The sequence below is a fragment of the Microbacterium natoriense genome, from assembly GCF_030816295.1.
Classification (GTDB): Bacteria; Actinomycetota; Actinomycetes; order Actinomycetales; family Microbacteriaceae; genus Microbacterium; species Microbacterium natoriense_A.
The window spans coordinates 1,247,004-1,304,674 of record NZ_JAUSXV010000001.1; the positions used below are offsets into that span (position 1 = coordinate 1,247,004).

At 67.3% G+C, this 57,671-nt stretch carries 49 protein-coding genes, 2 tRNA genes and 1 pseudogene (2 of these 52 cut by a window edge); 29 read left to right on the plus strand and 23 right to left on the minus strand.

Annotation, left to right across the window (positions count from 1 at the left end; genetic code table 11):
- The 3 genes from QFZ53_RS05705 to QFZ53_RS05715 form a co-directional block, all read right to left on the minus strand.
- Positions 1–974, minus strand: partial view of a dipeptide/oligopeptide/nickel ABC transporter permease/ATP-binding protein gene (locus tag QFZ53_RS05705; protein WP_292907335.1) — the 5' portion only. 922 nt of this gene lie to the left of the window's left edge; 974 of the gene's 1,896 nt are visible here — the first part of the coding sequence; its start codon is at positions 972–974; its stop codon lies off the left edge, out of view.
- A complete protein-coding gene (locus tag QFZ53_RS05710) occupies positions 971–1,912 on the minus strand; it encodes an ABC transporter permease (protein ID WP_292907333.1) in 942 nt (313 codons plus the stop codon). Before QFZ53_RS05710 ends, QFZ53_RS05705 begins: the two co-directional genes overlap by 4 nt.
- A 72-nt stretch (positions 1,913–1,984) precedes the next feature.
- Complete coding sequence (locus QFZ53_RS05715) at positions 1,985–3,514, minus strand: ABC transporter substrate-binding protein (protein ID WP_307294470.1); 1,530 nt, start codon at positions 3,512–3,514, stop codon at positions 1,985–1,987.
- Positions 3,515–3,703: 189 nt separating this feature from the next.
- On the opposite strand from QFZ53_RS05715, the gene QFZ53_RS05720 reads away from it, so the two are divergent.
- Complete coding sequence (locus QFZ53_RS05720; protein ID WP_307294472.1) at positions 3,704–4,384, plus strand: TetR/AcrR family transcriptional regulator; 681 nt, start codon at positions 3,704–3,706, stop codon at positions 4,382–4,384.
- On the plus strand, positions 4,381–6,795 hold the full coding sequence (locus QFZ53_RS05725) for a glycoside hydrolase family 2 TIM barrel-domain containing protein (protein WP_307294475.1): 2,415 nt from the start codon (positions 4,381–4,383) through the stop codon (positions 6,793–6,795). The genes QFZ53_RS05720 and QFZ53_RS05725 overlap by 4 nt, the downstream gene beginning before the upstream one ends.
- Before the next feature lie 251 nt (positions 6,796–7,046).
- On the opposite strand, the gene QFZ53_RS05730 is transcribed toward QFZ53_RS05725, so the two are convergent.
- The 12 genes from QFZ53_RS05730 to QFZ53_RS05785 all read right to left on the minus strand — a co-directional run bounded on the left by QFZ53_RS05730 (position 7,047) and on the right by QFZ53_RS05785 (position 20,721).
- Positions 7,047–8,447 (minus strand): rhamnulokinase, encoded by a 1,401-nt coding sequence (locus QFZ53_RS05730; protein WP_307294479.1) that lies wholly within the window; start codon positions 8,445–8,447, stop codon positions 7,047–7,049.
- Positions 8,444–10,480, minus strand: a complete 2,037-nt coding sequence (locus QFZ53_RS05735; protein ID WP_307294481.1) for a bifunctional aldolase/short-chain dehydrogenase — start codon at positions 10,478–10,480, stop codon at positions 8,444–8,446. The genes QFZ53_RS05730 and QFZ53_RS05735 overlap by 4 nt, the downstream gene beginning before the upstream one ends.
- 37 nt (positions 10,481–10,517) lie before the next feature.
- The gene (gene rhaI, locus QFZ53_RS05740; RefSeq protein WP_307294484.1) at positions 10,518–11,684 is read right to left on the minus strand and encodes an L-rhamnose isomerase; all 1,167 of its coding nucleotides are present in this window, start codon (positions 11,682–11,684) and stop codon (positions 10,518–10,520) included.
- A 2-nt stretch (positions 11,685–11,686) separates the two neighbouring features.
- Positions 11,687–12,052 carry an L-rhamnose mutarotase gene (locus QFZ53_RS05745; protein ID WP_307294487.1) on the minus strand — a complete coding sequence of 122 codons (366 nt, stop codon included), beginning with the start codon at positions 12,050–12,052 and terminating at the stop codon, positions 11,687–11,689.
- A gap of 145 nt (positions 12,053–12,197) precedes the next feature.
- Positions 12,198–13,874 (minus strand): hypothetical protein, encoded by a 1,677-nt coding sequence (locus tag QFZ53_RS05750; protein WP_307294489.1) that lies wholly within the window; start codon positions 13,872–13,874, stop codon positions 12,198–12,200.
- Complete coding sequence (locus QFZ53_RS05755; RefSeq protein WP_307294491.1) at positions 13,871–14,626, minus strand: SDR family NAD(P)-dependent oxidoreductase; 756 nt, start codon at positions 14,624–14,626, stop codon at positions 13,871–13,873. The genes QFZ53_RS05750 and QFZ53_RS05755 overlap by 4 nt, the downstream gene beginning before the upstream one ends.
- 3 nt (positions 14,627–14,629) lie before the next feature.
- Positions 14,630–15,523 (minus strand): phosphogluconate dehydrogenase C-terminal domain-containing protein, encoded by an 894-nt coding sequence (locus QFZ53_RS05760; RefSeq protein WP_307294494.1) that lies wholly within the window; start codon positions 15,521–15,523, stop codon positions 14,630–14,632.
- On the minus strand, positions 15,520–16,314 hold the full coding sequence (locus QFZ53_RS05765; protein ID WP_307294496.1) for a sugar phosphate isomerase/epimerase family protein: 795 nt from the start codon (positions 16,312–16,314) through the stop codon (positions 15,520–15,522). The genes QFZ53_RS05760 and QFZ53_RS05765 overlap by 4 nt, the downstream gene beginning before the upstream one ends.
- On the minus strand, positions 16,311–17,216 hold the full coding sequence (locus QFZ53_RS05770; protein WP_307294501.1) for a triose-phosphate isomerase family protein: 906 nt from the start codon (positions 17,214–17,216) through the stop codon (positions 16,311–16,313). The genes QFZ53_RS05765 and QFZ53_RS05770 overlap by 4 nt, the downstream gene beginning before the upstream one ends.
- Positions 17,216–17,686: a ribose-5-phosphate isomerase gene (locus QFZ53_RS05775; RefSeq protein WP_307294503.1), complete on the minus strand. Its 471-nt coding sequence runs from the start codon at positions 17,684–17,686 to the stop codon at positions 17,216–17,218. Before QFZ53_RS05775 ends, QFZ53_RS05770 begins: the two co-directional genes overlap by 1 nt.
- A gap of 9 nt (positions 17,687–17,695) precedes the next feature.
- The gene (locus QFZ53_RS05780; protein ID WP_307294505.1) at positions 17,696–19,465 is read right to left on the minus strand and encodes a dihydroxyacetone kinase family protein; all 1,770 of its coding nucleotides are present in this window, start codon (positions 19,463–19,465) and stop codon (positions 17,696–17,698) included.
- Entirely contained in the window at positions 19,462–20,721 is a 1,260-nt protein-coding gene (locus QFZ53_RS05785; protein WP_307299363.1) for an MFS transporter, read from the minus strand. The genes QFZ53_RS05780 and QFZ53_RS05785 overlap by 4 nt, the downstream gene beginning before the upstream one ends.
- Positions 20,722–20,949: 228 nt before the next feature.
- Here QFZ53_RS05785 and QFZ53_RS05790 point away from each other — a divergent pair, with 228 nt between their 5' ends.
- The 18 genes from QFZ53_RS05790 to QFZ53_RS05870 all read left to right on the plus strand — a co-directional run bounded on the left by QFZ53_RS05790 (position 20,950) and on the right by QFZ53_RS05870 (position 40,100).
- A complete protein-coding gene (locus tag QFZ53_RS05790; protein WP_307294507.1) occupies positions 20,950–21,687 on the plus strand; it encodes a FadR/GntR family transcriptional regulator in 738 nt (245 codons plus the stop codon).
- A gap of 118 nt (positions 21,688–21,805) precedes the next feature.
- Positions 21,806–22,813, plus strand: coding sequence for a LacI family DNA-binding transcriptional regulator (locus tag QFZ53_RS05795; protein ID WP_307294508.1), 1,008 nt, complete (start codon positions 21,806–21,808; stop codon positions 22,811–22,813).
- 59 nt (positions 22,814–22,872) lie between these two features.
- Positions 22,873–22,961, plus strand: a tRNA-Ser gene (locus tag QFZ53_RS05800).
- Positions 22,962–23,598: 637 nt separating this feature from the next.
- Positions 23,599–23,841 (plus strand): RNA polymerase sigma factor, encoded by a 243-nt coding sequence (locus QFZ53_RS19830; RefSeq protein ID WP_373426318.1) that lies wholly within the window; start codon positions 23,599–23,601, stop codon positions 23,839–23,841.
- 1,028 nt (positions 23,842–24,869) lie between these two features.
- Positions 24,870–25,943 (plus strand): hypothetical protein, encoded by a 1,074-nt coding sequence (locus QFZ53_RS05805; RefSeq protein ID WP_307294509.1) that lies wholly within the window; start codon positions 24,870–24,872, stop codon positions 25,941–25,943.
- Positions 25,940–27,253 carry a hypothetical protein gene (locus tag QFZ53_RS05810; protein WP_307294510.1) on the plus strand — a complete coding sequence of 438 codons (1,314 nt, stop codon included), beginning with the start codon at positions 25,940–25,942 and terminating at the stop codon, positions 27,251–27,253. The genes QFZ53_RS05805 and QFZ53_RS05810 overlap by 4 nt, the downstream gene beginning before the upstream one ends.
- A gap of 33 nt (positions 27,254–27,286) precedes the next feature.
- Positions 27,287–28,195 carry a hypothetical protein gene (locus tag QFZ53_RS05815; RefSeq protein ID WP_307294512.1) on the plus strand — a complete coding sequence of 303 codons (909 nt, stop codon included), beginning with the start codon at positions 27,287–27,289 and terminating at the stop codon, positions 28,193–28,195.
- Positions 28,192–28,554, plus strand: a complete 363-nt coding sequence (locus tag QFZ53_RS05820; protein WP_307294514.1) for a hypothetical protein — start codon at positions 28,192–28,194, stop codon at positions 28,552–28,554. Before QFZ53_RS05815 ends, QFZ53_RS05820 begins: the two co-directional genes overlap by 4 nt.
- A 114-nt stretch (positions 28,555–28,668) precedes the next feature.
- Complete coding sequence (locus QFZ53_RS05825; protein WP_307294517.1) at positions 28,669–31,080, plus strand: hypothetical protein; 2,412 nt, start codon at positions 28,669–28,671, stop codon at positions 31,078–31,080.
- Positions 31,081–31,293: 213 nt separating this feature from the next.
- Positions 31,294–31,593 carry a hypothetical protein gene (locus tag QFZ53_RS05830; RefSeq protein WP_307294521.1) on the plus strand — a complete coding sequence of 100 codons (300 nt, stop codon included), beginning with the start codon at positions 31,294–31,296 and terminating at the stop codon, positions 31,591–31,593.
- Positions 31,594–32,452: 859 nt separating this feature from the next.
- Positions 32,453–32,536: transfer RNA gene (locus QFZ53_RS05835), tRNA-OTHER, on the plus strand.
- A 246-nt stretch (positions 32,537–32,782) separates the two neighbouring features.
- Complete coding sequence (locus QFZ53_RS05840; protein WP_307294522.1) at positions 32,783–33,793, plus strand: LacI family DNA-binding transcriptional regulator; 1,011 nt, start codon at positions 32,783–32,785, stop codon at positions 33,791–33,793.
- Positions 33,790–34,752 carry an ABC transporter permease gene (locus tag QFZ53_RS05845; RefSeq protein ID WP_307294525.1) on the plus strand — a complete coding sequence of 321 codons (963 nt, stop codon included), beginning with the start codon at positions 33,790–33,792 and terminating at the stop codon, positions 34,750–34,752. The genes QFZ53_RS05840 and QFZ53_RS05845 overlap by 4 nt, the downstream gene beginning before the upstream one ends.
- A gap of 7 nt (positions 34,753–34,759) precedes the next feature.
- Positions 34,760–35,740: a carbohydrate ABC transporter permease gene (locus QFZ53_RS05850; protein WP_292907281.1), complete on the plus strand. Its 981-nt coding sequence runs from the start codon at positions 34,760–34,762 to the stop codon at positions 35,738–35,740.
- A gap of 36 nt (positions 35,741–35,776) precedes the next feature.
- The gene (locus QFZ53_RS05855) at positions 35,777–37,390 is read left to right on the plus strand and encodes an ABC transporter substrate-binding protein (protein WP_307294529.1); all 1,614 of its coding nucleotides are present in this window, start codon (positions 35,777–35,779) and stop codon (positions 37,388–37,390) included.
- 95 nt (positions 37,391–37,485) lie between these two features.
- A complete protein-coding gene (locus QFZ53_RS05860) occupies positions 37,486–38,844 on the plus strand; it encodes a glycoside hydrolase family 32 protein (protein ID WP_307294533.1) in 1,359 nt (452 codons plus the stop codon).
- Positions 38,822–39,001 carry a hypothetical protein gene (locus QFZ53_RS05865; RefSeq protein WP_307294536.1) on the plus strand — a complete coding sequence of 60 codons (180 nt, stop codon included), beginning with the start codon at positions 38,822–38,824 and terminating at the stop codon, positions 38,999–39,001. Before QFZ53_RS05860 ends, QFZ53_RS05865 begins: the two co-directional genes overlap by 23 nt.
- A gap of 73 nt (positions 39,002–39,074) precedes the next feature.
- Complete coding sequence (locus QFZ53_RS05870; protein WP_307294539.1) at positions 39,075–40,100, plus strand: alpha/beta hydrolase family esterase; 1,026 nt, start codon at positions 39,075–39,077, stop codon at positions 40,098–40,100.
- Between the two features lie 63 nt (positions 40,101–40,163).
- Here the strand turns inward: QFZ53_RS05870 and QFZ53_RS05875 are convergent, their stop codons facing one another.
- Together QFZ53_RS05875 and QFZ53_RS05880 are read right to left on the minus strand one after the other, a co-directional pair.
- Positions 40,164–40,358, minus strand: coding sequence for a hypothetical protein (locus QFZ53_RS05875; RefSeq protein WP_307294542.1), 195 nt, complete (start codon positions 40,356–40,358; stop codon positions 40,164–40,166).
- A complete protein-coding gene (locus QFZ53_RS05880; protein ID WP_307294545.1) occupies positions 40,355–40,555 on the minus strand; it encodes a hypothetical protein in 201 nt (66 codons plus the stop codon). Before QFZ53_RS05880 ends, QFZ53_RS05875 begins: the two co-directional genes overlap by 4 nt.
- 212 nt (positions 40,556–40,767) lie before the next feature.
- Between QFZ53_RS05880 and QFZ53_RS05885 the strand changes: the two genes are divergently transcribed.
- Both QFZ53_RS05885 and QFZ53_RS05890 read left to right on the plus strand, forming a co-directional pair.
- On the plus strand, positions 40,768–41,592 hold the full coding sequence (locus tag QFZ53_RS05885; RefSeq protein WP_307294547.1) for a sugar phosphate isomerase/epimerase family protein: 825 nt from the start codon (positions 40,768–40,770) through the stop codon (positions 41,590–41,592).
- Entirely contained in the window at positions 41,589–42,713 is a 1,125-nt protein-coding gene (locus tag QFZ53_RS05890; RefSeq protein WP_307294549.1) for a Gfo/Idh/MocA family protein, read from the plus strand. Before QFZ53_RS05885 ends, QFZ53_RS05890 begins: the two co-directional genes overlap by 4 nt.
- 108 nt (positions 42,714–42,821) lie before the next feature.
- Here the strand turns inward: QFZ53_RS05890 and QFZ53_RS05895 are convergent, their stop codons facing one another.
- Entirely contained in the window at positions 42,822–43,457 is a 636-nt protein-coding gene (locus QFZ53_RS05895; protein WP_307294550.1) for a TetR/AcrR family transcriptional regulator, read from the minus strand.
- A 97-nt stretch (positions 43,458–43,554) separates the two neighbouring features.
- On the minus strand, positions 43,555–43,947 hold the full coding sequence (locus QFZ53_RS05900) for a VOC family protein (protein WP_307294552.1): 393 nt from the start codon (positions 43,945–43,947) through the stop codon (positions 43,555–43,557).
- A 110-nt stretch (positions 43,948–44,057) separates the two neighbouring features.
- Here QFZ53_RS05900 and QFZ53_RS05905 point away from each other — a divergent pair, with 110 nt between their 5' ends.
- Positions 44,058–45,098, plus strand: a complete 1,041-nt coding sequence (locus QFZ53_RS05905; protein WP_307294554.1) for an aldo/keto reductase — start codon at positions 44,058–44,060, stop codon at positions 45,096–45,098.
- A 10-nt stretch (positions 45,099–45,108) separates the two neighbouring features.
- Here QFZ53_RS05905 and QFZ53_RS05910 read toward each other — a convergent pair whose 3' ends face one another.
- Positions 45,109–46,365 carry an MFS transporter gene (locus tag QFZ53_RS05910; RefSeq protein ID WP_307294556.1) on the minus strand — a complete coding sequence of 419 codons (1,257 nt, stop codon included), beginning with the start codon at positions 46,363–46,365 and terminating at the stop codon, positions 45,109–45,111.
- Between the two features lie 81 nt (positions 46,366–46,446).
- Positions 46,447–47,379, minus strand: coding sequence for an NAD(P)-dependent oxidoreductase (locus QFZ53_RS05915; protein ID WP_307294558.1), 933 nt, complete (start codon positions 47,377–47,379; stop codon positions 46,447–46,449).
- A gap of 179 nt (positions 47,380–47,558) precedes the next feature.
- Between QFZ53_RS05915 and QFZ53_RS05920 the strand changes: the two are divergent.
- From QFZ53_RS05920 to treZ, 6 genes and pseudogenes are all read left to right on the plus strand, one after another.
- Positions 47,559–49,182: pseudogene (locus QFZ53_RS05920) on the plus strand (sodium-dependent transporter).
- Positions 49,179–49,316, plus strand: coding sequence for a methionine/alanine import family NSS transporter small subunit (locus QFZ53_RS05925; RefSeq protein WP_307294560.1), 138 nt, complete (start codon positions 49,179–49,181; stop codon positions 49,314–49,316). The pseudogene QFZ53_RS05920 and the gene QFZ53_RS05925 overlap by 4 nt, the downstream one beginning before the upstream one ends.
- Before the next feature lie 120 nt (positions 49,317–49,436).
- Positions 49,437–49,733, plus strand: a complete 297-nt coding sequence (locus tag QFZ53_RS05930; protein ID WP_307294561.1) for a hypothetical protein — start codon at positions 49,437–49,439, stop codon at positions 49,731–49,733.
- Positions 49,730–51,958 carry a glycogen debranching protein GlgX gene (gene glgX / locus QFZ53_RS05935; RefSeq protein ID WP_307294562.1) on the plus strand — a complete coding sequence of 743 codons (2,229 nt, stop codon included), beginning with the start codon at positions 49,730–49,732 and terminating at the stop codon, positions 51,956–51,958. Before QFZ53_RS05930 ends, glgX begins: the two co-directional genes overlap by 4 nt.
- Positions 51,955–54,303 carry a malto-oligosyltrehalose synthase gene (treY, locus tag QFZ53_RS05940; RefSeq protein WP_307294563.1) on the plus strand — a complete coding sequence of 783 codons (2,349 nt, stop codon included), beginning with the start codon at positions 51,955–51,957 and terminating at the stop codon, positions 54,301–54,303. Before glgX ends, treY begins: the two co-directional genes overlap by 4 nt.
- Positions 54,300–56,099, plus strand: coding sequence for a malto-oligosyltrehalose trehalohydrolase (gene treZ / locus QFZ53_RS05945; protein WP_307294565.1), 1,800 nt, complete (start codon positions 54,300–54,302; stop codon positions 56,097–56,099). Before treY ends, treZ begins: the two co-directional genes overlap by 4 nt.
- Before the next feature lie 35 nt (positions 56,100–56,134).
- Here the strand turns inward: treZ and xylB are convergent, their stop codons facing one another.
- Positions 56,135–57,424 carry a xylulokinase gene (gene xylB, locus QFZ53_RS05950; RefSeq protein ID WP_307294567.1) on the minus strand — a complete coding sequence of 430 codons (1,290 nt, stop codon included), beginning with the start codon at positions 57,422–57,424 and terminating at the stop codon, positions 56,135–56,137.
- Between the two features lie 226 nt (positions 57,425–57,650).
- Positions 57,651–57,671, minus strand: partial view of a xylose isomerase gene (gene xylA / locus QFZ53_RS05955; RefSeq protein WP_307294569.1) — the end only. The gene runs 1,167 nt beyond the window's last position; the window shows 21 of its 1,188 coding nt (coding positions 1,168–1,188); its start codon lies beyond the right edge, outside the window — the gene reads right to left on this strand; its stop codon occupies positions 57,651–57,653.

Genomic DNA, 57,671 nt, shown 5'->3' on the forward strand with positions numbered 1-57,671 from the left:
GAGTCCTCGAGGGCGTCGAGATCTCCGCCCGAGAGGCTGAGCGACGTCGTCACGGCGGCGATCGAGCCGGTCGCCGTGGTCACGGCACGACGGCGACGGCGCCGCACGACCGTGGTGCGCTCGAGCACGTCGCGCATGCCGTTGGCGAGCAGCGTGAGAGCGATCGCGGTGAGGGCGATCGCGAGCGACGGCCACACCATCAGCAGGGGCTGCTTGTAGATGTTCGCGAAGCCGTCGTTCAGCATGCCGCCCCAGGTGGGGACGCTCATGTCGCCGAGGCCGAGGAATTCGAGTCCCGACTGGATCGCGATCGCGATGCCGGTGATGATGGCCGACTGGATGATGATCGGCGCGCGGACCACCGAGAGGATGTGGCGGCCGATGATGCGCAGGTCGGAGAGGCCGGAGACGCGGGCGGCGTCGACGTAGAGTTCGCCGCGCACCCCGGTGACCGCTGCGTAGACCAGCCGGTAATAGGCGGGTGCGAGCAGGATGCCGAAGATGAACATCGCGAGCCACACGCTCGGGCCGAGCACGGTGCGCGCCGCGAGCAGCACGACCATGCCGGGCAGAGCCATCACCAGCGAGGTGATCCAGGACGCGACAGAGTCGAACCATCCGCGGTAGTAGCCCGCGATCAGACCCGAGATCACGCCGATCACGAGGGCGGTGACCACCGCGACGAGGGCGGCGGCCAGGGTGATCTGCGTGGCGGCGAGCAGCCGCGACAGCACGTCGCGGCCCGCGCTGTCGGCGCCGAGCGGGTGAGCTGCGCTGGGGGTCGCCAGCACGAGCTTGAGCGAGGCGACGTTGGGATCGAACGGGGCGATCCAGCGCCCGATGACGGCGACCACGATGACCAGCACGAGGAAGATCAGCGAGGCGAGCGAGACGGGGCGGCGGACGAGGCGGCGCATGAGCGAGGTCTTCATCGCCGGCGTCGGCACTGCCGTGGGTACTTCGATGGCGGTCATGAGAGTCGCACCTTCGGGTTGAGAGCGGCCTGCGCGAGGTCGATGACGAGGTTCACGATGAGCACGATCAGGGCGAACGCGATCACGACGCCCATCACCACGGGGATGTCGCCCTGGGTGGTCGCGGTGACCGTGAGCTGACCCATGCCGGGCAGGGCGAACACCTGCTCCACGATGACGGCGCCGCCGAGCAGTCCGATGAACTGCACGGCGAGCACGGCCAGGGCGGGGCCGCCGGCGTTGCGCAGCACGTGCTTGTACACGACGCTGCCGGAGGAGAGGCCGCGGGCGCGGAGGGTGCGCACGTAGTCGCGGGACATCGCGTCGATCACCGAGCCGCGCACCTGCTGAGCGACCGCCGCGATCGCCCCGATCGACAACGCGACGATCGGCAGCGTCACCGAGGTGACCCAGCCGCCGAACGAGTCGGTGATCGGGATGTAGCCGGTGGCCTTGAACCAGTGCAGGTTGATCGCGAAGAGCAGCACGAGGTACAGGGCGATGAGGAAGCCGGGGATCGCGAAGCCGATCACCGAGATGAACTGCACCAGCGCGTCGACCCAGCCGCCGCGGCGGGCAGCGAGCACGCCCAGCACGATCGCGAGGACGGCCGAGATGAGGGTGGCGCCGATCACGAGCGAGAGGCTGACGCTGAGGCGGCCCGACAGGCTCACCGAGACGAGCTGGCCGTTGAACCATGAGCGCCCGAGGTCGCCGGTGAGGGCGGAGGTGAGCCAGTCCCAGTACTGCACGGCGAGGGGACGATCGAGTCCCAGCTCCGCCGACTTCTGGGCGACGAGTTCGTCGGTGGCGTTCTGGCCGAGGATGCGACGCGCGATGTTCGCGCTGTCGAGGAAGAGGAGCCCGAACGTCACGATGGATATGACGGCGAGCAGGACGACGCCGGCGAGTACCCGGCGCACGATGAACATGAGCATGCTGCGCTCCTGTGTCTCAGAGGAATTCGGGATCCGGCCCGCCCGCGAGACGGGCGGGCCGGAGGGACCGGGTCAGGACTTCGGCGTGAAGTCGTAGATCGCGGGATAGGCGTTCGTCGGGAGCATCTCGACGGTCGTGTTCGCGTCGGTCGCGAAGCTGCCCTGCACTCGATAGAACGGGGCGAACCACGCCTGCTCGACGATGTACTTGTTGAGCTCCTTGGCGACGGACTCCTGCGTCTTCTCGTCGCCGAACTGGATCTGCGAGATGTACTCGTCGACCTTCGGGTCGTCGTATCCGAACGGGTTGAAGATCGCGGTCGGGGCGATCATGAACTGGATCAGCTGCCAGTCGGGGTTCTGCTCGAGAGCCATGAACGACGCAGCGTACTTCGGGGCCAGCAGATCGGCGATGAAGTTGTTGCCGGGGTCGGTGTACTCGACCTTGATGCCGACGTCGTTCAACTGCTGCTCGATGAGCGTGTACGTGCTGGCGCCCAGAAGCGTGGACGACGGCATCGACAGCGTGAGTCCGTCGGCGTAGCCTGCTTCGGCCAGCAGCTCCTTCGCCTTCTTCGGGTCGTAGGTGTAGTAGTCGTCGAGCTCGGGGTCGTACGCCGCAGACGACTTCGGGAACACCTGTGTGGTCACCGTGCCGTTGCCGGCCTGCAGCGCCTGCAGCAGCCCGTCGCGGTCGAACGCGTAGTTGAGCGCCTGACGGACGCGCACATCCGCGAGCGCCGGGTTCATGGTTCCCGCGCGGTCGAGCAGCAGCAGTCCCTGGAAGTCGAGCTCGTTGGCGTTCACGGTCCAGCCGGCGCCTTCCACCTCGGCGAGGTTGTCGTTGCTGGCGAGCTTGACGCCGTTGGCCTCGCCTGCCTTGATGGCGTTGAGCGATGCCGTGGCGTCGGCGAGCACGTTGATCACGAGCTTGTCGTAGTGCTGCACGTCCGGGTTCCAGTAGTCCGGGTTCTTCGTGTAGGTGTAGCTCGTGCCCGTGACGGTCGCCGCGGTGTCGAGCACGTAGGGGCCCGAGCCGATCGGGTTGGTGGCGAGATCGTCGTTGTCGAGCGACTCTCCGCTGCCGACGAGCCCCGGGTCGCGGGTGAGGTAGTTCAGCAGCGCCGGGTTGGGGGCGTTCAGGGTGATCACGACGGTGGCGTCGTCAGGGGCCTCGAAGCTGGCGACGTCGGCGAAGTAGTTCGCGTCGGGAGAGGTGCCGGATTTGAAGCGATTCAAGTTGTCCACGACGACCTGGGCTGTGAGCTTCGAGTCGTCCGAGAACGTGACGTCGTCGCGGAGGGTGAGGGTGAGCACCGTGTTGTCGTCGTTGTACGACCAGTCGGTGGCGAGCCAGGGTTCGATCGTGCCCTCGGGGGTGGCGAGGAGCAGCGTGTCGAACACGGCCTGGTAGTACGGTGCGCGGTTGCCCCATTCGGAGCCCGCGGGGTCGAACGTGGTGGGGGGCGTGATCGCACCCAGAGTGAGAGTGCCGCCACTTTCTTCTCCGGTGCCGCCGCCGTCGGTTGCGCCTGAGCAACCGGTGAGAGCGAGAGCGGCGATGGCGAGGGTGGCTGCTGTGGCCTTCCAGCGGAACATCATTGGTCCCTTCATCGGGTGGGCGATACCCCTGCGGATCGCCTCTGTCGAGCGAAGCTAGCAGCAAAAACGAGTGTCCGCTAGGTTTTTGGAAGAAAACCTAGCGCTTACTCGGAATTCGTTATAGAACGGTCATTGAGGGGGCCAGAGGAGAACCGCGACGAGGCGGAGAACTGGGATACGGTGACAGCGATGACGAACACCACCACGACGACGAAGGCACCGCGCCGAGCACGCGGCGAGTACGCCAAGACGCGCAAGAGGCGCGAGGCGATCCTCGACGCCGCTCTCGAGGTGTTCGCCGAGGGCGGCTATCGGTCCGGATCCCTGCGAGAAGTCGCTCAGCGGGTCGGCATCAGCGAGGCCGGCCTGCTGCACCACTTCCCGAACAAGGTCGCACTGCTCGAGGCCGTGCTCTCGCGCCGCGACGATCGCTCCCGTGAGATGGTGCCGCTCGACTCGGACGACCCCCATGCCGCGCTGCGGGGAGTCGTCGCCCTGGCCGCCTACAACGCGACGGTTCCCGGTGTGGTCGAGCTGTACTGCACGTTGTCCGCCGAGGCCACCGCCCCGGACCACCCCGCTCACGCGTACTTCACTCGTCGCTACGAGACCACCAGGGCCGCGTTCCTCAAGTCGTTCAGCACGCTCGGCAGCCAGGGGCGGCTGCGGCCGGGCGTCACACCGCGGCGAGCGGCCATCGTGCTCATCGCGCTGTGGGACGGGCTTCAAGTGCAGTGGCTGCTCGACCGCGACATCGTCGACATCGCCGACGCGCTGCACGAGTGCATCGATGCGCTCGCAGACGTCGACTGGACCGAACCGGGAGAGGCCTCCGACGCGGTCGCGGGCAGTGACGAGGACGCCGGATGACCCGCCTGCCTTTCGCCGACGGCTGGACGGTGGGTCCGAAGCTCGGCGCCTTCGAGGCGAAGGACGCCGACAGCGCTCCGGTCGCGGTGCACGTGCCGCACGACGCACTGCGAGACCTGCCCCGCTCGGTCGACGGCGGGCAGGGAGTGCACAGCGGGTACATCCCGGGCGGCGTGTTCGTGTACGCGAAGAGCTTCGACGTGCCGGACGACTGGCGCGACAAGACCGTGCGCATCGAGTTCGAGGGCGTCTACCGCGACGCCACGGTCTGCATCAACGGCGACTTCGCCGGGCACGAGGCGAACGGCTACGCCGCCTTCGTTATCGACGCCGACCCGTTCCTGCGCTTCGGCGAGACGAACACGATCACGGTCGAGGCCCGCGTGCACCGCGACAGCCGGTGGTACACCGGAGGCGGCATCTACCGACCCGTGCACCTGATCGTCGACGACCCCGTGCACCTCGCGCTCGACGGAACGAGCGCGACCTCGAGCGACATCGAGGCCGAGCGCGCGATCGTCGAGATCGCGACCACCGTCGAGAACGGCACCCGGCATACCGCAACCCGTCGGATCGCCTGGACGATCACCGACGACGACGTGGTCGCGGCATCCGGAGACTCTCCTGTCACCGTGCTGCCCGGTGAGACCGCCACCGCCCGCGTGCGGCTCGCTGTGCCGTCGCCGCGCCTGTGGGGCCCGGAGTCTCCGCACCGCTACCGCGTGCGGACGGTGCTGACGGATGCATCCGGCGAGGTGACGGATGAGGAGACCACTGCCTTCGGCATCCGCCGCCTGCAGCTCGACACCGTGCACGGACTGCGCGTCAACGGCGTGACGGTCGACCTGCGCGGCGCGTGCATCCACCACGACAACGGTCCCCTGGGTGCGGTGTCGATCGCGGATGCCGAGGACCGCCGCATCCGCCTTCTCAAGGCCGCGGGCTTCAACGCGATCCGCAGCGCGCACAACCCGGCGAGCCGTGCCCTGCTCGACGCGTGCGACGCGTACGGCATGCTCGTGATGGACGAGCTCACCGACGTGTGGACCCGGTCGAAGACCGTGTTCGACAGCTCGATCGGCTTCGACGAGCGCTGGCCCCGTGACGTCGCCGCTCTCGTCGCGAAGGACCGCAACCACCCGAGCGTCGTGCTGTACTCGATCGGCAACGAGATCCTCGAGCTGGCCACACCGCACGGCGCCACGTGGAGCCGTCGCCTCGCTGAGGAGTTCCGGCGCCTCGACCCCACGCGGTTCGTGACGAACGGCATCAACGGCATCATCGCGAATCTTGACCGCATGGCCGAAGCCATGGCCGAAGCGCAGGCGGCCGACCCGAACACGATGATGGCCGACATGGGCGAGCAGATGGCGCTCATGAACGCCTCGCAGCTGATCACGGACTCGACCGAGGAGTCGGCCGCCGTGCTCGACGTCGTCGGGTTCAACTACGCCGATTCCCGGTACGACCTCGACGCCGACCTCTTCCCGAACCGCGTGATCGTGGGATCCGAGACCTTCCCCGACCGCATCGCCTCGCTGTGGGCCGACGTCAAGCGCCTGCCGCACGTCATCGGCGACTTCACCTGGACCGGCTGGGACTACATCGGCGAGGCCGGGATCGGGCGCGTCGACTACACGGATGCCGAGGGCTACGAGCCGACCGGGACGGCGGGCCCTTTCCCGTACCTGCTCGCCGACTGCGGTGACATCGACATCACAGGTCTCAGGCTGCCCGCCTCGTACTACCGCGAGATCGCATACGGGCTGCGGGCTGAGCCGGCGATCGCCGTGCACCGTCCGCAGCACCACGGCCGCCCCGTCGCCAAGACGCCGTGGTCGTGGGACGACGTCGTGTCGAGCTGGTCGTGGGGAGTGCCCGACGGCTCTCCGGTCACGGTCGACGTGTACGCGCAAGCCGACGAGGTCGAGCTGATGCTCGACGGCGTCATGCTCGACCGGGTCGCGGTCGGCGAGCCGCGGCCGCTGATCGCGCGCTTCGAGACGGAGTACCGCCGGGGAGAGCTCACCGCGGTCGCCTTCGCGGGCGGTGCCGAGGTGGCCAGGACCTCCCTGCGTACTGCGGGCGCGCCCGTGCTGTCGGCGCGAGCCGAGTCGCCGTCGATCTCGGCGGACGGCCTCGGCTACGTGGAGATCACGATCGCGGATGCCGACGGCACGCTGCTGTGCGATGCCGATCGGCTCGTGACGGTGACGGTGTCGGGTGGTTCGCTCGCGGGCCTCGGATCGGCGCGGGCGCGCACCGAGGAGACCTTCGCGGGACCTTCCGTGACGACCTGTGACGGCCGCGCGCTCGCGATCGTGCGCGCGGATGTGGCGGCGACCGAGGCGACGGTGACGGTCACCGCCGAGGGGTTCGCTCCGGCATCCGCTGCCATCGCTGTGGAGTAGCCGGGCCGCGCGGGCGAGGTGCGCGTTGTGGTCGGCTCTTTCAGCGAGAGGCGGCAGTTGGGCGCACTTCGCTGTCTGCAACAGTGGGATGCCTCGGTTGGTCGCGCCTTGTGCGCGCCGGGGTGCGTGTTGTGGTCGCGTTCTCGGCGTGAGGCGCCAGTTGGGCGCACCCGGATGCGGGACGACGGGGCGCAGATCCCGGGCATCCGTGCGTTGGCACCGTCGTTCGCAGTCGGTCGCTGCGGCCCGGATCAGCCGCGCGGCTCGTAGCGGACCAGCTCGTGCGTCGCCGCGACGAGGGCCCGCAGCTCCTCGAGGGTCGCCGGAGCGGCGCCGAGCGCGCGGCCCTGAACCAGCACGTTGCCGAGCGCGGTGGCCTCGACGGGGCCGGCGAGCACGGGCAGATCCGCGCGGTCGGCCGTGGCCTGGCAGAGCAGCCGGTTGAGCGATCCACCGCCCACGACGTGGATGCAGTCGATGTCGCGCCCGGCGAGGGCAGATGCCGTCTGCACCGCGTCCGCGAAGGCCGCGGCGATCGATTCGACGATGCTGCGCGCGAAGGCGGGACGCGAATCGGGCGTCCGGTCGCCGAGGAGTGCCGCGATGCGGCGGGGCATGTCTCCCGGCGCACTCAGCGAGGGGTCGTTCGCGTCGAAGAGCGGGATATCGCCGGCCACCGCGGATGCCGCCGCGAGCAGTTCCGGCAGATCGATCGCCGTGCCGTCCTCGGTCTCCCATGCGCGAACGCTCTCGCTGAGCAGCCAGAGCCCTGACACGTTGTGGAGGAAGCGGTAGCGCCCGTCGACGCCGAGCTCGTGGGTGAAATCCGCGTCGCGCGCGGCATCCGTCACCTGCGGCTCACGCAACTCGAGGCCGACGAGTCCCCAGGTGCCGCACGAGATGTACGCAGAACCGGCGCTCGAGAGCGGGACGGCGACGACGGCGGAGGCCGTGTCGTGCGACCCGACGGCGATCACGGGCAGTTCCTTGCCGATGCGTTCGGCCAGATCTGGGCGCAGGGCGCCGATCACGGTGCCGGGGTCGACGAGAGGCGGGAGGATGCCGGTCGGGACGCCGATCCGCTCGGCGAGTTCAAAGTCCCACGCCGAGGTCTCCACGTTCAGCAGACCGGTCGTCGAGGCGTTCGTGTGTTCGGCGACAGCGACGCCGGTGAGCAGGAAGGCGATGAGGTCGGGGATCAGCAGGGCCGTGTCGGCATCCGCCGTCCTGCCGTCGGCGCGGTACTGGTACAGCGTGTTGAAGGGCAGGAACTGCAGACCGTTGCGGCTGTACAGCTCATCGAACGGCACGCGCGCGTGCACCTCGGTCACCCCGCGTTCGCTGCGACCGTCGCGATAGTGGAACGGCTCGGCGAGCAGTTCACCGTCGCGCAGCAGACCGTAGTCGACGGCCCACGAGTCGATGCCGATGCTCTCGATCGACGGTTCCCGGCGCACGGCCTCGGTCAGCCCCGCGACGACGTGCTCGTACAGCGCCTCGAAGGCCCAGTGCAGGCCGTCTTCGCGTTCGACCGGGCCGTTCGGGAACCGCGACACGAGTTCGAGGTCGAGCACGCCCTCGCCGATCCGGCCGATCATGACCCGTCCGCTGGTGGCGCCGAGGTCGACGGCGGCGACGGCGCGCGTACTCATCGCAGGAACGCGGCGGCGACGCCGGAGTCGACCGGGATGTGCAGGCCGGTGGTGCGGCTGAGCTCCGGGCCGGTGAGCACGAACACGGCATCCGCCACGTTCTCGGGAACGACCTCGCGCTTGAGGATCGTGCGGTTCGCGTAGTACTGGCCGAGGTCCTCTTCTGCCACACCATAGGTCGCGGCGCGGTTGGCGCCCCAGCCGGAGGCGAAGATGCCCGAGCCGCGCACCACGCCGTCGGGGTTGATGCCGTTGACGCGGATGCCGTACTCGCCGAGCTCGACCGCGAGCAGCCGCACCTGGTGCGCCTGGTCGGCCTTCGTCGCGGAGTACGCGATGTTGCTCGGGCCGGCGAAGACCGAGTTCTTCGAAGAGATGTAGATGATGTCGCCGCCGAGCTGCTGCTCGATCAGCACACGGGCCGCAGCCTTCGAGACGAGAAACGAACCCTTCGCCATGACGTCATGCTGCAGGTCCCAGTCCTTCTCGGTGGTCTCCAGCAGCGGCTTCGACAACGACAGGCCAGCATTGTTCACGACGAGGTCGACGCCGCCGAACGCCAGCAGGGCCTCGTCGATCGCAGCCTGCACGGCATCCGCATCCGCCACGTTCGCGGCGACGCCGATCGCGACATCGGTGCCTCCGAGCTCAGCGGCGGCGGCCTGCGCCTTCTCGAGGTCGAGGTCGGCGACGACGACGCATGCGCCCTCGGCCGCGAGGCGCACGGCGATCGCCTTGCCGATGCCCGATGCGGCGCCGGTGACGAAGGCGATGCGTCCCTGGTGCGACTTCGGCTTCGGCATCCGCTGCAGCTTGGCCTCTTCGAGCGCCCAGTACTCGATGCGGAACTTCTCGGCGTCGGAGATGGGGGAGTAGGTCGACAGCGCCTCGGCGCCGCGCATGACGTTGATCGCGTTGACGTAGAACTCGCCGGCGACGCGGGCGGTCTGCTTGTTCGCGCCGTAGGAGAACATACCCACGCCGGGGATGAGGACGATGAGCGGATCGGCCCCGCGGATCGCGGGGGAGTCGGCGGTCGCGTGCGCGTCGTAGTAGGCCTGGTAGTCGGCGCGGTACTCCTCGTGCAGCTCGTGCAGGCGCGCGATCTGCTCCTCGACGGATGAAGTGGCCGGAAGATCGAGGATCAACGGTTTGACCTTGGTGCGCAGGAAGTGGTCAGGGCAGCTCGTGCCGAGCGCGGCGAGTTCGGGCGCACGTTCGGAGGAAAGGAAGTCGAGCACGACGTCGGCGTCGGTGAAGTGGCCGACCTGCGGCTTGTCGCGTGAGGCGATGCCGCGGATCGTCGGGGCGAGGGCGGCGGCGCGCTGACGGCGCTCGATCTCGGGCAGAGCCTCGAATCCCGCGCGCACGGCGCCAAACGGCTGTGCCGTGCCGTGCTCGGCGATGTAGGCGGCCGCGGTGTCGATGATCCAAAGCGAGTTGGCCTCGGCCTCTTTGCTGGTGTCTCCCCAGGCGGTGATGCCGTGACCGCCGAGGATCGTGCCGATCGCCTGCGGGTTGCGGGCCTTGATCGCAGCGATGTCGAGCCCGAGCTGGAAGCCGGGACGGCGCCACGGCACCCAGACGACCTTGTCGCCGAAGATCGTGGCGGTGAGCTCCTCGCCGTCGGCGGCGGTCGCGATCGCGATGCCGGAGTCCGGGTGCAGGTGGTCGACGTGCGCGGCGTCGACGAGCCCGTGCATCGCCGTGTCGATCGACGGGGCGGCTCCCCCCTTGCCGTGCAGGCAGTAGTCGAACGCCGCGACCATCTCGTCTTCGCGCTCGACGCCGGGATAGACGTCGACGAGCGCGCGCATGCGGTCGAGGCGCAGCACGGCCAGCCCCTGCTCCGTGAGAGTGCTCAGGTCTCCACCGGAGCCCTTGACCCAGAGCAACTCGACCAGCTGCCCCGTGACCGGATCTGTCTCGGTGCCCTTGGCCGAGGTGTTGCCGCCGGCGTAGTTCGTGTTCTTCGGGTCGGCGCCCAGGCGGTTGGACCGCTCGATGAGAGCGGCGGCGGTGGGATTCGTCATCAGATGCGTCCTTAGTCGAGGTTCGAGATCGGCGCGCTCAGGCGCCCCAGCCGGCCTGCACGCCGCCCACGCGGTCGGTCGCGATCTCGGCGAGGTAGCCGGAGTCGGCGAAGGCCTTCATCGGGTCGCCGGGGAGGCCGCGGCTCTCGCGCCACTCTGCGAGGGCGGGGCGGACGTCGGTGTAGAACGCGTCCATGAAGAGGCGGTGGGCCTCGAGCACGTCGCCGGAGCGCTGTGCGACGGCGAGTGCCTCGCGGTCGAGGAGCAGTGCGCGTGCCGTCATCTCCTGCACGTTCAGCACCGAGCGGATCTGCCCGGGGATCTTGTCTTCGACGTTGTGGCATTGGTCGAGCATGAAGGCCACGTCGGGGTTGTTCAGCCCTCCGCCCCGGATGACCTCGACGATGATGCGGAACAGCTGGAACGGGTCGGCCGCGCCGACGATCAGGTCGTCATCCGCGTAGAAGCGCGAGTTGAAGTCGAACGATCCGAGCTTGCCGAGGCGCAGCAGCTGCATGACGATGAACTCGATGTTCGTGCCCGGCGCGTGGTGACCCGTGTCGAGGCAGACCGACGCCTTGTCGCCGAGGGCCGCGACCTGCGCGTAGGACGTGCCCCAGTCCGGCACGTCGGTGTGGTAGAACGCCGGTTCGAAGAACTTGTACTCGAGAACCAGTCGCTGCTCGTCTCCGAGTCGCGCGTAGATCTCCTGCAGCGACTCGTGCAGTCGATCCTGACGGCCGCGCATGTCTGCCTGGCCGGGGTAGTTCGACCCCTCGGCGAGCCAGATCTTCAGGTCGCGCGACCCCGTCGCATCCATCACGTCGATGCAGGCGAGATGGTGATCGATGGCCTTGCGTCGCACCGCGACGTCTTCATGGGTGAGGGCGCCGAACTTGTAGTCGTCGTCCTGGAACGTGTTCGAGTTGATCGTGCCGAGCGAGACGCCGAGGTCCTCGGCATGACGGCGCAGGTCGTCGAAGGAGTCCACGAGATCCCACGGGATGTGCAGCGCGACCGAGGGGGCGAGAGCCGTGTACCTGTGCACCTGCGCGGCATCCGCGATCTTCTCGAAGGGGTCGCGCGGCGTTCCCGGCGTTCCGAACACCTTGAAGCGGGTGCCGGAGTTGCCGAACGCCCAGCTGGGCAGCTCGATCGCCTGATCCGCGAGGGCGGACTGGATCTCGGGGGTGAGGACGGACATCGTCACTCGCTTTCTGTGATGGTGTCGATTGCGGACAGCTGTGCCGCGAGGTTGAACACTTCGATGAGGGGTGCTGCGGCCTGATCGGGGCGTCCGGTGAGATCGACGAAGAAGCGGCTCATCTCCGATTCCCACCGTGCGGCAGTCTCGGACGCAGCGAGGTACGCCTGTGCGGCGGCATCGTCGTCTGTCTCGTAGTAGCCGACCAGCATGCCGTCGTCGCCGAGGAACAGCGAGTAGTTGCGGCGACCGGACGCCGCGATCTCGGCGAGCATCTCGGGCCAGACGGGGCAGTGGCGTGCACGGTACTCGTCGAGTAGCTCGGGGCGCACCTGCAGTCGGAAGCACACGCGGGACGTGGTTGACATCGGTGACGATCCTCCAAGGACGATTTGAATCGTTTCAAGAATACGGATGACGAGTGCCGTGCGCAACCTGGGCCTCCCGAGAAGAGGTCAACCGCGCGAGAACAGGATGTTTCTCGCGCGTGCGTCCTGTTCTCGCGCGGTTGACCTATCGGCGGGTGATGCGGCTCCAGGTGCCAGGGGCGAGGGCGACGGATGCCGCATCCACCGAGAACGCGCGCTCGATGCGGTCCAGGTTCGCGACGAGCACCGTGTCCGCATCATCGCGCCGCGAGCCGATGGCCCAGATGAGTCCGTCCGGGCTCGGACCGGTGAGCAGCTCTCCGCCGGCCAGGGCCTCGAGCGCGGCGATGGCCTCTGCGGCGGGCGTGCCCTCGAGGCCGCGCGGACCGGTCGTCTCGAACCAAGACAATGTGGCGACCCCCGGCACGGCCGATGCGGCAGCGCTCGCGACGACCCAGGCGGCGAGTTCCGCCGATGTCTGCCTCTCGTCCACCGCGCCGGTGAACTGTGCACCGTATCCCTTCGACAGGTCCGCCCTGTCAGGGCCGGGCTCGGGCGTCGTCGCGACGTTGTTGAATCGCGGTCGCAGCGAGACCGGTCCGATGTGCACCGGCCGCCCGTCGGCGATCCGCACGCTCTGCTCTGCGATCAGACGCTGCACGGCGACCGCCTCGACGAGCTGCTCGGTGTCGAGCGCATGGAACAGCGGAGTCGTGTTCACGACGATGCCGTCGACCTCACGAGGGATCCGCGCCTGCTCTCGATTTAGCTCGGTGAAGTGCGAGCGGGAGCCGGCGAGCAGCGGTGCGTGCACGCGGGCGGTGGCGAGTGCGGCGCGCGTCGCGCCGAGGAGGCCTGCCGTCGTGATGTGCTCGTCGCTGTCGAAGGGCGTGATGCGGAGCACCTCGACCTCGGACAGCGCGGCTGCGGCTGCGGAGAGCTCCTGGGCGGTTCCGCGCGTGACCAGCCGAACGTCGAGTGGTCGCCCGTCGGTGGCGGCGCGTGCGAGTGCGGCAGGCCAGGTCGGCGTCGTGAGGTCGAGCTCGACCACGCGGAACGCCCCGAGATCCGCCGCTGCCACGGGGTCGGGCGCTGTCGACGCCTCGACGCCGATCGCGGGGAACGCGCCGGCGGGGCGCAGCTCGATCACGTCGGCGCCGATTGCGCGCGTACCCCTCTGCGCGCAGCTCGCGCGGATCGTGATCGACTGCCGCACGGCTTCACCGGCATCCACCCGATAGGGGTACGCAAGAGCGAGCGGGCGACTGTAGGTCTTGAACGAGGCGTCCGTCCAGTTGCGCTGGTCCTCCATCTCGAAGACATCGCCGTGGAAGGCCAGCACGACGTCGTTGAGGCGCAGTTCGCGGATGTCTCGGATCGGCTGGTGCGGGCTGATCGCTTCGGGGAAGACGACGTCCTCGGCTGCACCGTCGGTGTGCACGACCACGGCGGGGCGTCCGGAGTCGGACGCTGGATGCAGTGCGACGAGACCGACGCGGCAGGCGTCGAAGCCGATCTGGTTCACGCCCGCCCAGGCGATCATGAGCTCGCCGCCGTGCACCGTCGCGCGCAGTGTCGAGTCGAGGAGCGTGCCGAGCCCCTCGTGCCGCAGCGACACCGTGAGCGCGTCGGGTTCGGCGGTGACCGCTGTCACCAGCACCGGAACCGTCTGCCAGCCACGAACGCGAACTGCGGCACGCACTCCGCGCAGGACGATCGCGTCGTGATGGCGGATCTCGGCCAGCTCGTCGCCGCGGAGTTCGAGGCTCCACTCGCCTGCCGACCACGCGATCGCGTCGGTCCGCCACCACGATGCGTTCACAGCGACGTCATGCCTCCGTCGACCTGGAAGGTCGCGCCCGTCGCGAAGGAGCCGTCGTCGCTCGCGAGGTAGACCATGATGCCCGCGACGTCGGCCGGGGTGCCTGCGCGGCCGATCGGGATGCGGCTGATGATCGCCGCGCGGGACTCGGGGTCTTCGCTGATCGCGGCGACGAGCGGCGTCTCGGTGTAGGCCGGCTGCACGGTATTCACCCGTATGCCGCGATCGGCATAGGCGGCGGCGACGGCCCGGCCGAGACCGTGCATCCCCGCCTTCGACGAGCTGTAGGCCGTGAAGTCCTTGCCTTCTCCGTTGACCGCCGTGGGGCTGCCGGTCAGGATGATCGACCCTCCGCCGAGCTTCAGCATCGTCCGCACCGCGTACTTCACGGTCAGGAAGGTGCCGGTCAGGTTGATGTCGATCGTGCGCTTCCACACGTCCAGGTCGAGGTCGGCGATCGGCGCATCCTGGCCGAACAGCTGCACGCCGGCGTTGGCGACGACGACGTCTGGTGCCCAGCCGGCCTCTTCGACCTCGGCGAAGGCCGCGGCGACCGCGGTCTCGTCGGAGATGTCCATCGTGACGGCGCGTGCGCTCGCGCCGATCGCGGCTGCAGCCTCGGCCGCACCTTCACTGTTGCGGTCGGCGAGGATGACGCGGGCGCCCTCGTTCGCGAAACGCTGTGCGACCGCCAGGCCGATGCCCAGGGCGCCGCCCGTGACGAGGGCGGTCTTTCCGTGAAGTCGTGTCATCTCTCAGCGCTCGATGTGGTCCAGGTGCAGCATCCGGGCGAGGTTCTTGTCGAGCTCGTCATCCTGGAAGATCTTCTTCCAGTCCTCCTTGATGATGCTCTCACGTCCGTAGTCCATCGCGATCAGGCAGGCGTCCGAGAACGGGTTGTCTCCGCGGAGCCCGTTCGCGAGCGCGACCTGGGTGTGCCCGTAGAGGATGCTGCGGGCCGCCGCCTCGGGGACGCCCATGGTGTTCACGGTCTCGTGCAACGCCTCGTTGAGCAGCGCGCCGATCATGCAGGCGACCGTCTCGACCAGCGTCGGCTCGAGCTGGGCGAGTTGCTTGATCGTGACCCAGTGCACGTCGATCACGGGAGCATAGATCGCGCGCACGGTCGCCTCGACGATGGCCTTCTTCGCCTGGTCGTCGGACTCGATCGCCGCGATCGCGTCCTGCGGCGCGGCGATCCCGCCGAAGGTGTCGGCCCACTGCTCCGGCGTCTCGCGCTGCAGGAAGATCGAAGGGTGGCACGGGTGCGCCACGGCCTGGATGACGTCGTCCCGTGTGGTGAGCAGGCCCGCATAGGCCGCCGCGGGGTCGAGGGTCAGGACGATCGCGCCGGAACGCAGCTGCGGCACGAGTTCGGCCGTCACGGGACCCAGTGCCAGGTCGGGCACAGCGAGCACGACGATGTCGGCGTCGGCGACCGCGGTCGCGGCATCCGTGAGCTCGCGACCGGCGTCGATCGTGCGCTGCCGACCCGCGGGTGAGTTCTCGACGTACCAGACCGTGTGCGCGGTCTTCACGAGGTTGTCGGACACGCGCATGCCCATCTTGCCGCCCGCGCCGATGACGGCGATCTTGTACGTTGCCGCGCCTGTCGAAGGGGTTGCCGAGCTTGTCGAAGTATCGCTCATGATGTGCTCCTCAGATGTTCGAGAGTGATGCGGGTCCATTCCCGCTCGGTTCGGATGGTGGTCTCGGCGTCGCCCTGCCAGGGCAGCCAGTGCTCGACGATCTCGTTGATCTCGCGTTCACGAGGTCTGATCGTGGTGAGTAGATGGGGGTAGTCGTGAAGCCCGGTTCCCATGGCGGCGCCGGAGTACGTGAACCCCACCCAGCCGTCCTGCCGGGCGAAGGCGAAGTCCTTGACGTGCACGTTCTTGACGAAGGGTGCGGCGAGCTCGACGCACGTGCGCGGCTGCTCGAGGCGGGCGACGACGTTCGCCGGGTCGAGGCAGATGCCCAGCCGTTCGCTGCCGACTCTTTCCACGAGACCGACGAGATCGGCGGTGCCGACCTGCTCGTACGTCTCCAGCGCGAGGTCGATCCCTGCGGACTCGAAGGAGCGGATGCTGCCGCGCAGCCAGTCCTCGGCCTCGTCGAGCGTCGGTCGCGACTCGGGGCCGTAGAGCATGCTGCGCACCAGACGGGCGTCGAAGACCTCTGCGAGCTCCAGGAGGTGCCGCAGATGCTCCGGCGCCACCCCTTTGGTGCCGAGTTCGATCGTGAGCCCGAGCGCGCTCGCGGCGGAGGCCGCGTTGCGCAGCTCTGCCGCGCTCATCCACTCGAGGGGGCCGTAGTCGCAGATCTGGAACAGGTCGACGCCCTGCGCTCGAGTGTCTTCGAAGGCGCCGATCAGGGTCAGCGGTTCCGGCACCCGGTCGGAGTGCTGCCAGAAGTACGAGTACGTGCTGAGGCCGATCATGCGTCGGCTCCGTCGGGGGCGTCGACAGGCTCCGCGAGCCCGCGGGGTTCCTGAGCAACTCTGCTGGCTCCCTGAGCAACTCTGCTGGCTCCCTGAGCAACTCTGCTGGGTCCCTGAGCAACTCTGCTGGGTCCCTGAGCCTGTCGAAGGGCGGCCAGTTCTGCTGCTTCGTCGACCACACGCAGGAGGGCGTCCGGCTCGTGGGCGAAGCGCCCGAGGAACACGCCGTCGACGGCGTCGCCGAGCGAAGTCAGCAGCCCGGGACCTGCGGCCCCGCCGTAGATCACGGCGGAACCGGTGCGGTCGGCATCCGTGTTCACCGTCTGACGGAGTGCCGCGGCGACCACTCGGATGTGTTCGTGCCCTGCGGGCTTGGGGGCGCCGATCGCCCACACGGGCTCGTAGGCGACGATCACGGCGCCGGCATCCGCCCCCTCGAGCGCGGAGCGCAGCTGAGCGACGGCCACGACCGCGGCATCGGCGGGGCTCAGCCGCTCGGTCTCTCCGATGCAGAGCAGCGGAGTGATACCCGCGCGCAGGGCGGCGCGGGTCTTCGCCGCGGTGACCTCGTCGGTCTCGCCGTACAGGCGGCGGCGTTCGGCGTGACCGATCTCGGCGATCGTCGCGCCCACCTCGGCCAGCTCGGCGGCGGACACCTCGCCCGTGAAAGGGCCGGAGTCCTCGGCCGAGACGTCCTGACCGCCGATGCGCACGGCGGTCCCGGCGAACGCGCTGACGGCGGGGAGCACCTGCAGGTACGTGGGCGTGACGAAGAGTTCGACGGCGCCGCCGCGGACGGCGGCGTGATCGCGCACCCTGGCGGCGACCGCGTCGAACCAGGAGCGCGCCCGCTCGTGCCCGAAGTACATCTTCAGGCTCACGCCGACGGTGACCTGCGACATCAGCAGGATCCGGTGCTCTCGTAGGCGTCGATCACGGCCACCTTGTCGGCGCTCGCGCTCGAGGTGTCGAAGCGGTAGGTGAGCCACTCGCGCACGAGCCGGCGGGCGAGCTCGATGCCGACGACCCGCTGACCCATCGTGAGGATCTGCGCGTTGTTCGAGAGCACTCCGCGCTCGACCGAGAACGAGTCGTGAGCGGTGACCGCGCGGACGCCCGGCACCTTGTTCGCGGCGATCGCGACGCCGAGGCCCGTGCCGCAGATGAGCAGAGCGCGGTCGGCCTCGCCGGCTGCGACGAGTTCGGCGGCGGCGATCGCCACACGGGGATAGGCGGTGTGGCCGTCGGCATCAACGCCCACATCGATGACGGATGCGACGCCGTCGCTGCTCTCGAGGTCCTTCTTGAGGATCTCCTTGTAGTCGAATCCGGCGTCATCGCAGCCGATCACGAGGCGGAGCTGGTCGGTCATGGGGGTGTCCTATCGATTGTCGGGGGTCGCAGAGCCCGCGCCCTGGGTCGCTGAGCTTGTCGAAGCGTCGGCGAGCAGGTCGCCGAGAGCAGTGGTGATCAGCGCGAAGGAGAACGCGCCGGGGTCGGGGGTGCCGATCGCGTGCTCGCCGTGCGTGCGTGCACGACCCATCCGCGGGAGAAGGTCGGCGCTGGCCTGAGCCGCACGGGTGGCGGCGGCCGCGGCGCTCGTCCATGCGTCGACGAGGCGTGAGCCGTCATCGAGAGCCGCGGTCAGCGTCGTGGTGAACGGCACGAGGGCGTCGACCATGGTCTTGTCGCCGACCTCGGCCTTGCCGTAGGTCTGCACGCCCCGCACTCCGTCGGCGACACCAGCGGCGAGGGCCGCGGCATCCGGGCTCCCCAAGTCTCCCAGATGCGAGGCGACGGCGTTGAGGATGACGCCCCAGAGCGCTCCCGAGGTGCCGCCGGCCCTGTCGGCCCAGGCGTCTGCCGCACGCTGCAGGGCGGTCTGCGCGCCGGCACCCGCCTCGACTGCAGCCGTGCCGGCGGCGAGAGCCGCGTGCGAGCCGCGCTGCATGCCGATGCCGTGGTCGCCGTCACCGGCGATCGAGTCGATGCGGCCGAGTTCGTCGACGTTGTCGTCGATCGTCCGCACGATGACCTCAAGGGCCGCGCGCACGTGTTGCGCGATCGACTGCGACTCCTCGTCGCCGGGGACGATCAGGTCCTCGGCCGCGGTGATCTCGACGGCCACCGCCTGGGCGGCCGCGACGACCGATCCGCGGCGGTAGGCCGGCGCGTCGACAGGAGTGTCCCAGAGACGCTCGAGCTCTTCGTCGAGCCAGAACAGGGTCAGCGAGGTGCCGGCCATGTCGAAGCTCGTGCAGTACTCGCCCACGTGCGGGTCGACGATCACGGCCCCCGCCTCCGTCAGCAGTTCGGCGATGCGCCGGTAGACGACGAACATCTCCTCGTACTTCAGTGAGCCGAGACCGTTGAGGATGGGAACGACGCGGGCACCCGCGACAGCGACGCCGTCTGGTACTTCGGCCAGGAGCCTGTCGACCAGGAGCGCTGCGAGCTCGTCGGCCGTGGGGATGCCGGTCTCGTCTACGCCAGGCTCGCCGTGGATGCCGAGGCCGATCGCCATGCGGCCCTCCGGCACAGTGAACAGCGGGGCAGGGGCGCCGGGCAGCGTGCAGCCCGTGAAGGCGACGCCGAATGAGCGGGTCCGCTCGTTCGCGAGCGCTGCGACCCTGGTCACCTCGTCGAGGTCGTAGCCGGCCTCGGCCGCGGCGGCGGCTGCGCGGAACACGGTCAGATCGCCCGCGATCCCGCGGCGCTTATGCTTCTCGGCGGACGCGGCGCTGAAGATGTCATCGGTCACGGTGACGGTCTGCGCGGGGATGCCCTCTGCGCGCAGCCTCTCCTGAGCCGCGTCGAAGTTCAGCACGTCGCCGGCGTAGTTGCCGTAGCTGAAGAACACGCCGGCCCCGCGGTCGGCGGCCTTCGCGACCGCATACACCTGCTGCGTCGAGGGCGAGGCGAAGAGGTTGCCCATCGCGGCGCCGTGGGCGAGGCCCTGCCCGACCAGGCCGCCGAAGGCCGGGTAGTGACCGGATCCGCCGCCGACGACCACGACCACCTGCCCCTCGGGCACGACCGTGCTTCGGACGACGCCGCCGGGCACGCGCCGCACGGAGCGAGCGTTCGCGGCGACGAAGCCCTCGATCATCTCGTCGGCGAAGTCGGCGGGATCGTTCCACAGGCGGGTCACGATGCGACCTCTTCGACGAGCGCCGGGGCGGTCGTGCGCTGGCGGGAGAGGACGACCATGAGGACGGCCGAGAGCAGCATGAACCCGCCGACGATGAACATCGGGATCTCGTAGCCGCCGGTCCAGTCGTGCACGGCGCCGGTGATGTACGGGGCGCTGAAGCCCGCCAGGTTGCCGATCGTGTTGATCAGGGCCACCCCGGCTGCCGCGGCGACGCCGGTGAGGAACTGCGTCGGCAGCGTCCAGAAGTTCGGCAGAGCCGCGAAGATCGCGCAGGCGGTGATCGTGATGACGGCGATCGTGGCGGCGGGGGAGCCGGCGAACAGGGCGAGCGGGATCGAGACGGCTCCCGCGATGGCCGGCGCCGCGATGTGCCAGGTCTTCAGGCCCCGCTTGCCGGCATCGCGCGACCAGAAGTACATCACGATGGCGGCGGGGAGATACGGGATCGCGGTGATCAGGCCCTTCTGCACGACGTCGTACGTGACGCCCGACTGGGCCTGGAAGCCCTCGATGATGGTGGGCAGGAAGAACGCCAGCGAGTAGAGGCCGTAGATGAACCCGAAGTAGATGAACGACAGCATCCACACGCGTCCGCTCGAGAACGCGAAGCGCGCGGACACGTGCTTCTGCTCGGCGCCGGTGGCGGCTCGTTCGGCCTCGAGGGCGCCGGTCAGCCAGGTCTGCTCCTCGGCGGTCAGCCACTTGGCGTCGGATGGTTTGTCCTTGAGGTAGAACCACGCGATGACGCCGACGATGATCGCGGGGAGCGCGACGCCCATGAACATGAAACGCCAGCCCTCGAGACCGAAGAACGTGCCGTGCTGCTGGATCAGCGCGCCGGCGAGCGGGGCGCCGATCACGGTGGTCAGGGGCTGTGCCAGGTAGAACAGCATGAGGATGCGGCCGCGGTACTGCGCGGGCACCCAGAGGCTCAGGAACAGGATCGCCCCGGGGAAGAAGCCGGCCTCGGCCACTCCGAGGAGGAAGCGGAGCCCGATGAGCTGCTCGAAGTTCTGCACCCACGTGAACAGCAGCGCGACGATGCCCCAGCTCACCATGATGCGGGCGAGCCAGCGGCGGGCGCCGAAGCGGTGCAGTGCGAGGTTCGACGGCACCTCGAGAAGGATGTAGCCGATGAAGAAGACGCCTGAGGCGAAGCCGAACTGAGCTGCGCTCAGACCCAGGTCGTCGTTCATGCCGTTCGGCGACGCGAAGCCGATCGCGGTGCGGTCGAGGTAGTTGATGAAGAACATCAGTGCCACGAAGGGCACGAGGCGGATGGCGACCTTGCGGATCGCGGACTTCGCGATCGGATTCTCGGTCGGGGGGTTCTGGTCCACGGTGACTCCTGGCTCATCGACGGTGATCGAGGGGTGTGCGGATCCAGTGTGACAAACCGGTTGACCAATTGCAAGTGATTTTCAGGAACCGGTTGACCAAAATCTGCCGTGTATTCCGATGCCCTGCCGTAAGTTGTTGACATGCCCGCGTTTCCAGACGACCGCTCCGCCGAGATCACGGCCGCGCTGGGCGTGCTGCCCACGGGCACTCCGGTCTCCGAGGTCGCCAGGCGCATGCTCGACCTGTTCACCGGCGGCTCCATCGCCGCCGGCACTCGGCTTCCGCCTGAGCGGCAACTGGCGACGACGCTCGGCGTGGGGCGTTCCGCGGTGCGCGAAGCGCTCGCTGCGCTCGAGATCCTCGGCATCGTCGATGTGCGCCCCGGTTCGGGCACGTATCTGCGGGGAGCGGCGAGCGAGCTGCTGCCGCAGACGCTGCGCTGGGGTCTGCTGATCGGCGAGCGCAACACGGCTGAGCTGCTCGAGCTCCGCGAAGGGCTCGAGATCTTCGTGGCGCGCCTCGCGGCCACCAGGGCGGATGCCGCGATCGTCGCGCGTCTGGAGAAGGATGTTGCGCGCATGCGCGAGTCCTACGACGACCTCAACGCCTTCGCGCGTGCCGATCTCGACTTCCACCACGCGCTCGCAGAAGCCGCGGGCAATGCGACGCTCACCGATCACCTGCACGTGATCCGCTCCCTGCTGCAGGTCTACGCCGACCGGGCCGTGCACGACCGCGAGCACGCGCAGCTCGCGACGGCAGAACACGACGCGGTGCTCGCCGGCGTCACCGCGGGCGACGGCGATGCCGCGGCATCCGCGATGGCCGTGCACATGGCCACGGCGACCGCTCGCCTGCTCGCCGAACGCTCCGGCTGACGGTCATGATCGAGCCGGCGCGGAGGTCGTCGACGCAGTGCGAGCGCGCAGGTGCATCCGCTCGCCGAGATCGGCGATCAGTGAGAGTATTGGGGTGATTTCGGAACAGAGGGTGGCGATGGCCGTTGGGGTGAAGGACGTCGCAGCCGCGGCGGGCGTCTCGGTCGGCACCGTGTCGAACGTGCTCAATCAGCCTGAGCGCGTGTCGGCGCGCACCGTGGAACGGGTGCAGCGCGTCATCCAGGAACTGGGTTTCGTGCGCAACGACGCCGCTCGGCAGCTGCGCGCGGGCCGCAGTCGCAGCATCGGACTCGTCGTCCCCGACATCGGGAACCCGTTCTTCGCCGAGGTCGCCCGTGGCGCGGAAGGCAGGGCAGCGGATGCCGGCATGACCGTGTTGCTCGGCAACAGCGACGAGCAGGACGCGCGCCAGGAAGCGCATCTCGAGCTGTTCCAGGAGCAGCGGGTCAACGGGGTGCTGCTGACGCCGGCATCCGACGATCTCACCGCCGTGCACCGCTTCGTGTCAGGTGGGATGCCGGTGATCCTCGTCGACCGGGAGGTCGAGCAGGGCGTGCTGCCCTCGGTTTCGGTGGATGACGTCGAAGGCGGGCGCCTGGCCGCGGAGCATCTGCTCGCCTCTGGCCGACGCCGCATCGCCTACGTGTGCGGTCCGCGGTCGGTGCGGCAGGTCGCCGACCGGCTCGCCGGAGCGGAGGCCGCGGTGCACGCCGTGCCGGGAGCCGAGCTCGAGGTGATCGAGCAGCCCTCGCTCACGGTGCTGCAGGGCCGCGCCGCGGGGGAGTCTCTCGTTTCTCGTGAGCCGTCCGCGCGACCGGACGCCGTGTTCGCGGCGAATGATCTGCTCGCCGTCGGGCTGCTGCAGGCGTTCAGCTTCGGTGCCGCAGTGCGGGTTCCGGAGGACATCGCGATGGTCGGCTACGACGACATCGACTTCGCCTCGGCCACGGTCGTGCCGCTGAGCTCGGTGCGCCAGCCCGCTCGGCTGTTGGGCTGGACGGGCGTCGACCTGCTGCTCAAGGAACTCGACGGCGTCGAGCACGACCGGCGGGTGCGGTTCCAGCCCGAACTGGTCGTTCGGGAGTCGTCGGCACCCGATTCGTGACCGCCCCCGAGAACCGTTACACTTGCAGGGTGCATCCGAACCTTCGGGTCCAGATGCCTGGAGACGTCGCATAGTCCGGCCTAGTGCACCACCCTGCTAAGGTGGAGTTCCCTTACGGGAACCAGGGGTTCAAATCCCCTCGTCTCCGCCGTAGAAGTCCTGATCAGAGTCCGAATACGGCTTTTGTTTCTGTGTGACTAGAACGAGATGTCGAGATGATCTCGCGGCTCGGTGTCCGTAGAGTGTCCGGCATTGACTCACCGGCTTCCCCGTCGTGCCTCCGGCCATGAGCTGGCGGCGACGTTCGAGATGTCGCGGCAAAGCGCTGCCGCCAGGACTGGGACCGGCTAGATGACGCGGTCGCCGACAGCTGGTAACCCGAACATGAAGTGACACCGCTATTCAGCGTCCCCCGGGCATCGGCGGCACGGTAAGCGACGCAGCGCATAACGCGTCTTCGTTGATCGAGAGAGTTCCTGCGCGCCTCAGGATGCTGGTTTGTTGCTCGCTTCGGCGAGCTGGGCACACGAGTTGTGCTCGGCGAGTTCGGTCGTCGTGTCGGCTTCGGCGTCAACGTCCACTTCACCTGTCGCAGGATGGTGCAGTAGTCCGCTCTTGCCGGTGCCCGGTGCAGTCGTTCTTGGGTGTCCGAAAGAATCTTGTTACCTTCAAGTTGAGATCGCAAACAGACCTAGTAGCCCGTGCTTCAGGGCGCCGCAAGATGGCGGAGGTGGTGTGTTTGGGCCTGAGGGGGCGTCATCAACGAACGACCGGATCGATTCGACATCGAGGCCTTTGACGCGCTCTACCGCCAGTACTTCATGCTGGTCGTGACAGTGATCCGAGGTCGAGTTTCGGACCTTGAGGAAGCGGAGGACCTCGGTATGGCCGTGTTCGAGTTAGCGTGGACCCGGCTATCCCATGGAGAGACGGTCGGACGACCGTGGCTCTACCGGTGTGCACGCAACGTCGTGGGCAATGAATATGGGACTGCTGCACGAATAAATATGGGACTGCTGCAGAGATAGCAGCCGGTGGGAAGCCGGTAGCCACGAGGAGCCCGGAGATGGCTGCGACGCCGCCGCCGACTCCTCGGAATGTAAGGACCGGTGCACTCGATTGGCGGGAATTCAACGCAACCTGCCAGAACGCCGGGTAGAAGCCCGTGTATCTGCTTGTCTCTGTGCGCCCTGCGACAGTTGCAACCTCACGGGCGATGGACGATGGCTCGCCCCCTGCGAGTGTTTCCCGCTACTCACCACCCGTTCGCTTGGACCACGTGAGCGTCATCCGCGATCGCGCTCGATTCGGCTCCGCTTGCCGCCGCCGCATCGATATCGAAGGACTGCGCCGCCTGATCGGAAGCGGCCACGAGTACCTCAATTCCTTTCCGATCCTCTGGGGAGACCGCGCCGCCAGTTACCGCCAAGCTTGTGGGGTCGACGCTCGAACTTGTGGGGTCGAACCCAGAGCTTGCCGTCACGGTTTACGATGCTTCGGCGGGTGCTGAGGTCATCGTCAGCTCGATGCTCACGACGGCGAACAGATCGTCGTCGACAGGGCTGCGGATCTCTATTGCTTTCGCCGCCGCCAGCCTAGGCAGCCGCCTGCCTCATAGAGGACTCCGGCATCGGCGGTCCCATTTCGTCGAAATAGGCGTCATGGCTGGCGAAGAGGCTGCCAGGGTGAACCACACCCTTATTATGATGCTCATCGACGGACCTATCGAGAACCAATGCCAAGCAAAAGGCCGGCCGTCGGGCCGGGGCGTGAAGGTGTCGCCCCGTCGGGGGCCTCGGTTTTCTGGGGTGTCCACCGAGGCCCCTCTGGCGGTCGTGCCTGGGGTGTCACCCCGCCGTGCGGCGCAAGTTCGACCGGCACCTCGACGGAAATTCCAGAATGCCGGGTCGCCGCGCCATCGTCGGCGCTGCTCGCGTAGGGATCAGTGGGGTGCTCATCCTTCGGTTCCATCGCCGCGAGGTCGTCGGCGCCTCGGTGTCCGCGGCTCCTCGCCGCGACGAGGCGAGTGTCCGAGGAGGTCCGTACACTTGCCCCCGTGAAGACCTCGCATCGGCGCTCGCCCCCGGCGGTACCTGATCTGTTTCCGTTCCGGACGGCATTCTGGTTCGAACCGGCGATGTTCGGCATTCTTCTGCTCGGCACGTTTCTTCTGACACCGCCTCCCGTTGTGTTTGTGGATGGGTGGTCTTTGCGTGTCGCGGTAGGGCGGTACCTCACGCCGGTGCTGGATCAATCGCTTCCCGTCCTTGGCGTGGTCGGTGGGGTCGTGGTGACCTTGGCGGTGTGGACTCGTCTTGGTCAGGATGCATCGACCGTGCCTGCGAAGCTCCGTCGGACGCTGGAGACTCTTTTGGGAGTGATCGGTCTGTTCTTGGTTTCGATGGCACTGTGCGTCGTGTACGTCGCTTTCGGCGACAGCACCAGGTGGCCCGAAGTGGCGATCGCACTCGTCCTCTCGTGGGTTTTGAGCTTGACGTGTCGGGTGGCTCTCGGCGTTCCCAGCTATGCGGCGCAGGCAGAACGTGCACGACGCCGATGGCATCGGGCACGGAAGCGCGCCGCCCGCTACGGCCTCAAGCGCAGATCGCGACCGCCTCGCACATCGCGATCGCGTGTCGCGGTCGTCGCATTGTCGCCCGTGGTGCTGTGGGCATGTGTGACGGTGGCAACCGTAGCGATCTTCTGGGATGCAACCGATCCTTGGCAGGCGCCGATGCTGACGTTTTACGCAATCCTGCCTACGTTGTCTCTGGGGCTGCTGTCGCTCACCTGGGTCGGCGCACGGGACCGGTCGGCCGAGGCGACGTCGGTGATACCGCCGATCATCTTTCTCGGGCCGATAACCGTGATTTGCATGGTGGCATCCGTGCTGCTCACAGTGCTCGTCCCCGCCGCGCCCGTTCACTGGCATGTCCTGGGCTGCATCGCTGCCGTGCTCTTCGTGGCGTGTGCGGTGTTTCGGTTTGTCCCACAGCTGCGAAGGAGCATCGGATGGATCGCGGAAAGCGAGGACGCCGTGACGATTCGCGCGCTACGACGTGCTCGACGGGAAGCGAGACGTCTCCAGCGGCTGGCTGCGCAGGCGGTCCTGAGTGAGAGGGAAGTATGAGTACACAACCACGGTCTGGACAGCCTCCCACCGCGTCACGATGGGTGGCGGGCATCGTCTTCGGCGCCGTGATCGTGCTTGCGGCGGTCGCGGTTCCTCTGTCGGGGCACCTGGAGGGTCCGGATGCGGGCAAGTGGGTGGCGTTGTCGGTTGAGCAGTTCGGAACTCAGATCGATCTTGCCGGGTGGCCGGCCATCGGGTTCTCGGCGGCGCTGCTGGGCATGGTCGTCGCCATCCTGGCGTTCGTCGGGATGCGGGATGCGGCTTTCGCCTCCCGTCGCCGTCGAGAACTGGTCATCGACGCGGCCGGGTTCCTGATCGTGCTCGCTACGGCGGTGTCTCTCATCACGGCCGCGGCGATTCTATTGTCGGTCATCCCGAGTACCATGCTGCGATCCTTGTCGGGGGTGGACGGAGCCGCTCAGGGAGCGTTCGACAGCACGATGCTCACTGCTGAGGCCGGAGCGGCGATGCGGCTGCAGTCGGGGCAGATTCTCATCGGGTTCATCGCCGTCGGTTTGTTGGGCGCGAGCCGGCGCCTCGACGCCACTCTTCGCACCTGGGAGACGAACGACGAGGAGCAGGTCCACGCCGAGCGGGCACTGTTCGAACAGCGCATCTCCGACCGCACGGTGCGCCTGGCGAAGATCGTCGACGAAGCGGGAAAGATCCGTCATTCCCCGGTACCGCGGTGGAGCACGATCGTGTCTGCTTCCATGTTCGCTGCGGGGCTCACCTTCATCGCCGCCGCTCTCACGACGTTGCTTCTGGTCGGGTGGCGGATCATCAACGGCGGCGACGCGAGCGGCTGGGGAGGCTTAGCGATCGGTTGCGCCGTTGCGGGAGCGGTGCACACGTACTTCGTGTCCCTCGCATACCTCGGGCTGCGTTCGACCATGGTCGGAGGGCCCGAACGCGATGGCATCAGCGCACGGCGGTGGAGGGCCAACCAAACCGGCATGACAGTCCTCGCGCTCATGGCGACGCTGTTCGTTCCCGGCACGCTGGGAGTCCTCCTCCTCGCCGGCCCGCAGCCGTACAGCGTGATCGGAGTCATGGTCATCGAGATCGTGCTGTTCGCCATCCCCTCCGCCGTCCTCGGGCTCCGGACGGGGAAGTGGTCGTGGCACGAGGTCGCACTCGTCAACATGATCCGATCCCTGCAGTCATCCATTCACGACGACACGGAACAACTCCGAGCTCTTCTCGACGACCTTGCATCACCGACCTCGGAGAGGAAGCCCAGGCTGGTTTTCCGACTGCTCGGATGGACTATCACTCGCGTCGACGACGCCCCAGGCCTCCGCTGAGGTTGCGACGTGTTAGGTACTTTCGGAGAAGTCATGGCGATAGGCAGCCTCCTTGCCACCTTCTCGTATTTTGTGCATGCCCTGGCTGTCCGCGCCTGGACGTCGATTGCTGGCGGGCTTTTCGTGGCGACACTACTTCTTCCTCTCAGCGCTGGTCTTATGGTCGAAGGACTCACCAGCCCAGACGGTTCGGACCAGGTGTGGTGGGCACTTGTGCTCTTCTTCATCGTCTCCGCTTCCGGCACGATGGGCATGGTCGCGCAACGCTTTCGTGGCGAACTCAACGACTTCGCGTTCAGCGCTGTTGAATCTTCGTTGGTGCTGCGGTTCATGCGTTGGGCCGTGCGCGCACGGAGCCTTCTGGTTTCAGTAGTTGCGCTGTTTGCATTCCAGCACTTCGCAGTTCGTGAGGGTACAAGCCCCGCGTGGCTCGCGGCGCTCTGGCTGATTACGGCCGGGGTGACTCTCGGCTTCTCGGATGGCCTGGGCGTTCGCGCCAACACCGTTATCGCCAACGCCCTTCCTCGTGCGAACGCATGGAGGCGTGGGTTGCAGGCCGGTATAGCACTTGCATCCCTGCTCTTCCTCTTCCGCTTGGGGGACGTGCCGCTGATCACCGGTGAGCGTGAGTCGTACGGGCAGCTCGTCGGGTTCTGTGTTGTGGGTGGCATCATTGCGATGGCGTTTGCCCGCATCTACCAGGCAGGAACCGTCGAAGCGAGGCATGCGGATCTAGCTCGCGTGCTCGGGCAAGCTCACCGCGTCGCAACCGAGATTTCATGGGGACTGATCGGTATCGCAGCTTCTTTCGTTCCGGCGGCGCTGGGCTGGCCCTGGTCGGCGACATTCATTACCGCGGTGCTGGTGTCGGTGGGTCTTGCGGTCTATCGCGTAAGCCGGGTCCAGCCGTCTAGCAGTTTTCCGACAAAGGAGGAGCCGTGACCGCAGCCGAAACGAAACCGTCAGATCTCGTCCCAAAGCTCCCCGAGGACTATCGGCCACTCAGTCCTGGTCGCGTTGTTCTATGGATCTGGGCTCTGAGCGCAACGTTCATGTTGCTGATTGTGATCTTTGTCCTGGTGGTGGCTGCAATCGGAATTGGAAACTTTGAGACTCATTACGGCATCTTCTTCGCTCAGGCCGGTTGCTCTTCATACTGGGATTTCATCCTTGAAGCGAACAGTCGGGGACTCGGCGCCGCGGAGATCGAGGAACTGTTCATGGTTCACGGTGGGGTTGGCCAGTACTCCATTTCAGAAACATGCGGGACGGTCGGCGACGTGCTGGACCGGGTCCCTTGAGCGCGCCCCTGATGCCGCCCGGCTTTCCCCGGGGCGAGTCCCCTCAGCCGAGCGGAACGGCGCACTACGGAACAGCGGTCCGATCGGTAGGATCGCGGCCAGAGAGGGGTCAAGATGACTGGGAGAACCGTTGAGCAGCTCAAAGCGGAGTTCGCCGACAACGAATGGCGGAGTCGATTTCTCGAGATCTGCGATCTGATGGAGCTGTTGGGTGACTGCATCATCAGTGATGACTATGTAGTCCCTGATGAGCTGAACGCGGCCATCAAGCTCACGGACGCGGGACAGGCGATGATGGATCGGCTGACGCGCAAGGACAAGGTCAATGCGAAGGATGCCCGTCTGATGTGCGCCCTGACGCTCGGGCATGCCGATCTCTTCGTGGACGTCGAAGCCATCGACGTGGAGCGTCTTGTCGATGTGCTGCATCAAGAGATTCTGGACAGAGAGATACAATTCCCCTTCGTGTGGGGCCGCGATCTTTACGACGCGTATGCAAGTACCTACGAGCAGGAGAAAGACGTCCTGACGAACGAGGAGACATTGCGTCTACTCAAGAAGTTGCCGTTGGGCGTGGTGCAGTACGGCATCTTCACAGTCGGTCCGTACGGGCTCAAGCGCTCGGTCAGCCACCGCAACGTCCAAGGGCACCGTAGAGTCCCTGCCTATCATTGCGCGGTGCCAAGTTGTCAGACGGTTCACCCGGTCTACCTGCAGACTGGTCAGAACGCGGCCATCAATCGGCACCGCGACAAGCTTGATCAGTACCTGCAAAACGAGCGGAAAGAGTCGGCGGAATGGTGGGCGTTCGCTGACAGCCTGAGTGGTTCCATCGACGCGCAATATGGAGATCAGCGAGTCGGGGTGCTGCTGCCCCTCCTGGGTGATGCGCTGTCGGACTCCGAACTCAAGAGTTTGGTGTGCGCCTTGCTTGACGAGACGAATGGCCAGTTGCGACGCTTGCTGCTGCCTTTCGTAGAAGTGGCCTCCGCCCGCGACTTTGTTGGTCCGCTGACGAGAGCGCAACTTCTTCAGATTTGTCTCCTTGCTGATGAGCGCGCGATCGGTTCTACGTTGGACAACCTTGTGCGATCCAGAACAATTGTCATTCCTCGCGGAGAGGTGCGTCGTCCTGTAATCAATCGATACGTTCGCTCTGGGGCCTTTCGGCTTCGAGCTGAGCTCGGTTGGCACGGGTTCCGATTTGTCTCCGACGACCCGGGACTAGCAATTCTCCGAGAACGCCGACTCCTCAACAAGCTCTATTTGAGGGAGAAAGCGGATGATGTCCAAGAGCTCGAATGGCAGCTCAGGGGCATCGACGTCGAAGATCTCGAGGAGAAGCTGGAGTTCTATTTCCGATCGAGGACGCCACAGGAATCTCTTGAGCGGTTGGCGCTCGCGCGCCGTGCAAATGTGATCACGGCGTGCCATGAAGTGGGTATTGAGAACGCTGATGGCTTTTCGGACGAAGAACTTGTCGAGGCCATGCTCTGGAAGCTCGGATTCCCGATCGATGTCGATGACGATCCACACGCCGCCTTCTGGAAGCGTCACGAGCGTCTCGCGGCCCTTGCGCAGACATCGACGATCGGAACTTCCGAAGCCTTCATGGAGGTAGCTGGCGCATACTTCCCGGGTCTGGAAGGTCTGTTGCTTGACGCGCTCGCCTACACCTCATGGGCGCTTCTCTCCGATCATCCTCGGTGTGATCAACCGTTCTCCTACGACGATGCGGGCGATCGTGAAGCAGGGCTGACGCTTCTTCAGACTGCCGTTCTTGGCGACTCCGACTCGCCTCATCGACCTGACTACGTTTCGGAGAAGGTAGAACTACGGAATCTCATCGAGGGCTTCAGGATCCTCGCTCGCCATCTGGACGAGTGCCGAGAACACCCTGAGCCGTATGCACGCCCGAACAGTGAATTTCCAGACTTCGACGGCAAGACCGAACTGAAGCGCTTCGTACTGCGATCGACTGTTGCATTCTTGGATCTGTCTCGGCCCAGCCAGGAGCGCATCGTCAACGGTCTACGTGAAATTGCCAAGCTGATGACCGATGCTGAAGTCTTCTCGGTCCGTAACGACCACGCGCACTATCGTCGCAACGGTCCTGACGTGGCAAAACTAGAGAAGGCGCTTGAAGCGACTCGTCAGAGCGTGACGCGGCTCGAGAACCTGGGCTTTTGCCGACTTGCATTCTCGCCCTCCGCCGTTCAGAGTGATCGCTGGGGACACGCGCGCCACGAATTCACCGGCCCCCGAAGCTATGATCACGTCTTCTCTCGACCGACCACTTTGGACTGGATGGGGCTGCCCGCTCTTTCGAAGACCCAGTACTTGATGCGCGCCGCAAGCTTCGGCGACCCGAATGAGGTACTGCGCTTTACGCGGCGCTACGAAAGCGAGTTCTCTAGGCTGTGGGTCGGCTTCCCGGATCGCAGACGTCTGAGATCCGGTACGCAGTTGTCGGACGACATCCCGTCGCACGAGGGTGAGGTCAAGCTGGCGGTTGAAGGAGGCTGAGTCCTCCGAAGCATGCTCTCGCGCTGAGCGTGGCTGCGATTCCGTGACCATCCTCAGTGAAGGGAACACGGGCTCGTCACAGAGTATCCGCCGGCCCAGAATCGTCGAAGAGGTTCACCGACAGTCACGGGACTTCAAGGTTGATGGCCAAGATCGACAAGGCTCGACGCTTTCTACAGAATCAGACAAGATCGCGCAGAAGGCAAGGTAATAATGTCCACGCCAATCAAGTTCGTACTGCACGTCTTCATTGGCGTAATTCTCGGAGTTGCCGTCCTCTTCCTGGGGTTGTGTGCCGCGGTCACCTTCGCGTTTGCGACGGCTGGTCCGGTCCTGCTACCCGGCGTGTTCAAGGCATGGTCTACCACCGAGAACGAAATGCCGGCGATGAACTTCGAACCGAATTACGTCGGTGTGCTGCTGGTCATCGTTGTCGTGGCCACTCTGTATGGGTACGTCGCATTCCAGAGCGGCAGGCGCATCTCCGCAAGTGGCCTCAATGTCTGCCCGTAACAGAACCTGGCGCCGTCCGGCGTCATCGTCAGGTTCTGACTGCGGGGAAGGGCACCACACTTTCCGTACCTCGGAGAAGGGCGTGACGGCTTGGGCGTGCCGCACGAAACGGGCGCGGCCACGGGCATCCACCGATCGTCGAGTGCTGGATTTTCATCTAGATTGGCGAATCGAACAACGTCGGGTCGGCGGGTGACGGTGTCGCCCGTCGAAGGGCCTCGGCTTTCCTGGGGCGTCAGCCGAGGCCCTTCTGGCTGGCGTTCCCTGGGGTGTCGACCAGCCGTGCCGCGCAAGTGCAAGCGGCACTCCTCGTCGGTATCCCAGAATGCTGGTTTACTGCACGTTCGGGGCTCACGACTGTCAACCTATGCATACACTTTGTCGACAGTGGCCTGACCCTTGGGCAACTCGCCGAAGCATCCGTCAGGGAGAGCGACAACCTCGCGACGAACGTCGTCTTCGAACACGTCGGCGGCGGCGTGGATGCGGCCCTCGCGGCTCTGAGTGACGACGTCAGCGACGTCGTCGCCTACGAGCGATCGCGTCGGGGTGCCCGCAGGTGTTCGGCTTCGACGAGTTCTGATTCCCGAGACAAGGTCGGTGAGGTTCGCGACGTCACGAGTGTCGGGAGGCGATTGAGCGCGCACGATCGGAGTTGCAGAACTCGTTCGAGGCGTATGTGGGGTCGGCGCGCTGGCGATCTCCGAGTGTCCCAAAAGTGTCCGGAGCATCCCGAGTGCAGCGATTTCGGAGTGCATTGTGAGTATGGCGAGATCTGCGAGTGACGACCTCGAACAGCGGAAAATCCGCGTGTTACAGCGGATCCCAGGCGATCTTCGGCCAAGCCGGCAGAAGGGCGGGACGCCGTCCACAGCGGGGATCACCACCCTGCTAAGGTGGAGTTCCCTTACGGGAACCAGGGGTTAAAATCCCCTCGTCTCCGCAGTAGAAGTCCTGCTCGCATTCTGAATCCCACCTCGTTCGCATTCCGAAGTGAGCCTCCCGACTCTGTGCCTCCCGTCTGGTGTGATCGGGTGAGACCCTCCTCTTGAATGGTCGCCGGTCGCCACGATGTTCGCGGTCATGCTTGACACATCGCTCTCCCCGCGGATATGTTCTCCCGTAGTCATACGATTAACTGATTCACGAGGAGGTGGACATGGGGCGTAGGACGAGCGAGACGGTCACGATGCGACAGGTCGCTGAACGTGCCGGCGTGTCCCAGGCCACCGTGTCCCTCGTGCTCAACAACGTCGGCGGAAGCCGCGTCAACGACACCACTCGTCAGCGGGTGCTCGAGACGGTCGACGAGCTCGGGTATCGGACGAACGCGTTCGCGAAGTCGCTGCGCAGCGGCGAATCTGGGATGATCGGATTCATCTCCGACGAGGTCGCCAGCTCGCCCTTCGCCGGGCACCTTCTCAAGGGTGCACAGATGCTCGCCTGGGAGACCGGCAATGTGATCTTGAGCGTCGACACCTACAACGAGCCCGACCTCGAAGCTGCGGCGATCGACATGATGCGGTCGTACCGGGTCAAGGGCGTCGTGTACGCCTCGATGTATCACCGTGTGCTCGATCTTCCCGAAGGGCTGCAGTCGGTCCCGACGGTGGTGGTGAACGCACAGGAACGGAATCAGCTCGTCGCCAGCGTCTTCCCTGACGAGGAGGGCGGCGGCTACGCGGCCACCCGGCAACTGATCGAGGCCGGACACACGCGCATCGCGATGATCAACATCCAGCCTGAGGACAGCGACCTCCCCGCCGGCATCGGCCGACTGGCCGGCTATCGCCGGGCGCTCGCGGAGGCGGGGATCGCAGAGCCCGCAGGGTTCGTCAAGTACGGCGGCGGCGTCGTCGAGGACGGGCTCGCGCTCACTCTCGAGCTCATGGATGCGGGCGATCCGCCGACCGCAATCTTCTGCGGCAACGACCGGACCGCCTGGGGCGCCTATCGGGCCCTCGAGTCACGGGGACTGCGCGTGCCCTACGACTGCTCGATCGTGGGCTTCGACAACCACGCGACGCTCGCCCCGATCCTCGATCCCGGTCTGTCGACCATGGAGCTTCCGTACGAGCAGATGGCGCGCACCGGAATCGAACTGCTCCTCTCCGGTCGCGGGCAGCTGTCGATGTCGAATCCCATTGAGTGCGTCCCGATCCTGCGCGGATCGGTCGCTGATGCGAAGGTGCATGCATGACTACACACGCTCCCGCCGAACCCACTCCGGCGATCCCCAAGCGCAAGGGCCGACTGCGTTCGCATGCTCGGCGTGCCGTGCGATCGTGGCAGTTATACGTACTACTAGGCCCTGCGGTCCTCTACATCATCGTGTTCAAGTACTGGCCCATGTACGGGGCCCAGATCGCGTTCCGCGACTACAACCCGGCTCTCGGGTTCGCGGGCAGCCCCTGGGTGGGGTTCGAGCACTTCGTCCGGTTCGTCGGTTCGTTCCAGTTCGGACGGCTCATCGAGAACACCTTGACCGTGAACGCGCTCGGACTGCTGATCGCGTTCCCCGTGCCGATCGTCCTGGCGTTGGTCGTGAACCAGCTGCAGAGTCCGCGGTTCAAGAAGTTCACCCAGACCGTTCTCTACGCGCCGTCCTTCATCTCGGTGGTCGTCGTGGTGGGCATGATCTTCCTGCTGTTCTCCCCCCGGTCCGGGATCGTCAACAACGCGATCACGCTGTTCGGCGGAGAGCCGGTGTTCTTCATGGGGTCGCCCGACTGGTTCCGACCGCTCTACATCGGCTCTGACATCTGGCAGAACGCAGGCTTCTCGATGATCGTCTATCTCGCCGCGCTCACCGCGATCGACCCGGCCCTGCACGAGGCGGCTCGAGTCGACGGGGCCAACAAGTGGCAGCGGATCAGGCACATCGACATCCCGGGCATCATGCCGGTGATCACGATCCTCTTCATCCTCGCCATCGGGAACCTGTTCAATCTCGGGTTCGAGAAGGTCCTGCTCATGCAGACCGACCTGAACCTGCCGACGTCCGAGGTCATCCAGACCTACGTCTACAAGATCGGCCTGCAGCAAGCGCAGTTCAGCTACTCCGCGGCGATCGGCCTGTTCAACTCCCTGATCAACCTCGTCCTGCTCCTGACCTTCAACTGGGTCGCGAAGCGCGCCGGACAATCGACCCTTTGGTGATGACGCCATGACTGACACGATCTCCGCTTCGACGGCATCCGCTCGTTCCACCCGTCGTGACCCGTCCGCCTCCCGACACGTCTCCCCGCCGCCGCGCGCCCGTTGGCGGGAGCGCGCTGCCGATCCTGTCTTCAACATCGTCGCAGTGGGGATGCTGGTCGTGGCGATCATCGCCATCCTCTACCCGCTCTACTTCATCGTGATCGCCTCGGTGAGCGAGCCCTCGGAGATTTTGAACGGCAACGTCTGGCTCTGGCCGCAGGGCTTCACCTTGGAGGGCTACACGCGGATCTTCTCCGACGCCACCATTCTCAGAGGCTTCGCGAACTCGGTCCTGTACACCGTGGTCGGCACTGCGATCAGCGTGGCGACGATCCTGTGCGCCGCTTACGCGCTCTCACGGAGAGATCTCTACGGCCGCACGTTCTTCATGCTGCTGTTCATCATCACGATGTTCATCGACGGCGGTCTCATCGCTCGGTACCTGGTGGTGCGCGATCTCGGGATGCTCGACACGATCTGGGCCATCGTCCTCCCCGGCGCGGTCGGGGTCTGGAACCTGATCATCGCTCGCGCCTTCTTCGAGAACAACGTGCCGGGCGAGCTCCGCGAAGCCGCGCAGCTCGACGGCGCCAACGACTTCCGCTTCTTCTTCCGCATCGTGCTGCCGTTGTCGAAGCCGCTCATCTTCCTGATGATCATGATCCATCTCGTCGCGAACTGGAACGCGTTCTTCGACGCTCTGATCTTCCTCGACGACGAGAGCAAGTATCCGCTGCAGCTCGTCCTCCGCAACGTCCTCATCCAGTCCGAGGTCTCGTCTGCCGGCGGCACCGGCGCGCTCGATTCGTACGCGGCCGCACAGCGGCTGGGCGAGCTGATCAAGTACGGAATGATCGTCGTCTCCACGATCCCGCTGCTGATCGTCCTCCCGTTCATGCAGAAGCACTTCACCAAGGGCGCGCTCCTCGGCGCCGTCAAGAGCTGACCCCCTCCGACCCCCACCCCGAACAGAAAGCACATCATGAGACATCGCCGTTTCCTCATCGCTTCATCCGCCGCGATCGCCGGCACCCTGCTGCTCGCCGGCTGCACCGCCGGTGGCGGCCCTGCTGAGATCGAAGATCATTCGAAGGACTTCGGCTTCAACGCCGAGGGGCTCCCCATCGTCGACAAGACGCTCACGCTGACCTTCGGCGGATCGAAGGCCGCTCTGGCCCCGGAGTACTCCGAGATGGAACTCGTGCAGCAGTGGGAGGCCGACACGAACATCGCGATCGATTGGGAGAACCTCCCCGATCAGGTCTACGCGGAGAAGAAGAACCTGATGCTGGCCAGTGGCGAGCTGCCGGACGTTCTCTTCAACACCGGACTGTCGGATGCCGAGATCGTGCAGAACGGGACCAACGGGACGCTGCTTCCGCTGGAGGACCTGATCGAGGAGCACGCGCCGACGCTCACCGCGATTCTCGAGGAGCGCCCCGATATCCGCGCTGCGATCACGGCCTCGGACGGCCACATCTACACGCTGCCCTCGGTCGAAGAACTCGGCCTGGTCGCCTATCCGAACTTCCTGTACATCAACAGGTCCTGGCTCGACGCCCTGGGGCTGCCGATGCCCACGACGATCGATGAGTACCACGACGCGCTGAAGGCGTTCGCGACGCAGGACCCCAACGGAAACGGGGCCGCCGACGAGATCCCCCTCAGCTTCCGCACCGATTCGTTTGCAGCCAACCCGCACGACCTGATCGCCGCGCTCGGCGGCCAGCCGGAGAACAACGACCACCGCATCGTGCGCGACGGCAAGGTGGAGTTCACGGCGGACACCGACGAGTACCGCACCGGAGTCGCGGCCCTCGGGGACTGGTACGCCGAAGGCCTCATCGACCCCGAGTCGTTCTCACAGGACGATGTGGCATACCTCTCGAAGGGCAAGTCGGGTACCGAGATCCTCGGCTCCTTCTTCTGGTGGGAGCTGAAGGAGATGGTCGGCGATGACCGCATGAGCGACTACGCGCTGGTCGGCATCCTCGAAGGCGTGGACGGCGAACGGCTCGCCAGCGTCTCGAACAATCAGGAGATCAGCCGAGGCGCCATGGCGATTACTCGGGCGAACAAGTACCCGGCTGCGACCATCCGCTGGGCCGATCGGCTGTTCGATCCGGTGATGTCCGCACAGTCGAACTGGGGCCCGATCGGCGTCACCCTGCAGGAGGACGCCGACGGCATCCTCGTCCAGATCCCCGCCGCGGACGGTGAATCCGAAGGCGAGCGCAGGCAGCGCGTCGCGCCGGGCGGGCCGAAGATCACGACCACCGACGACTTCGAGTCGGTCGTCGCGCCAGAACCTCGAGCCAAGGAGCGACAGGATCTCGTCAACGAGTTCTACGCCCCCTACCAGGCCAACGAGGGATACCCGCCGGTGCTGCTGTCGAACGAGGAGCTCGACCGGGTGTCGTTCGCCACCGCCGACATCAACACGCTCGTCAAGGAGAAGTTCGCCTCGTGGATCGTGAACGGGAACATCGACGGTGAATGGGACGGCTACGTCTCGCAGCTGAAGACGCTCGGCGTGGATGACGTGATCGACACCTATCAGCAGGCCTACGACCGGTTCCAGAAGGGCGGCGAGTAGCCCTCGCCGAGGTGGGGCGACGTCCGTCGCCCCACCTTCTCCCTGCTCTCAGCGATTCCCGACTCCCACCCGCCCTCGAAGCCACAGGAAAGCCCGTGACAAGCATCCCCACCACCGATACCGCCGCGCTGCGACCCGTCGCGCACTTCACCGCGAAGAATTCGTGGCTCAACGACCCGAACGGCCTGCTCCATCACGACGGCACGTACCACCTGTTCTTCCAGACCAACCCGCACGGCACCACCTGGGGGAACATCTCCTGGGGGCACGCGACATCGACCGATTTGGTCACCTGGACCGAGCAGGATCTGGCCATCCCGTTCACCGAGGACGAGATGGCGTTCTCCGGCAGCGCCGTCGTGGATGCGCGGAACACAGCCGGCTTCGCGAAAGAGGGGGAGACCGCCCTGGTCGCGATCTACACGAGCGCGAAAGACGGTTCGCAGTCCCAGTCCCTGGCGTTCAGCCTGGACGAGGGGGAGACGTGGACACGCTATGCCGGAAACCCGGTGCTCGACATCGGCTCGGCCGAGTTCCGCGACCCGAAGGTCTTCTGGTACGGCGGCGACGACGGCCACTGGGTCATGGTCGCGGTCGAAGCCGTCGCGAAGAAGGTCGTGCTCTACACCTCATCCGATCTGCGGCACTGGACCTTCGCGTCCGACTTCGGGCCGGCGCATGCCGTGGGCGGCGTCTGGGAATGCCCCGACCTGTTCCCGCTGATCGTCGAGGGCACGACGCGCACGCGCTGGGTTCTGATCGTCAGTATGAATCCCGGAGGGATCGCGGGCGGATCGGGCACCCAGTACTTCGTCGGAGATTTCGACGGAGCCTCGTTCGTCCCCGAGCGCCTCGTCGATTCGAACGACCTCGCGGACTTCGACTGGCTCGACTACGGCCGGGACTACTACGCGGCGGTCTCCTTCAACGATGCTCCTGACGGAAGACGGCTGATGGTGGGCTGGGCGAGCAACTGGGACTACGCGAACGTCACCCCCACATCCCCTTGGCGCTCGTCGATGTCCCTCGTGCGGGAGATCCGACTGATCGCTTCGACCGACGGTGTGCATCGCATCGCGCAGCGTCCCGTGCTGCCGAGGGAAGTCGAAGGTCTGCAGGTCTTCGAACTCTCGGTGCCGTCGGGTGTCGGGAATCGGCACGCCGTCGTCTTGTCCGGCGTGGACGAAGAGCGACTGGTGATCACGATCGACGGCGACGACCGCAGCATCTCCTGCGACCGAACGGCGAGCGGCCAGATCGCGTTCCACGAGAGCTTCCCGTCTGTGGACTGGGCGCCCCTGCCGAACGGGACGACCGATTCGCTCGACCTGCTCATCGTGGTGGACGGCATGATCGTCGAGATCTACGCCGGAGGCGGCCTCGTCACCATGACCGAGCAGGTGTTCCCGAGCGAGCCGTTCGGGAGCCTGCGTGTCGAACCACTCGCCCGCTGACACGACGCCGACGATCCCGCTCGACGACCGCTCCGCACTGCAGGTGCTCGTCATCGGCGAGGCGCTGATCGACATCGTGCAGAACGGACGCGAATCGACCGAGCGGGTTCGCCGGAGTCCCGCGAACGCGGGTCCGGGGCTCGGGCTCCACGGTTGACAACTCGATTTCTGCGCTGATACGTTCTCAAAACCGAGCAGGCGCTCGGTATTTCGAGAGCAAAGGAGCTCCGATGATCAAGGTGACACGTCCGTGGGCCCGCACGCTGCTGGCTGCGGGATTCGTGGTGGCGATGACCGCAGGTGGGGTGATCTCCGTGGCACCCGCGAGCGCCGATGCCCGACCTGGTCGGTCATGCGAACGCGAACTGCCGGTCGGCGCGTCCACGCTCGACGTGACCTTCGCGGGAGAGGTGTATGACGTTCTCGTCCAAGTGCCGGAGGCGCCGCTGCGTCGCGAACTCCCGCTCGTCGTCGACCTTCACGGCTCGAATGCCAACGGAGGCGTGCAGGCCGAGATCTCGGATCTCGGCCAGGTGGGGGCCGCCAACGGCTTCATCGTCGTCAATCCGACGGGTGATCTCGAGTTCCCGCAGACGCTCCCAGACGGTAACTGGGCCTGGAACGTGCCGGGCGTCCCACTCACCTCCGGCACGTATCCGCCCGAGGGCGCCCGCGATGACGTCGCGTTCCTCCGCGCAGTGGTCGACGCAGTCGACGCAGCCGGCTGCGTCGACGAGCGCCGTGTCTTCGCCACCGGGTTCTCCGGCGGCGGACGCATGGCGTCTGCACTCGCGTGCGAGGCATCGGATGTGTTCGCTGCGATCGCCCCGGTGGCCGGGCTCCGGGCAGGTCGTCCTGATCCCGAAGCGCTCTCGGCGCCCGTCGCCGCGTCATGCACGCCGGAGAGACCTGTTGCGGTGGTGTCGTTCCACGGGACGGCGGACTTCGTGAACCCGTATCCGGGCAACTCCGATCCCCGCTGGGGCTACAGCGTCCAACTGGCGGCCGAGCGCTGGGCCGCGCTCAACGAGTGCCGCCGGGGGCCGGCCGTCGCCTCGGCCGGTGAGGGCATCACCGCGTACTCCTGGTCGCACTGCGCCGCGCACGCAGACGTCGTCGTCTACGAGGTGGCGGAAGGCGGGCATACCTGGCCGGGAACCGACGTGGATCTCTCCGCCCTCGGTGCCACGACGCAGGAGATCAACGCCTCGCAGACGATGTGGGAGTTCTTCAAAGCCCATCCGCGCCGCGGTTGAGCGTGCTCTCGGTACGCGGACACGGGGTCGGCATCGACGGCGTCCCGCAATGGGGCTTCCGACTCAGACTGCGACGATCCCCGTGGGGCGCCTGCGGCGGAGCCGCCGGCGCTCCGCCGCCTCAACGCACGCTCGCACGATGAAGGCGGCCAGGACGATGAGGGCCATGACGATCGCGGTGAATGCGAGGGCTAATGCCTCGACGAGCGCGAGCACGACGGCGAGCGCGCCGACCCCGACGTATCGGAGGACGGTCATCGCGACCGGCCTTCGAGGGTGGCTCCGGCAGCGATATCGAGAGTCCTGACGTACGGCGTCGACGTGGTCCCGACCTGGATCAGTGTTCCTGCGGCGTAGGCGAGCGCGCCGTAGGACAGGTGGCCGATGTGAGGGGCTGTCGTGTGTGCGGAGACCAGGGCGGTCGTGGGCGTCTTCCTCGGGGCTGCGGTTGGCATGACTCCAGCGTCGTCGCTCGGGGTGTCCTGTGTCATCGTGCCGCGGGATGAGATCCGAGTCATACCTGGGCTGTAGGCGACGCTCGCTTCTTGCCTGCGGGACCCCCGGAATCCGTGCCCGAGATTTAGATACCTCCACATGGAGGTTTTCTGCTAGCCTGGCCGCAGGGCAGCGAAGATGCCCCTCGTTCTCACAAGCAAGGAAGGTCACCGTGGCCCTGCCAGAAACCTCGGTTCAGCTGTACACCCTCGCAGCGGAGTTCTCCGCCGACATGGAAGGCTCGCTCGACAAGCTCGCCGCCATCGGCCTCCGCAACGTCGAGGCCTTCGACTTCGTCCGCCGTCCCGACGAGATCCGCGCGGCGCTCGACGCCTCGGGCCTCGCCTCGCCGACCGGCCACGCCCCGCTGCTCTCCGACGAGCTGTGGACGCCCGACGGCTCGATCCCGACGCCGGCTCCGGAGGTCGTGTTCGAGGCAGCCGCGAAGGTCGGGCTGAAGACGGTCATCGACCCGTTCGTCGCACCCGAGCGCTGGTTCACGCTCGAGGGCGTGACCGACATCGCCGACCGCCTGAACGCGCTCGTCGACACCGCCGCGGGCTTCGGCCTCACGGTCGGCTACCACAACCACGCGCAGGAGTTCGTCGCCGACTTCGATGGCCAGACGGCCTACGAGCGCTTCGTCGAGCTCACCGACGACCGGGTCGCGCTCGAGCTCGACCTCTACTGGGCCCTCACTGGTGGACAGGACGTCCCTGCCCTCGTCTCGCGCCTCGGTGACCGCCTCGTCGCCGCGCACGTCAAGGACGGCATCGCCCCCGCGAGCAACCCGTTCGCTCCCGGTGCCGCGGAGTTCGGCTCCGATAGCCTCGACCAGCGTCACGCCGGCACGGGCGATGTGCCCCTCGCCGACGCGCTGCGCGCAGCATCCGCTCTCCGGTACGCCGTGATCGAGTACGACAAGGCTCCGGGCGACGTCTTCGCCGACATCGCTGCCAGCTACTCCTTCCTCATCGAGGGCGGGTTCTCCCGATGAGCACGGTCGGCATCGGCATCATCGGCGTCGGGGTCATCAGCGACACCTACCTCGAGAACCTCTCGGCGTTCCCCGACGTCGAGGTCCTCATCGTCGGCGACCTGCTCGTCGACCGCGCGCAGGCGCAGGCCGAGAAGTACGGGGTCCCGGCATTCGGCAGCGCCGAAGACGTGCTCGCGCACCCGGGCGTCGGACTCGTCATCAACCTGACGATCCCGGCCGTCCACGTCGAGGTCTCGCGCGCGGCGATCGCCGCGGGCAAGCACGTGTGGACCGAGAAGCCGCTCGGCCTCGACCGCGAGGGCGCCGCAGAGCTGCTCCGTGAGGCGGATGCTGCCGGTCTCCGTGTCGGCTCGGCTCCCGACACGCTGCTCGGACCCGGCTTCCAGGCCGCTCGTCGAGCGATCGAGAACGGTGTCATCGGGCGTCCGCTGTTCGCGCAGACCGCGTTCCAGACCCAGGGGCCCGACCTCTGGCACCCGAGCCCCGCCTTCCTGTTCGCGAAGGGCGCCGGCCCGCTGCTCGACATGGGGCCGTACTACTTCTCGGCTCTCGTGAGCCTGCTCGGCCCCGTCGACCGCATCGCGGCCGTCGGCTCGAAGGCTCGTGAGGAGCGCGAGATCCACACCGGACCCAACGCCGGAACGACGTTCCCCGTCGAGGTGCCCTCGACGATCCAGATCGTGACCGCGTTCGAGCAGGGCGCCCAGGCGCAGAGCCTGCTGAGCTTCGACTCCGCGCTGGAGCGTCACGGCATCGTCGAGATCCATGGCACCGAGGGCACGATCGTGATCCCCGACCCGAACCAGTTCGTCGGCCGCATCGCGTACGTCAAACCGCTGGGTGTCATCCGCGACGGCATGTCGTTCGAGCAGGAGTGGATCGAGATCGAGCACGAGGACGTCAAGATCGGTCGCGGTCTCGGCGCTCTCGACATGGTCCGTGCGATCGCCGAAGGGCGTCCGCACGTCGCATCCGGTGAACTCGGATACCACGTGCTCGACATCCTGCTCTCCGCGCAGGAGTCGGCGGCCACGGGGCAGACCGTGGTGGTCGAGAGCACCGTGGCCCCGGTGCCGCTGCTGCCGGAGGGCTTCGACCCCTTCGCCGCAACCCTCTGAGGTCGGCCGTAGAACGAGACCGCGGGTCTGCCCTCAGGGCGGGCCCGCGGTCTTCTGCGTTCGGGCCTCGTCGGTGGCGTCGGTCGGGATCGGGCGTCGGCGATCGGCTCAGCCGTCGGATGCCGGAGCGATGCCCCGGAGCAGGCGGTCGAGCATCTCCAGCGCCGCCTCGTGATTGACCTCGTCGTCGAGAAGCCACTGGATCTGCAGGCCGTCGGATGCCGCGATCACGAGGGCGGCGACGAGGACGGGGTCGAGATCGGCGCGCACATGCCCCGATGCCTGCAGGTGTCCAACCTGTTCCGCGATCTCCGCGCGGAGCTGCCCGAAGCGCTCCGTGGCGAACCGCTGCGCGATCGGATGGTTGTCCTCGAGCGCCATCGAGACGAGGGTCGAGTACAACTGCACGAGTCCAGGGATCTCGCGGTTCGCCTCTGCCGCGATGCTCATCGCCATCGCGGGGCTCGCGTCGGCGGGCAACGGGCGTTCCTTGCTCGGTTTGTGCTGCGATTCGCGGTACACCTCGACGAGCAGCTCTTCCAGGGAGCCGAAATAGTGAGTCAGGGCCGCATGCGTGACGCCCACCTCCTGCGCGATCGCGCGCAGGCTCGTCTTCTGAGAGCCGCGGCGCGCGAACACCTCGATCGCCTTGTCGAGGATCTCCTGACGCCGGGCGATGCCCTTCGGGTACCGCCCCTTCGGGCGCGCCTCTGCGTCGGGCGCATCCTCAGGCGAGTCGGTCATGTCCCGATGATACCGAGCCGGGCGGAAAACCTCCAGGTGGAGGTTATTGCGTGCGAGTGTGCTGGTGGCTCGTCGGAGGGCGCCCGGCAGACGGCGCTCAGGCGGCGGCGAGGACGGAGAGGACGTTCCCGGCCGGATCGGTGAACCACGCGATGTCGGGTCCTCGGCCGCCGCCGCGCGCGATGCCCTTGGCGTCGGTGCCGAAGTCGGGGTCGGTGTAGATCTTCGTGACGACTCCGCGGGCGTTGAGATCGTCGACCGCGGCGTCGACGTCGTCGACGGGGAAGTTCAGGATCGTGAAGCTGGCCGGAGTGTGGTTCGGCTTCGCGTAGACGAGGATCGATGCACCGGACGGGAGATGGACGTCGAGGAACCCCATCGCGTTGGTGGTGACCTCGAGGCCGAGAGTCTCGGCATAGAACGTGCGGGCGGCGTCGATGTCGTCGACGCTGAATCCGCTGAAGGCGTGCGTGCTCTGGAAGGCGGTCATGGAATCAGCATCCGCCGATCGGGCCGGGCTGTCCAGTGGTGTCACACCCGGCGGAGCCGCGGGAGAAAACGCTATCCTGAAGCACCCCCGTTCTCGTCCCGAGGAGCACCATGCCCATCGCCGCTGACGACTCCCGGCTCGCGCGTCCTTTCGAGGCCGCGGCCACCCGCTACACCGACGTGCCGTTCCAGCGCGCGGGAGCCAGCGGCGTGCAGCTGCCGAAGGTCTCGCTCGGGCTCTGGCAGAACTTCGGTCGCGACCGCTCGTTCGACAGCCAGCGCGAGATCGTGCTGCACGCCTTCGACCGCGGGGTCGTGCACATCGACCTCGCGAACAACTACGGCCCGCCGTACGGATCCGCGGAGTCGACATTCGGCGCGGTTCTCGACAGCGGCCTCGCCCGCTATCGCGATGAGCTGTTCGTGACGACCAAGGCGGGCTACGACATGTGGCCGGGGCCGTTCGGCGACGGCGGATCGCGCAAATACCTCGTGCGCTCGCTCGAGCAGAGTCTTCGGCGCATGAAGACCGACTACGTCGACGTCTTCTACTCGCATCGGGTCGACCCGGATACCCCGATTGAAGAGACGACGACCGCGCTCGCCGACATCGTGCGCAGCGGCAAGGCTCTCTATGTCGGCATCTCGAACTATCCGGCTCCGCTCGCCAAGCGGGCCTACGACCTGCTCGCCGAACAGGGCGTGAAGCTGCTGCTGCACCAGCCGCGCTACTCGCTGTTCGACCGCACTCCCGAGGCCGAACTGTTTCCGCTGCTGCGCGAACTCGCCGTCGGCAGCGCCGTCTTCTCTCCGCTCGCTCAGGGGCTGCTCACCCGCAAGTACATCGACGGCGACGTGCCGGCCGACTCGCGCGCCGCGAACAGCTTCTTCCTGAACGGCTCGGCACTCACCGACGGCTACCTGGACCGGATCCGCGGCATCGACCGCATCGCTCAGGAGGCAGGGCTCTCGATCCCGCAGCTCGCGATCGCGTGGGTGCTGCGTGATCCCGTGGTCACGACGGCGATCATCGGCGCCTCGCGGACCTCGCAGATCGACGATGCCGTGGCGGCCAGCCAGGTCTCGCTGTCCGGCGACGTGATCACGGCGCTCGACGAGTTCGCGGCTCCCGTCGGCGGCTCGGTGTCCTGAGTCCTGAGCCTCAGCGCACGCTGCGGATCGGCAGCACCGTGAGAGCGCCGGCCAAGGCGAAGACGATTCCTGCGAGAAAGACCGAGGTGTAGCTGCCGGTGAGGGCGATCAGCGCCCACACGATCAGGGGAGTGAGAGCCTGCGGCAGAGTGGTCGCGATCGTGAGGATGCCGAGGTCCTTCGCTGCGGCATCCGCTGTCGGCAACACCTCGTTCATGAGAGCGGAATCGACGCTGAGATAGACGCCGTAGCCGAGCCCGAAGAGACCGGCGAAGGCGAACATGCCGACGACGCTCGGGGCGACCAGCGGGATCACGAGCGACGCGGCCATGATCACCGACGCGATCAGCACGAAGATCTTGCGCCGGTTCAGACGGTCGCTCATCTTGCCGGTCACATAGGCGGTGAGCAGCGCGCCGACCAGCATGGCAGCGGTGAGTGGCATGCTCAGCGCTGTGGACTCGGCATCCGACAGCCCGACGTAGTCGCGCAGGATGTACAGCAGGTACGACTGCACGCTCTGGTAGGCGAGGATCAGCAGGAAACGGCCCCCGAACGCCCACCAGAAATCGGGGAAGGATGCAGGACTCACCCAGAAGCTCGCGAAGAATCGCTTCCAGCGGAAGGGTTCGCGCGCCAGGTCGAGCGATGACTCGTCGCGGTTGAAGATCGTGAAGAGCACGCAGACCCCGAGGACCAGGGCTCCGAACACCGGGTAGCCGATGCCGACGCTGTTCGCGAAGACGCCCGCGAGTCCGACGCCGAGCCCCATGCCGATGAAGGCGCCGACGGCGAGGGCGCCGGATGCCGCGCCGAACTGCTCGCGCGGAAGCCGATCGGGCACGACCGCCGATTGGGCGGTGCCGATCGTGTTGAGGCCCACGGTGAGGATCACGTAGACGAGCAGGATGCTCCACAGCTCGGTGGCCAGCGACATCGCGATCATGAAGACGGCGGCCGTCACGCTGCCGACGATCAGCCACGGGGTGCGGCGCCCGAACCGGCTGCGGGTGCGGTCGGAGAGCGCGCCGACCAGAGGATGCACGATGATCGCGCCGACCGACGCGGCCGCCGAGACGATCGCGAGGTTCCCCACTTTGTTCGCGGCGTCGATCTGCTGGATCTGATCCGGCAGGAAGATCACGATGAACCCCGAGAACCCGGTCAGCATCGCCGCGTTGATGAGGAGCAGCCACGGCATCAGCCGGCGCTGCGCCGGCGTCGGAGAGGCCGGGGCGCTCACGTGCGTCGAGGTCGGTGCAGACATGCCCGCCACTTTAGCGGTGAGCAGGGGAGCGGCGTTCGGGTCCTGTGGAGAGCGGGAGGTCGGGCTTCGCCCGCCTCCCGGTCACCGTACGCGGTTCAGGAGATCCTCGCCCGCGAGCAGCCGGCGCACGTTCTCGTCGATCAGCGCACCGGATCCGACCGGGCGGTTGCCTGCGACATGCGGTGTGATCACGAGGTTCGGGGCGTCCCACAAAGGCGAGTCGGCGGGCAGCGGCTCGGACCGCGTCACATCGATCGCGGCAGCGCGCAGCCGCCCCGATGCGAGCGCGTCGATCAGGGCGCTCTCGTCGACCGTGGCTCCCCGGCCCACGTTCACGAACACGGCGCCGGCCTTCACGGCTGTGAACACCGCCGAGTCGAACAGCTCGGCCGTCTCGGCGTTGGCGGGCAGCAATGAGACGAGGACGTCGGTTCGGCCGAGCAGCTCGCTCGCGTCGCTCTCGGCGACCACCGGCACCCCGGCGCGCTCGCCGGAGGAGCGCGCGATGCCGTGCACCTCTGCACCGAGAAGCTGCAGCAGAGGTGCGAGCCGGGCAGCGATCGACCCGAACCCCCAGATCGTGACCGTCGCGCCGGCGAGCGTGTAGAGGTCACGGGTCTCCGGAGCCGCCTGGGCGGCGATGAACTCCTGGTCCCAGCGGTGGGCGTGCTGCGCCTCGTGCAGGCGATCGAGTCGGCGGACCGCGCTGAGGATCAGCGCCAGCGCGTGCTCGGCGACTGGCCCGTCGTGCAGCGAGCGCCCGGAGCAGATGTGCACCGCCGACGCGAACCCGGCGTTCAGCACGACATCGGCTCCCGACGCCAGCGCCTGAACGAGCTTCAGCGCAGGCAGGGTGCGTGCAGCGTCCGCCAGCTGCTCGGCGGAGTTGTGCCAGGCGACGAGGACCGCGGCGTCGCGGTGCGGCGCCGGCACCGGTGCGTCCACGTCGTAGACGACGACATCGGCGTCGGAGCCCAGGCTCAGCTCGATCGTGTTCGGGATCAGGATCTTCATGTCTCTCCTTCAGGCGACCGGTGCGGCCCACGTGCCCGAAGGGTTGAAGCTCGCGGTCGTCGCCCCGCCGACGGCGAGATCGCGCACCCGCCGCGTCGATAGTATCCATCGGTGCCCTGACCGCCGGGGAAGCGGGTCCGCCTCGGCATCCGCCCCGCTTCTCGGGTATTGTCGCCGCCATGGCCACAGCGACGACGCAGACCACCCAGCGCGAGGCCTTCGGCTCGCGGAACGTCTTCATCCTCTCGGCGATCGGCTCCGCCGTCGGTCTCGGCAACATCTGGCGCTTCCCCTACGTCGCCTACGAAGGCGGTGGCGGGGCGTTCCTGATCCCGTACCTGTGCGCGCTTCTGACCGCTGGCATCCCGCTGCTGTTCTTCGACTACGCGATCGGGCACCGCTTCCGGGGTTCCGCCCCGCTCGCGTTCCGGCGCATGCACCGATCGGCCGAGACGCTGGGCTGGTGGCAGGTCCTCATCTGCGTCGTGATCTCGGTCTACTACGCCGTGATCATCGCGTGGTCGGCGATGTACACGTGGTTCTCCGCCCAGCTGACCTGGGGTCCGGGCAACGAGAACGACTTCTTCTTCGTCGACTTCCTGCAGTCGGCCGACGTCGCCGAGACCGCGCGTGTCCACCCAGTTCGTGCCCCAGGTCGGCATCCCGCTGATCGTGGTCTGGCTCGCCGTCATCGTCATCATGTGCCTGGGCGTCAAGAAGGGCATCGGCCGGGCGAACATGATCCTGATGCCGCTGCTGACGGTGATGTTCGCCGTGCTGGTCGTGCAGTCGCTCTTCCTGCCGGGTGCGCTCGACGGGCTGACCGCCTTCTTCACGCCGAACTGGGAGGCCCTCGCCGACCCCGCCGTCTGGGCATCGGCCTACGGGCACATCTTCTTCTCGCTGTCGGTCGCCTTCGGCATCATGGTCACCTACGCGTCGTATCTCAAGCGCAAGACCGACCTCACCGGTTCCGGCCTGGTCGTCGCCTTCGCCAACTCGGGTTTCGAGATCCTCGCCGGCATCGGCGTGTTCGCGGCTCTCGGATTCATGGCGCAGGCGCAGGGCACCGAAGTCGCAGGTGTCGCCTCCTCCGGCATCGGTCTCGCGTTCATCGCCTTCCCGACGATCGTCTCGCAGGCGACTGGAGGTTCGATCATCGGAGTCCTGTTCTTCGGCGCTCTCGTCTTCGCCGGAGTCACATCGCTCATCTCGATTCTCGAGGTCATCGTCGCAGCTCTCCAGGACAAGCTCGGGTGGAACCGCATCCGCACCACCCTCACGGTCTCCCTCCCGCTCGCCGTCATCTCGATGGCCCTGTTCTCGACGACCACAGCGCTGTCGGTGCTCGACACCGCCGACGCGTTCGTGAACGCCTTCGGGATCATGGCCGTCGCCCTCGTCGCCGTGATCGTCGTCGCCTGGCTGCTGCACAAGCTGCCTGCGCTCAAGGAGCACCTGAACCGGAGATCGAGCTTCTCCGTCGGTCGGATCTGGATGCTGCTGGTCGGCGTCCTCGCACCGCTCGTGCTCGGCTACCTGTTCGTCAGCGAACTGATCGCCAAGATCACGACACCGTACGGCGGCTATCCCGACTGGTTCCTCGGGGTCTTCGGCTGGGGGATGGTGATCTCGCTCGTGATCCTCGCGGTGCTGCTGTCGCTTCTGCCGTGGAGCGCGTGCTCGCACGCGAAGGACGACGCCGACTACGACGATTTCCTCGCCCAGGAGCATTACGAACCCGACTCGGAGACGAGCGCGATACCCGTCGCCTCCGGCGAGCAGAGAGGAACGGCGTCATGACCGGCACCGCGATCGTCATGATGATCGTCGCGATGGTCACCGTCTGGGGTGGCCTGATCGCGGCGATCGTGAACCTCGCCCGCCACCCTGAGGTGGCCGAGACCGAGCCGGAGTCGCCGCCGGTCGAGCTGTAGCGACTCCGCCGAGCGACGCGCGGGATAGTAGCTTCTTCTCGCGGGTCGTGGCAATCCCGTTGGCACGAGGCAGCGGGCTTCTTAGTTTGGGGATTCACAACCTCAGAGTCAGGAGCCGAGATGTCCGCCACCATCAGAACCGCGAACGGCTCCATCCAGCGGGAATCCGCACAGACCGTCACAGACGTTCAGGCTCCAGCCGAGCCGGCGTACGAACTCGTCGACCTGGATCGCTACATGATCATGCATGATGGTCCCGTGGGCTATGTAGAGGTCGTTCCCCCCGTCTTCGTCTGCTATGCGGGCCACCCCTATGCGAAGGCCGAGGAGGTCGCGCAGAAGCACGACTTCCAGAGCGCCGTGCAGACGGTGATCGCGCACGCCGCCCCGGCGCGACGCGCTCGGCTCACCGCATGACGCTCGAGGTCTGGCCAGGGTCGGCATATCCGCTGGGGGCGACGTTCGACGGTCAGGGCACGAACTTCGCGCTGTTCAGCGAAGGCGCCGAACGCGTCGAGCTGTGTCTGTTCGACGACAAAGGCGGCGAGCAGCGCGTCGACCTCGCGGAGGTCGACGCGTTCGTGTGGCACGGCTATCTCCCCTCGCTGCAGCCCGGCCAGCTCTACGGATACCGCGTGCACGGGCCGTACGATCCGACGCAGGGCACGCGGTTCAACCCGAACAAGCTGCTGCTCGATCCCTACGCGAAAGCGGTGTCGGGGAAGATCGCCTGGGGGCAGCCGGCGTTCGGCTACGACTTCGGCGACCCCGACTCCCGCAACGACGACGACTCGGCCGGGATCATGGTCAAAGGCGTGGTCGTGAACCCCTTCTTCGAATGGGCGGGCGACCGGCCGCCGAAGATCCCCTACGCGCAGACCGTGATCTACGAGGCCCACGTGAAGGGGCTCACCGAGCGGCATCCGGGTGTCCCCGATTCCCTGCGCGGCCGGTACGCCGGCATCGCGCACCCCGCGATCATCGACCACCTCACCCGCCTCGGCGTGACGGCGATCGAGCTCATGCCGGTGCACCAGTTCCTCGACGACGCCGTGCTCGAGGAGAAGGGCCTGTCGAACTACTGGGGCTACAACACGCTCGCATTCTTCGCGCCGCACAACGCCTATTCCTCGAGCGGCGAACGCGGTCAGCAGGTGCAGGAGTTCAAGGCGATGGTGCGGGCTCTACACGCGGCGGGGATCGAGGTCATCCTCGACGTCGTCTACAACCACACCGCCGAGGGGAACCACCTCGGACCGACGTTGTCGTTGCGTGGCATCGACAACGAGGCGTATTACCGGCTCGAGAAGGACAAGCGGTACTACACCGACTACACCGGCACCGGGAACAGCCTGAACGCCGGCAACCCGCACGCGCTGCAGTTGATCATGGACTCGCTGCGGTACTGGGTGACCGAGATGCACGTCGACGGCTTCCGGTTCGACCTCGCCTCGACCCTCGCCAGAGAGTTCTACGACGTCGACCGGCTGTCGACGTTCTTCGAGCTCGTGCAGCAGGACCCGATCGTGTCGCAGGTGAAGCTCATCGCCGAGCCCTGGGACGTCGGGCCCGGCGGCTACCAGGTCGGCAACTTCCCGCCGCAATGGACGGAATGGAACGGCAAGTACCGCGACACCGTCCGCGATTTCTGGCGGGGTGAACCGCAGGCGCTGGGCGAGTTCGCCTCGCGCCTCACCGGATCGGCCGACCTGTACGAGCACTCGGGGCGGCGCCCCGTGGCATCCATCAACTTCGTCACCGCCCACGACGGCTTCACGCTGCGCGATCTCGTGTCGTACAACGACAAGCACAACGACGCGAACGGCGAGGGCAACGCCGACGGGGAATCTCACAATCGTTCCGACAACATGGGGGCGGAGGGGCCGATCGACGACCCCGCGATCAATCGGCGGCGGGCGCGCCAGCAGCGCAACTTCCTCGCCACGCTGCTGCTCTCGCAGGGCGTGCCGATGATCTCGCACGGAGACGAGCTCGGCCGCACGCAGGGCGGCAACAACAACGGCTACGCGCAGGACAACGAGACGACGTGGATCGACTGGGATGCTGCGGACACGCCGTTGATCGAGTTCACTGCCGCGCTGGCGCGGCTGCGCAGCGCGCATCCGACGTTCCGCCGCAGTCGGTTCTTCAACGGCCGCCCGGTGCGGGTCGCCGACGGCGAGCGCGTGCCCGACGTCGTCTGGCTGCGGCCGGATGCCGCCACGATGCAGCCCGAAGACTGGGACTCCGGGTTCGGCCGCGCGGTGGGGATGTTCCTCAACGGGCACGGCACCCGCGAGAAGGACGAACGCGGCCGCCCGGTGACCGATCTGAACTTCATCGTCTACTTCAACAGCGGCGATGACCGCGTCGACGTGACTCTTCCCGACGACAGGCACGGCGACAGCTGGGAGGTCGTGGTGGACACGGCGGGAGAGGCCGACGAGGAGCAACCGCTCTCGGCCGGCGGCGGGTTCACGATGGAGGCGAAGTCGCTGCTCGTGCTCCGGGCCGCGGGAGACGACGAGGGTCCCGTCGACGACTCGGTGGAGGCGTCGCTGAGGGCGCAGAGCGAACACGGTGAAGCGCTCGCCGGAGAGGCGGATGCCGGAGAGACGGATGCTGGCGCGGTGACCGCATGACTCTGAAGCCGCTGTCGACGTACCGACTGCAGATCACGTCCCGGTTCCCGCTCGACGAGGCCGCCGCCGTCACGGCGTATGTCGCGGCTCTCGGCGGCGACTGGGTCTATCTGTCGCCTCTGCTCGCTGCCGTGTCGGGGTCGGATCACGGGTACGACGTCGTCGATCACTCGCGCGTAGATGCCGAGCGCGGCGGGGCCGAGGGACTGCGCCGTTTCTCATCGGCCGCCCGTGCTGCAGGCCTCGGCATCCTGATCGACATCGTGCCCAATCACATGGGCGTGTCGGCGCCCCGGCAAAACCCCTGGTGGTGGGACGTGCTGCGCCTCGGCGCGGAGTCACGGCACGCCCGTGCGTTCGACATCGACGGACGGCTCGGCGGCGGGAAGGTGCGGCTGCCCATCCTCGGCGCCGCTCGGGACGAGGTGGTCGCCAGGGGAGACATCACCGTCGACCCGACGCCGGCCGCCGACGCGCCGGACGGCACGCTGAGCTACTTCGAGCACGTGCTGCCGCTCGCTCCGGGAACAACACGACTCGTGGGCGACCTCCCGGCGCTGCTCGCCGCCCAGCACTACGAGCTGCGCTTCTGGCAGGACCAGTCGGCTGAGCTCAACTACCGCCGCTTCTTCGCGGTGTCGGAGCTCGCCGGTATCAGGGTGGAGCTTCCCGACGTGTTCGCGGACTCCCACCAGGAGATCCTGCGCTGGCTGCGCGAGGGTCTCGCCGACGGGCTGCGCGTCGATCACCCCGACGGCCTCGCGGATCCCGGCGGATACCTCGAACGCCTCGCCGACGGCACGGGCGGCGCCTACACGCTCATCGAGAAGATCCTGGAACCGGGCGAGGAGCTCCCGTCCTGGTGGCGCACCGACGGGACCACCGGTTACGAAGCGCTCGCGGTTCTCGACCGCATCTTCGTCGACTCCGACGGTGTGCAGGCGCTCTCCGAGATCGACGAGCGGTTGCGCGCGGAGACGGGATTGGCGAGGCCGGCCTCATGGCCCGATCTCGTGCACGAAACCAAGCGGATGGTCGCCGACGAACTGCTGCAGTCGGAGGTGCGACGACTGGTGCGAGTGCTCCCGATGGGCGTCATGGGAGCGGCAGATGCGCTCGCCGAGATCCTCGCCTGCTTCCCCGTGTACCGCTCATATCTTCCGGCCGGACGCGAGCACCTGCGGCATGCGGTGGCCGAGGCGGTCCGGCGGCGTCCCGATCTCGCGGAGGCGATCGAGCAGCTCGAACCCCTGCTCGCCGACCCCGAGCTCGAGGTCGCAGAGCGGTTCCAGCAGACGAGCGGCGCCGTGATGGCCAAAGGAGTGGAGGACACCGCGTTCTACCGGTTCACGCGGCTCGGGACGCTGACCGAGGTCGGGGGAGACCCCTCGCAGGCCGCCCTCTCGACGCGGGAGTTCCACGCCGCGCAGCAGGCGCGGCTTTCGGCCTGGCCGCACTCGATGACGACTCTCTCGACGCACGACACCAAGCGCTCGGAAGACGTCCGCGCGCGGCTCTCGGTGCTCTCGGAGATGCCGGAGCGCTGGGCCGAGGTGCTGGGTGAACTGCGCGCTGTGGCGGGTTCGGGGCACGGGCCGATCGATTCCCTGTTCTGGCAGGCGGCAGTGGGCGCGTGGCCGATCTCGACGGACCGGCTGCTCGCCTACGCCGTCAAGGCTGCACGCGAGGGAGCGGAGGCGACGGGGTGGCAGCATCCGGATGCCGCATTCGAAGAGCGCCTGGCGAAGATGGCGGATGCCGCGAACGGCGCCGCCGCCGAGATCCTCGCCCGGTTCGTCGAGGAGATCGCGGGCTTCGGCTGGTCGAACTCGCTCTCGGCCAAGCTGCTCCAGCTCACCGGCCCGGGGGTCCCGGACGTCTACCAGGGCACCGAGCTGTGGGATCTGTCGCTCGTCGACCCCGACAACCGTCGCCCGGTCGACTTCGTCGCCAGGGCTCGCATGCTCGAGTCTCTGGACGCCGAGGTCGCCCGTGGCATCCTTCCGCCGGTCGACGTCTCGGGTCGGGCGAAGATGCTCGTGACCTCGCGCGCGCTGCGCCTGCGACGCGACCACCCCGAGCTGTTCCGCGCCTATCGCCCGCTGGCCGTCACCGGCGGGGCCTCCGATCACGCGGTCGCGGTCGATCGCGGCGGGGTCACGGTGGTCGCCACCCGCCTGCCTGCGGGACTCGCACGGATCGGCGGCTGGCAGGACACTGTTCTGATGCGCCCCGAGCTGTCGGCGACCGACGTGCTCACCGGGCGGCGGATCGAACCGGGGCCGGTCCGGCTCGCCGAGCTGCTCGAGAAGTACCCGGTGGCCCTGCTGGAGGACGCCCGATGATCGAGGTGTGGGCGCCCCTGGCGCGCCGCGTGCGGGTGCGCCTTCTGGGCGACCAGGGCGCGACGATCGACGAACGCGAGCTCAGGCGTTCTGAGGCGGAGGGGTGGTGGCGCGCAGAGCTCGAACTGGCCGACGGCGACCGCTACGGCTTCGTGCTCGACGACGGAGATCAGGTGCGGCCCGACCCTCGATCGCGCCGGCAGCCCGAGGGCGTGCACGCACCCTCGGCCGCCTTCGACCCCGCGGCGTTCGCCTGGACCGACGCGGCGTGGACAGGGCGGCAGCTCGCTGGTGGCGCGATCTACGAGCTGCACATCGGCACCTTCACCCCCGAGGGGACGCTCGACGCTCTGATCGGCCGACTCGACCACCTCGTCGACCTCGGCATCACGCACGTCGAGATGCTCCCCGTCAACGCCTTCAACGGGCGACGGAACTGGGGATACGACGGCGTGCTCTGGTACGCCGTGCACGAGGAGTACGGCGGCCCGCGCGCCTATCAGCGTTTCGTCGACGCCGCGCACGCCCGCGGACTGGGCGTCATCCAGGACGTCGTCTACAACCATTTCGGCCCGAGCGGCAACTATCTGCCGGAGTTCGGGCCGTATCTGCGCGAGGGGCGGAGCAACCCGTGGGGTGACGAGGTGAACCTCGACGAGCCAGCCGTGCGCCAGTACATCATCGACAACGCGCTGATGTGGCTGCGCGACTTCCACGTCGACGGCCTCCGTCTCGACGCCGTGCACGCGCTGAACGACGACCGGCCCACGCACATCCTCGCCGAACTCGCCGAGCGCACCGAGGCGCTCTCCGCTCAGCAGAACCGGCCGCTCAGCCTGATCGCCGAATCCGATCTCAACGATCCGACGCTCATCCTTCCGCGGGAGGCCGGCGGCTACGGTCTCACGGCGCAGTGGTCGGACGACTGGCACCACGCGATGCACGTCGCCCTCACCGGCGAGACCACGGGGTACTACGCCGATTTCGCCGCCCCCGAGGCGGTCGCCAAGGTGACGCAGCACGGGTTCTTCCACGACGGCACGTTCTCGTCTTTCCGTGGGCGGCCGCACGGGCATCCGATACCGCCGACGGTGCCGACGTGGCGACTGGTCACCTACATGCAGAACCACGATCAGATCGGCAACAGAGCGGCCGGCGATCGGCTCGGCGCGAACCTGACGCCCGACCGGCTCGCGGTCGCCGCCGTTCTCGCACTCACCGCACCCGGCACTCCCATGCTCTTCATGGGAGAGGAGTGGGGTGCATCCACGCCGTGGCAGTTCTTCACCTCGCATCCCGAGCCGGAACTCGCGAAGGCCACAGCGGAGGGGCGCATCGCCGAGTTCGAGAAGATGGGCTGGAATCGGTCCCTCGTGCCCGACCCGCAGGACCCGGCGACGTTCGATCGCTCGCATCTGAACTGGGAGGAACGCCAGCAGGGCGAGCACGCGCGCCTGCTCGATCTGCATCGGCGGCTGCTCGCGCTGCGCATCCAGCGGCCCGAGCTCACCGATCCCGACGCCGCGAAGACCGCCGTCACCTCGATCCGCGACGACGGACCGCCGCGTGCCCGCGCGTTCCGCATCGAGCGGGGTGCGGTGTCGGTGCTGGTGAACCTCACGAGCGAACCGGTCGCGTTCGACGTGCGACCCGGTGATCGGCTGCTGGTGTCGACCCGCTCGGCGAGCCTCGACGCGGGCTCTCTCGAGGTCCCGCCCGATGCAGCCATCGTGGTCGGGCCGGAGCTCGCCGCTCAGCCGGTGGGCCTGGACGCGAACCGCACGAGCTCCTCGTAGCGAGGGCGCAGCGTCGAGGCGTCTGCCCGGATGCCTCAGCCTCCGAGCGCCTGCGCGGCCTGCCGCGCGGCTCCGAGCGCCACATACTCGCCGGGCTCCGGCGCCTCGACCGGCAGCCCGAGGACCTCGGGCGCGATGACGCGCACGGCCTCGGACTGCGCTCCGCCGCCGATGAGCAGGGCCCGCTCGAGAGGGATGCCGAGATCGCGCAGAGCGTCGAGACCCGCGCCGAGGCCTCGCAGCATGCCCTCGACAGCGGCGCGGGCGAGATTGGGTCGCGTGGTCGACGCGAGCGTCATCCCGGTGAGGGATGCCGTGGCATCCGGCAGGTTCGGCGTGCGCTCGCCCTCGAAGTAGGGCACGAGCGTCAGACCATCGGCCCCAGGAGCGGCCTGCAGTGCGAGGTCGCTGAACTCGGCATGGCCGACGCCGAGCAGCGACGCCGTGGCGTCGAGCACACGAGCGGCGTTCAACGTCGCGACCAGGGGGAGGAAGTTGCCGGAGGCATCGGCGAAGCCGGCGACCGTGCCCGCGGGGTCGAAGACGGGAGACTCGCTGATCGCGCAGACCGTGCCCGAGGTGCCGATCGAGACGACGACGTCGCCGACCGCGGCGCCCAGGCCGAAGGCGGCGGCGGCGTTGTCACCCGCGCCGGGTGCGACGCGGCGGCCACCGGCATCCGTCACGCTCTCGTCGTGGCCGAGAACGCGCGGCAGCACCGCGTCGTGACCGAGCGCCGCGATGAGCAGCTCGCGATCGTACTCGCCCGTGCGCGGGTTCCAGTAGCCCGTGCCCGAGGCATCCGAGCGGTCGCTGACGAGCTCGTCGAGCGCCGGATTCTCGGGCCCGAATCCGCGCAGCCGCCAGGTCAGCCAGTCGTGCGGCAGAGCGACCGCGGCGACGCGGGCGGCGTTCTCCGGCTCGTTGTCGCGCAGCCAGCGCAGCTTGGTGATCGTGAACGACGCGACAGGAACCAGGCCGGTGCGCTCGGCCAGAGCCGAGGCGCCGAACTCCGCGATCAGATCGGCGGCGGCTCCCGCCGAGCGGGTGTCGTTCCAGAGCAGGGCGTCGCGGATGACGCGGCCCTCGGCGTCGATCGCGACCATGCCGTGCTGCTGGCCGCCGATCGACCAGGCCTCGACGCCGTCGAGACCTCCCGCCTCCGCGAGCGCGGAGTTCAGCGCCTGCCACCAGGCCTCGGGGTCGACAGCCGTGCCATCAGGATGCGACGCTCGTCCAGAGCGCACGACGGCTCCGGTCGAAGTGTCGACGACGACGACCTTGCAGGACTGGGTCGACGAGTCGACCCCGATCACGAGTGCCATTCCGGCATCCTCTCGATTGCTTCGGGTGTGTCCAGGATTCAGGCCGGTCACACCTGTGGTCGGCTTCGGTCGCTGAACCCGTCGGTTCTGTGACCGACACGATGTCCGGTCACGCCTGTGGTCGGCTTCTGAGGCCGAACCCGCCGGTTGTGTGACCGGCCCGGTGTCCGGTCACGCTTGCGGGCGGCTTCCCACCCGCAGCGTGACCGGAACCGCGCGAGATCGGTCAGCGAGCGCCGAGGAGGTG

Coding starts and splice junctions, on each gene's coding strand:
- QFZ53_RS05710 (WP_292907333.1), bottom strand. CDS start 1,912: ATGCTCATGTTCATCGTGCGCCGGGTACTCGCCGGCGTCGTCCTGCTC.
- QFZ53_RS05715 (WP_307294470.1), bottom strand. CDS start 3,514: ATGATGTTCCGCTGGAAGGCCACAGCAGCCACCCTCGCCATCGCCGCT.
- QFZ53_RS05720 (WP_307294472.1), top strand. CDS start 3,704: ATGACGAACACCACCACGACGACGAAGGCACCGCGCCGAGCACGCGGC.
- QFZ53_RS05725 (WP_307294475.1), top strand. CDS start 4,381: ATGACCCGCCTGCCTTTCGCCGACGGCTGGACGGTGGGTCCGAAGCTC.
- QFZ53_RS05730 (WP_307294479.1), bottom strand. CDS start 8,447: ATGAGTACGCGCGCCGTCGCCGCCGTCGACCTCGGCGCCACCAGCGGA.
- QFZ53_RS05735 (WP_307294481.1), bottom strand. CDS start 10,480: ATGACGAATCCCACCGCCGCCGCTCTCATCGAGCGGTCCAACCGCCTG.
- rhaI (WP_307294484.1), bottom strand. CDS start 11,684: ATGTCCGTCCTCACCCCCGAGATCCAGTCCGCCCTCGCGGATCAGGCG.
- QFZ53_RS05745 (WP_307294487.1), bottom strand. CDS start 12,052: ATGTCAACCACGTCCCGCGTGTGCTTCCGACTGCAGGTGCGCCCCGAG.
- QFZ53_RS05755 (WP_307294491.1), bottom strand. CDS start 14,626: ATGACACGACTTCACGGAAAGACCGCCCTCGTCACGGGCGGCGCCCTG.
- QFZ53_RS05760 (WP_307294494.1), bottom strand. CDS start 15,523: ATGAGCGATACTTCGACAAGCTCGGCAACCCCTTCGACAGGCGCGGCA.
- QFZ53_RS05765 (WP_307294496.1), bottom strand. CDS start 16,314: ATGATCGGCCTCAGCACGTACTCGTACTTCTGGCAGCACTCCGACCGG.
- QFZ53_RS05770 (WP_307294501.1), bottom strand. CDS start 17,216: ATGTCGCAGGTCACCGTCGGCGTGAGCCTGAAGATGTACTTCGGGCAC.
- QFZ53_RS05775 (WP_307294503.1), bottom strand. CDS start 17,686: ATGACCGACCAGCTCCGCCTCGTGATCGGCTGCGATGACGCCGGATTC.
- QFZ53_RS05785 (WP_307299363.1), bottom strand. CDS start 20,721: ATGTTCTTCATCAACTACCTCGACCGCACCGCGATCGGCTTCGCGTCG.
- QFZ53_RS05790 (WP_307294507.1), top strand. CDS start 20,950: ATGCCCGCGTTTCCAGACGACCGCTCCGCCGAGATCACGGCCGCGCTG.
- QFZ53_RS05795 (WP_307294508.1), top strand. CDS start 21,806: ATGGCCGTTGGGGTGAAGGACGTCGCAGCCGCGGCGGGCGTCTCGGTC.
- QFZ53_RS05810 (WP_307294510.1), top strand. CDS start 25,940: ATGAGTACACAACCACGGTCTGGACAGCCTCCCACCGCGTCACGATGG.
- QFZ53_RS05815 (WP_307294512.1), top strand. CDS start 27,287: ATGGCGATAGGCAGCCTCCTTGCCACCTTCTCGTATTTTGTGCATGCC.
- QFZ53_RS05825 (WP_307294517.1), top strand. CDS start 28,669: ATGACTGGGAGAACCGTTGAGCAGCTCAAAGCGGAGTTCGCCGACAAC.
- QFZ53_RS05830 (WP_307294521.1), top strand. CDS start 31,294: ATGTCCACGCCAATCAAGTTCGTACTGCACGTCTTCATTGGCGTAATT.
- QFZ53_RS05840 (WP_307294522.1), top strand. CDS start 32,783: ATGCGACAGGTCGCTGAACGTGCCGGCGTGTCCCAGGCCACCGTGTCC.
- QFZ53_RS05845 (WP_307294525.1), top strand. CDS start 33,790: ATGACTACACACGCTCCCGCCGAACCCACTCCGGCGATCCCCAAGCGC.
- QFZ53_RS05850 (WP_292907281.1), top strand. CDS start 34,760: ATGACTGACACGATCTCCGCTTCGACGGCATCCGCTCGTTCCACCCGT.
- QFZ53_RS05855 (WP_307294529.1), top strand. CDS start 35,777: ATGAGACATCGCCGTTTCCTCATCGCTTCATCCGCCGCGATCGCCGGC.
- QFZ53_RS05870 (WP_307294539.1), top strand. CDS start 39,075: ATGATCAAGGTGACACGTCCGTGGGCCCGCACGCTGCTGGCTGCGGGA.
- QFZ53_RS05875 (WP_307294542.1), bottom strand. CDS start 40,358: ATGACCGTCCTCCGATACGTCGGGGTCGGCGCGCTCGCCGTCGTGCTC.
- QFZ53_RS05880 (WP_307294545.1), bottom strand. CDS start 40,555: ATGCCAACCGCAGCCCCGAGGAAGACGCCCACGACCGCCCTGGTCTCC.
- QFZ53_RS05890 (WP_307294549.1), top strand. CDS start 41,589: ATGAGCACGGTCGGCATCGGCATCATCGGCGTCGGGGTCATCAGCGAC.
- QFZ53_RS05895 (WP_307294550.1), bottom strand. CDS start 43,457: ATGACCGACTCGCCTGAGGATGCGCCCGACGCAGAGGCGCGCCCGAAG.
- QFZ53_RS05900 (WP_307294552.1), bottom strand. CDS start 43,947: ATGACCGCCTTCCAGAGCACGCACGCCTTCAGCGGATTCAGCGTCGAC.
- QFZ53_RS05905 (WP_307294554.1), top strand. CDS start 44,058: ATGCCCATCGCCGCTGACGACTCCCGGCTCGCGCGTCCTTTCGAGGCC.
- QFZ53_RS05910 (WP_307294556.1), bottom strand. CDS start 46,365: ATGTCTGCACCGACCTCGACGCACGTGAGCGCCCCGGCCTCTCCGACG.
- QFZ53_RS05915 (WP_307294558.1), bottom strand. CDS start 47,379: ATGAAGATCCTGATCCCGAACACGATCGAGCTGAGCCTGGGCTCCGAC.
- QFZ53_RS05925 (WP_307294560.1), top strand. CDS start 49,179: ATGACCGGCACCGCGATCGTCATGATGATCGTCGCGATGGTCACCGTC.
- QFZ53_RS05930 (WP_307294561.1), top strand. CDS start 49,437: ATGTCCGCCACCATCAGAACCGCGAACGGCTCCATCCAGCGGGAATCC.
- glgX (WP_307294562.1), top strand. CDS start 49,730: ATGACGCTCGAGGTCTGGCCAGGGTCGGCATATCCGCTGGGGGCGACG.
- treY (WP_307294563.1), top strand. CDS start 51,955: ATGACTCTGAAGCCGCTGTCGACGTACCGACTGCAGATCACGTCCCGG.
- treZ (WP_307294565.1), top strand. CDS start 54,300: ATGATCGAGGTGTGGGCGCCCCTGGCGCGCCGCGTGCGGGTGCGCCTT.
- xylB (WP_307294567.1), bottom strand. CDS start 57,424: ATGGCACTCGTGATCGGGGTCGACTCGTCGACCCAGTCCTGCAAGGTC.